A 57,671-nucleotide genomic window follows, 5' to 3' on the forward strand; every position below is an offset into this window, starting at 1 on the left:
TTGCTGATATACAAGCTGCTTCAAGGATAACCGTGATTATGAAGCTACAATGACATTTACTGTGCAAAATTAGCACGCATTGTAAAAACGAACAGAGAAACTATACGTCTCTGTTCGTTTTTTATATAGATGGGTAAACCAGACCGAAGAAAGGCATCTCTTCGGTCTCAGGAAATCATAATGCCATCAAAAAAATCTAACGTCAGGATCGGCTGTATTCACTTGTTGCGGGAACAGGAATTTTTCTACATATGGTGATGATATTTGATGAAATAAAAAATTGGCTGCTGTTTGAGCATAAAAACATCGTGCTTCCTGTACAGAACGTTTTCCAACCACAATGTCATGGAATAAGTTCAAAGACAGAAAATTCATGGCTTCTTTGTCACAAACAGCGGAAACTTCTCCCTTCGTACGATCAGGATAAACACTTCCATCATACATCGCAATTTCATCAAATCGTCCTAATGGTGTTTTATAATCGATTGTTTGCTCAAGAAAATCCGGGTGAGTAGTAGGAAAATGATGCGGCACGGAGTCGCGGTGTACAATGGTCTGCTTCCACGGTCCGTTACGATACCATATCAACCTGCTTGCGGTAGCTTCTTGAGGCAATCCATACTTATTGATGATGGTGACAGCCCCTTTACGCTGAGGCTCTTGCCAATGAGCTAATATTTGTTCGACATAATCCTGAAACTGTTCAGTCATTTTTATCCTCCTAGGTATTTATCTCAGAACAGTATATGCTGTTCCACTTACTTGTGTAACTGTCTATTTTTTTGATTATTCAGATATTCGACAATGTCCATTGAGGACTTCCTGCTTCGGACATTTGTTTATTACAACCACTGGAACATTCATAATGTAATAATGTAAAAAACGCACCGATAGTTCCTTTCCCCTCTTCCGTTCCCTAATTTTAAAAAGGCGCTGATTGACAATAAAGGTAAAGGGCTTAATTTGACGAAACGATAAATGACGTAAGCACTTTTTGATAATCTTTTGATGACCTTGCATCAAATTTTTCATGTTTCCAAATTACGGGGCTAGATAAGTTATTTAACATATACGCCAATAGTTCCCTGGCCACTTCCACATACACTTCTATCAGATATTTTGAGCAGATCCAGCAGGTAGAAGCTATTTATATGGGAATGCATGGAAACAATATGGGCAGTCATCATATGAATACACCTATGAGAGGTCACCTGAACACTTGGTCTTGATCCGTTTTCCCGTCTCTATACAGTAAACCAGTGGCAGAACAGAAGTTGTCGTTATTCGCACGATATGATGACTTTTGTTGTAAATAAAATGATGATTCATTCGTAATAAGAAACGAGCAGGGAAATAAAGAATCTTTGTTCGTTTCTTCATTGTCATGCACCAAAGCTAAATCACGCTCTTCTAAGATAAATTATCGTACAGGGAAGAATCAATTTACGAATTTGTTCAAATACTATATGGGAAGGATTAATAAAAAGGGTGAAATGATATGAAGCAAGAAGAAAAATTAAAAACAGCAACTACGTCAATGGCGAGCGATTTTAAGGTACAGACAATGGGCGGGGCTGAGAAAACGACAGAAACTATTATGGATAAGGAATTTGTTCAAAGTATTATTAATGAGTGGAACGCTATGTCCAAAAAGGCAGCTACTCTTACTATGGAACAATACGGCCCTCCACACGAGGCTATTTCAAGCAGATTAATCTGGTATAACAATGGCCCATGGAAGCGGACCATTGTCTATCGTGATGAAATTCCACACGATTTCCCACAACCCCATACCGATGTTATTGAGAATTACATTAACTATGCCGTACCACCAGAGATGTTTAGCGAGCTCGCAAAGTTTGATGGAAGTGTGATTGTTGAAAGGACAAGAGGAGAAGTGTCTTCCCGATGTGACATGGAAGCGGCAAATATTCTTGCACTTAACTTAATGAATGACATTGTAAAAGGTAAATTAAACGCTGAAAAAGCTCGTGACGTCTATTGTGAAGTGACTTCAGCTTTTATGATGAATAGGTCGGCACCTTATGCAGAGAAACTGCAATTTAATGTCCAAACGAAAGAAAAATTTGATACGGACATCGTTATGATTGCTGATGAAATGGTAGAACAAGGCATCAAAAAGGTCAATGATATGGCTGGGTCAGACAATAACAGAAATGATAATTATCATTAAAACAACACAAAGCTCTCTCGAAGTACAATTATTGCCAATTCATATGATGCTGAGTTATTCCAGGATTCTTCTAAAAAACTCTCCATCTACTATCAAACCAGCTATAGCCTCCCGAAACATGGATAGGACCCCCATGACTCCAGCAATTTGGGCTAGAGTCATATAGGGTCTCAGTGTCTCCCTTGTAACATTGACCAAAAACGGCATCTCGTTATGTACGAGGCGGATGGCTTTATTTTTTAGGTCTGATTGAATCAAGGTGTACTCGTTGGATTCCACATTCGGTCGTAAATAATTCCAGCTGGTGGCCAGAAAATATGGATAACGGGCCAATGCACGAAAGTCACTGGCTGCTTCATAGCCATGATGAGCAGTTGCAATATTGTGTAAAAGCATTTGAACTTGTTTGCTGGCAGAAGGGATTTGTATCAATGTTATATCTGGAAGACTGGTCAACACTCCTGGGGGGATAAATCCTTCTACCTTCCCTTTTCCTGCAACAGGACGGTAACTTAAACTTTCTATCCAGGCACTTGCAATAAGTAGCAGCTTCGGATTCACATAATTAAAAGTATAAACAGTTTCTCTTATCCTTTTTATGTCTGCTGTGGAATAATAGTTCTCCCATCGAATATCCGGAAGTTCCATACTTATATTGGGATACCTTAATGTTTCTGCTGCTTGTTCCATGTTAATCGTTAACATGTTCGGTCTTATCTGCTGCCATCCCATCGATAAAAAGGGTTCGTAAAGAGCTAACGTCCGGAAAATAAAATTAACAATGGGAACCTTTAGGACATATTTAATATCCCTATACAGTTGTTCTGTCAAACCGAAGGCATTTTCTTCAAAGATCTCGGGAACACCATACCCGTCCATTCGTCCACCTCCGTGTCTGTAATCGTCTATCACTTCACATGTTGATCCCTTCGGATGATTGAGCCACGTCCCCGGAGGATGAGGAGCATCCCAGCGCTGAAGCTCAGCAAAATTTTTTTTACAAGTGAAGCCGTAAAGTGTTGTCCATCTTGAAAATAGACGCCTTTTCGCAGTTTTAGTTCCAACGTTTGGTCCGTCAGCCATCGAGATTCTTCAGCAAGGTTCAGAATGACACGCCCCTCATGATCCGCGCGAACCGGTTCTTCCATTGTATTATATAAAACGTACAACCAATTTAATGGAGAAGAATCGGCGACGTAAATTATCCCTTCCGGTAACTGCTGATCATCCTCCCTGCGAATCCATTCGTTTTCCGGCATCTTATTCTCCCTTTCCTAAATAAATAACGTCTTACTCCACTATACGCTTTTATTATATTTGTATGTTATGATTATCCCTTCCAGCTATTCTCTTCAAATATGTTTTAATAAAAGGGAAGAAAGAGTGGATGAGTGAAAGTAAAGGAAATAATTTTGCGTTAATTGTTGTATTATTCATCCTGTTGATTATTGTTGGAGCAGGAGGATTTTATACAGGTAGTGGTTATTAATTAGGTGCTTAAATGGAACAAAATTTTAGAAAACGATAAACTCTAATGAAAGGGAGCTGTACCAAAAAGTACAGCTCCTTTTCTATGGAAGATAAGAAAGTATAGATTTTGGGCGTTTTCAAGATCCAGCTCCAGGCGCCATCGGCTCGAAGGCGCGCGCGTGGTGGGTCAGATCGGCGTAGCCACAGGACGTACTTCCACAGGATGTGGTGGCTTCAACGCCCGGCACAGGACGTGCGCGCATTTAGTAGAAGATCCTCTTTTTAGCTGATCTTCCTTACAACAACCCGCGACTTTCGCGGCAAGCCTCCTCGGCGGGTTTCCAGCACTTACTTCCACAGGAGGTGGTGGCTTCTACGTTGCACACAGGACGTGTGCGTTCTTAGTAGAAGATCCTTACAGTATAGGCGGGCGCCTTGCGCTTTTCTTAACAAAGAGAAGTCAACCACAAGGCAGGAGCGGAAGGCGGCGACATTCAGTTGTTCGCCGGCTAAAAACGGTCACGTCCTGTGACCGATGACTAGAATATCCTGTTCGTCGAAGCAGCAGCCGAATATCCCATCAGACGGTGGCTCACATGATGTGAGTCAGATCGGCGTTGGCACACGACGTACTTCCACAGAGGTGTGGCTTCAACGCCCGGCACAGGACGTGCGCGTTTTTAGTAGAAGTCCTCTTTTTAGCCGATCTTCCTTCAGTGATGAAGCTGAGGCGCTGCCCGCGGCAAAGAAGACACGGCGATCTGCAGAGCCGATGTCGCCCTTATGCTCTGGAGTGAAAACGTCCGCCTGCAGCGCATGCCCTATATTTTAGCGAAGCACTGTTTGGTTATTAGTAGAGTTTAATAGATTCCCGTTTCTTAACTTTCAAAAATAAAATGAATATACTTATTTATGATTGATCTGTGTTTGGATATTCATTTAAATCACTATTCTCTGCAGGAGCAAACGTATCACTTTGCAGGCTGAATTCTGCTTGCCCGGGATGTGTAGTTTGGTGTTCAACTTCGTTAATATCAACTTTTTCAATTTCTGTTTTTCGGGTATCGGTTGTTTTTTTCTTGTTTTCATCCATTTATCCTGGTCTCCTTTTTTCCATTCTTTTGTCTTTTGATTTTTAATTAAACATAGTTTATGACAGTAGGAGTAAAATACTCAAGGTAAAAAATGTGATTTTGAGCCATCCCCATCCCCATCCCCATCCCCAATTCCAAAAAAGAATCGCTGCTTCCTGTGTCCCGTTCGTTAATCAGCAAATACATGCTTTCCAATTTGAAGGTTTTCGGTTCGGCTCCAAATCCAATCAGAAGTTGCCAGCACCGGATTGTAATAGTAATGAGAACCCATGGACGGATCATAACCGTTCCATGCTTCTTTTACCGCCCGGAAAGCTGTTTGGTTTGGTTCCAGCTTGTACTGTCCATCCTGGACTGCCGTGAATGCATTTTTTTGTGTTATTACTTCGTTTACTGTCCCCGGAAATTCAGAGGACTGAAGTCGATTATGAATAACCGCAGCCACAGCCACCTGTCCTTTAAACGCTTCTCCTCTTGCTTCCCCATGGACTACACGCGCCATTTTATTAACTTCTGTAAGTTTTTTCCTGGTATTTTCTCCGGTCATCCCATCGACAGCCAGACCAAAATCGCTTTGAAACTGCTGTACCGCGTTGTATGTTAAGGGACCGTAATAGCCGGTGGCGTTAGTATGTAAATACCCCATGTTAATTAATGACTGCTGCAGCTCCGTAACAGCAGGACCTTCATCTTCCTTTTGCAGTAAACCTTCGTGTGCTTCCACCTGCGGAATAAAGACGATAAAAAATAAAAGAGCCCACCCGGCAGGAATAACTTTTTTCATATCATCAACCTCCTTCGCTTATCCATCCCCCTTTTTACTTTGTTCATAAACATGAATCTGCATGCTGCAGCAGAATTTAGAGATTAGTCTCATATTTCATACGTTTTGCTGGCATGGAATCCTGGATATCCATACCTTCTTTCCTACTTCTTTTCTTGCTGCTTAGAAAAAGGATCTGCCTTACGGAGGACAGATCCTTTTTCCCTAATTTTCTTCTTTCCCGGTAAGAGATAATACATATTCGACTAGCGCTTCTTGTTCTTCCGGTGAAAATCCGGCTGGTTGATCGACCCAGAATTCATGGCCGGTTCCTTCAATATTTAAATCCGTCAGTTTCTGGGAGGATTGATTGGATCGAATCACTTTTTGCCGAAGTTTCCGATCCACTAAAGCGGACATACTGTTAAATGGGTCCGGATGAATACCTTGATCGAATGTTCCAGGGATGCCTATATCTTCTTTTTTATTCGGTCCTACCGCTACTCCCCCATCATGGAGATAAGGGGCCTGCCAGTAAACGCCGGCCAATCCCTTCACTTTATAACCTCCATTGGAATCGCCGTGAGCAAATCCAAGATCTTTTTGTTGTTTATCGATATGGTTGGAGGGGGCTTTCAAAATAGCAGCATCTTCCGGTACGGGGACAGAGGTGTCCGGCGAATAAATAAGAGGCTTTTCCCACAATTTTTCTGTTGCCTCTAACGCCTTCGCCCGCGAAGGCTGGGTCCCGATTTCATCAGCCGGAATAATACGATTATTGGTTTTGTAACGACCTGAGTGACACGAAATACAGCCCGCCTTCTCAAATACCTTACGCCCCTGGTCTACCGTATTTTTATCTGGATGGCGCCCGGATTCAGGAGGGACCAGTGTATTTTGAAAGGCAGACATCGCATTATTTTCCTCATTTACTTTACTGCCACGGGAGGACACCACGTAGCCCTGCGGAGAAATTCTTGAGACCTTTGGGTAGGTCGGCAGTTTTACGGTTTCGTTTACACCCGGAGACTCTGGAAAAGGATCTACCGTTTTAAAAAATTCCGAAGGTTTCTGTCCACTTTCCGGATCATAGCGGAATTCTTTATTGGCTGCGTTTTGTAATAGCGTTCCGAAATATACTTCCGGGTCCATGTCAAACAGCTCTCTGCTGGCCTGTGCCTGTCCCAGCGGGTCCGCCCCTTGAGCTTGAACGTTGTTATTTAGGGTGGTTAACCCGCGGAAGGTACCGATGGAACCCATCCCTGACCAGCTGTAGGGGTGGTCTCCGAACGTAAACGAATCCGCTACCTGAGTGGGATTTGCTTCCATGTCAATGGTGGCATCGAAAAACCCCGGCGGCCAACTTAAAAGGGTTTCATCCACTGCTTTTTCAAACGCCTCTCTATCCGGAAGAAGCTCTCTTTCTCCCTCCGAATTTTGAACAGAAGGATTATTTTCTTTAATGTAATCTTCCAGATTTTCGATATCTGCATGGGTGAAGTAGGAAGCACTGTTACTGGCTAAAGCTAGCAGGGTCCCCGTATTTAAATTGGTGTTTGTAGCCCCTTCCACCACTTTGCCGCCGCTATTCATATCTACCCTGGCATGACAAAGGGCGCAGCTGATTCCTGCTTTCATCCGCCCCCGGTCCACCGTCACCGGCATCCCGAGAGGCATCGCTGCTCCTTTTGGAACATCAAGTCCAGTGTCAATCATTGTCCCTTTTTCCAGTTTGGTGTTCCCGATCGTTACCGTTTCAGGAAGTTCTACCTGAAGATTATCTGTAGGTTTCCCCCTTAATTTGGCAATAGCTTTCATAAAATCAAACAGAGAGAGCGGTCCATCCAGAATTCCCATCACATCTGTGAGGAACACTTCATTGCCAAAGGTTTTCTCGTAAAAACTTTCTTCTCCGAGGGATAAAAGGTCTTCATCTATGGGTACAGCTCCATTTTCTTCTGCTAGATATTCCCTGCCTTTCTCCGTCTCCAGAAGGGTTGCGGCTTCTTCTTCCGACACAGCATGTCCCCAGACGTCATAGGCTTGTTTTGACTCCCTGTGTTCTTTGCCGCTGTTAACAATTTTATCGGGAGGAGGGGTGTACCCAATCGTGAAATGCCCAAACATAAAGACACCGCCAGCTGTTAGCAAAACAATCCCGATTACAATGCCTATCCATGTTATGATCTTCATACTCTCATACTCCTTAGGAAAAAGTAAATACTCCTAATCCTCCTCCATTTATCCGGGATTTTCATGAAGTTTTTGATGGTCTAATCCCGAGAAAAGCAGCGGCGATGATAAGGAGGGAAGCCGCGGCTAAAACAAAATAAATAACAGAAGATTGATGCTTCATCAGTAAGGCAATGATGGGAGGGCCGGCAGCTACTCCCACAAACCGCATACTGCTGTAAAAGGACGTAACCAGGCCTCTTTCTTCTTTTTCAATGCCTTCGGTAATAAGCGCATCAAGACAGGGTAAAGCCAGTCCAATCCCGATGCCGGCAGATGATAACAGCGCCAGCAGCCATAGTAATGCCATCTCTTCTCTTACAAAAACTAAGGAAACAGACATGAGAGCAGCGCCAATAAGAATGTACCATCTCATCTTTTGTTTGTTTTCTCCAATCCGTTTTCCACTTAAGTAGGAAGTCGAACATAGGAAAAGAAGCGGAACAGCTAACAGCAGGCCTTTAACGTATCCTTTTATATGATAGTGATCTTCCAAAAGAGAAGATAAATGAAACAGGACACCAAATAAAACGAACATCAATATGCCCCCGATGAAAAAAACAGTATACAGCCAGCGGCCGTTATAATGAAAGGTTTTTTTAATGCCTGTGAGAAAAAGGGAGAAGGATTTATCCTCTTTCTGCTCGGTTCGAGGGACCTTCACCAAAAACCAAACGAGGAATACAGACACCATGGAAAGCACTGGTACAGCCATAAAAGGCATATACCACACCAAAACAGCCAGCAGCGCTCCAATGATAGGACTTAATACTTTTCCGAGCGTATTAGCCGTTTCGATAATCCCCAGCCCATGACTCACCTGCTCCTCTTGTTTAAACATGTCTCCTACAGTGGGCAAGACCACCGGGAACGCGCCTGCTGAACCAATTCCCTGTATTACCCGCCCAAGAAGAATAAGCAGATAAGGCTCGTCCAGCTGCCAGGCCGCAAAAGCTGAAACGGCCCCTCCTGCTGCAACTATCAGCAAACTGGGAATGATTATTTTTTTCCTGCCCCATTTGTCCGAAAGGTACCCTGATATCGGAATACATAAAATCGCTATAATAGAATACATAGTTATGATTAAACTGGACTGAAAAGGGGTGATATGAATTTTTTGCTCAATGACCGGCAGGACGGGGATAAACATGGAATTTCCCAGCGTCATCATTAATGGAATAGAAGCCAGTGCCATTAAGTCCCATTTTTTATCTTTCATTTTGCTCCTCCGCTTCTCTTCCTTCAATCCTGGAGATTGAAGAAGAAAAGGATTCTTATCCTCATTATTCTTTCACGAATTTACCGTAATCCGGGACAGCTGAAGAAGGAAACGTTTGCATGAGGGAATTTAATCCCTCTTCTAATTCGCTTCCTTCTACAGGCCGTCCGTGACCGGTAATAGCCGTTTTCGGTTGTAATTCTTCCAGTTTTTTTACTGATTTCGCGGCTGCTTCCCAATCCGTTGTTAAATATCTCGGCGGGCCGTTCATTTCTACTTTTTGCGTGATGACTTGATATAGCTCGTCCTGTTTCACTGTCACAAAAGCATCCCCAGCGATCAGCGTCTGATCGCGGTCCCGGAACAATGAAACGTGTCCGGGGGTATGACCCGGGGTATGAATCCATCGAAACTCCGGCAGGGAGGGGACACTGCCGTCTTCAGGAAGAAGATGGATATGCCGTCCTATATTAATCCCTTCATGGGGGAAAAGCGGAGATATTTTTGCGATCACACCGCCTTCGACGGAGGCGTCCGGCTCTGGATAATTTTTTTCACCGTTAAGATAAGGAAGCTCCAGTTCGTGAGCATACACGGGAACCTCCCAGTGTTTAATCAATTCAATAATCGAGCCGGTATGGTCAAAATGACCGTGCGTAAGAATGATCGCTTCGGGTTTACGTCCGTCTCCAAAAATGGAAGCGGCGGCTTTCAAAAGAGCACTGCCCGAATAAGGCATTCCTGCATCCACCATCACAAAGCCGGTTTCAGGTGTTCCAATAAATACAACGTTTACAATTTGATTGGTATAACACCATACATCATTGAGCACGGCAGCGGTATTTCCGCTTTTAAATGAATACGCAGGAATAAATGTATGGTCCCTGCCATAAGAGAGATCCTCTTTCATTACACGTTAACCTCCTTATTTCTTTTGGCTTTTTTCGCCTCTTTTTCAGCCTGTAAGGCTGGTTTTTCTTCCTTTAATGCTTTAAATAAAGCGATTATCATTAATATCATGATAAATGAAAAAGGAAAGGCAGCGACAATCATGGTATTCTCCAATGCCTGTAATCCTCCGGAATAGAGCAGAATAACAGCTGTCGCAGAAAGCATGAGCCCCCAGATAAACTTTACTTTGGTGGCGGGATTCATCGAGCCATTGGATGTCTGCATCCCGAGTACAAACGTAGCGGAATCGGCGGATGTGATAAAGAAGGTACTGATCAGACCGATCGCCAGGATAGACATCACAAGCCCGAGGGGATAATGCTCAAAAACTCCAAATAGGGCTTCCTCTTCCGCTAATTCAGAAATAGCTGCAATCCCTTCTGATTCGAGTAAAATAGAAGCCCCGCCAAACACGGAAAACCATAAAAAACTGACCAGAGAAGGGACCAATAGTACCCCTGAGGTAAATTGGCGCAGGGTCCGTCCTTTAGAGACCCGCGCAATAAATGTACCTACAAATGGAGACCAGGCGATCCACCAGGCCCAGTAAAATATCGTCCAGTTATTTATCCAGTCCCGGGCATCTTCTGTCAAAGGAGCAATTCGAAAACTCATAGCCGGCAGGGTTTGAATGTATTTTCCAATCGTGTTTGTAAATAGGTTCAACATATATAAAGTGGGGCCGAAAATCAGAATGCAGACGAATAAAAGCGCTGCAATCACCATGTTGGTATTGCTTAAAATTCGTATTCCTTTATTTAAACCGGTCGAGGCTGACAGTAGAAACAAAAACGTGACTACGGTAATAATGATAAACTGAATCCAAAACCCGCTCTCCAGATCGGTCATAAACGACAAGCCGCCGTTTATTTGTACCGCTCCAAATCCTAGAGTGGTGGCTACCCCTGAAACTGTAGCCGTAACGGCAATGATATCAATGATTTTTCCAAGCACCCCATCTGTTTTCATTAGGGTATTTAACGTGGAGCTGACGGTACCGCGGGCCTCCCTCCTGAATTTAAAATAAGCCAGACATAAAGCAATAATCGTATAAATGCCCCAGGCATGTACCCCCCAATGGAAAAACGTAAAGCGCATGGCCTCTTTAATCGCTTCATCCGTTCCTGCTTCGACAGTAGGAGAATTCGTCGCATAATGATAGACAGGCTCTGCGGCCCCCCAGAATACAAGACCAATACCCATTCCTGCGCTGAACAGCATAGCAAACCAGGTAGCCAAATTGTATTCCGGTTTATCGTCTGGTTTCCCGAGCTTAATCCGGCCGTAGGGACTAACAATTATATAAAGGCATACTATCACAAATAAAGAAACGACGATCAGATAGTACCAGCCGAATCTTTCGGATATAAAAGCCTGCGCAGCTGCTGTTCCAGCTTCCAGAACGTGCGGAGCGATAACACCTAGAATCACAGCCAGAATAAGAATACCAATGGTGATGTAAAAAACAGGTCCAGTTTTAGTGTTTTTCATTTATCCCTCTCCTTCCCTACCGTTTAGTATGTTTTTCGTTTTATTTCTTATACTTTTGGGATATGTTCATTTTTTAGTTAACATAATAAAATGATGGTTAATAAAAAACAGAGATCAGGGAAAACTCCTGATCTCTGTTTTTTTCTTCTTTAGTTATTCAGACTCATCCGGCATGAATTCTTCGGCAAACGCTGTTTCCGTCCGAGCCGGAATGTCCGAAAATCTTTCTCTCACAGGCTGCCGGTTGTTCATACGGCCCTGTGTCAAGCCAACCCATGCTGCACCTGCTCCTGCCCCCAAGAGAGTGAGGAACATGCTCCATCTTCCCCAGTTATTGTTCGCTCTGTTGTTCCAACCCATAAAACCTCTTCGGCGTCCCATTCGAAAAAAAGGAACGTTCCAACGAAAGTTATTCATGGCTTCATTCTCCTCTTTTCCATAAAGTATGGGAAAAGACCCCCACATCAATAGTTTGAACGAAACCAGCTGGAATTATCACACCTCATATTTCCATCCCCGGCTGTCAGCAGAGAGTAATGCTATTTCGTTTTATGCTTATTGTGGGCCCGTCGATCTGCAGCGCGGGACCGCTCACTGGCTTCTATGTCCTCGGTATCCGCGAATTCTTCTGCATATTCCACATCAAGGCCTTCTTTTTCAATGTCCCGTTCTGGTGTCTGCGACAATTTGGATTTCTTTTTATGGCGATTATTGCGTACCTGATTTCTAGTCACGATGCCCATCTCCTTTCTTTTTGTATGCTGTCCATGATAAGGGCTCCTTATTCTGTGAAGAGAAAAGTCAGATCTAATGGCGCGGCCTGCGTCGAAGGACAGCGGATAACACGCCTGGCAGGAAAATCGGACAGAAATGATTGGAAAATGTTCAATAGAAAGAATTGGAACCATTTTTCACGTTTTTCCTTAATATTTTGTCTGTCCTATTTTCTTATCAACCATTTGATTTCCTCTTATTCCCTCATGTGTTTCTAATTCGTCTATGACTGGATAATAACTTTTATTATTAGGGTAATCCGCACAGTCCTGATCTCTGCTGGTCATCTCTATTGGCGGGAGAACGGTCGTTTCCTCGGGCATTCGGCAAATATGGGACCTTTCGCTGCGGTTGCTGAACACACCTGGAAAGCGATGGAAAAGCAAAAAAGCAAGGCCCTTATAGGAACCTTGCTGTGTGTGATTTAATCATGAAATTGAAGGCCGGAGTGAACCGCTTCTACATAACCTGCCCGGATGACATAATCACCGAAATGTTCTTCTTCGTCTCTTTCTTTGGCATATTCAAATAAAATGGGACGAAGGGTGTTTAATATTTCCTCTTCACCGATATTTTCCCGGTACAATTTGTTTAGGCGTTCACCGGCAAAGCCGCCTCCCAGATACATATTGTATTTTCCGGGCGCTTTTCCAATAAAACCGATTTCTCCCAACGTCGACCGTGCACAGCCATTTGGACAGCCGGTCATTCGGATGGTAATTTCGTTATCCTGAAGTCCAGCTTCCTCCACAATGCCTTCCAGCTTATCAATAAGGGAGGGCAGGTAGCGTTCTGACTCAGCCATGGCCAGACCGCATGTCGGAAAAGCCACACAGGCCATGGCATTTCTTCGCAGGGCAGAATCGCGTTTTCCGTCCGATAGTCCGTATTGTTCCACCAGTTCGTTGATCTTTTTCTTTTTTTGGCTGGTGACATTGCCGATTATAAGATTCTGGTTTGGACTGAGTCGGAATTCGCCGGTATGAATTTTTGCGATTTCGCGCAGGGCCGTCATCAATTGATAATCCTCCGAGTCTTTAATCCGGCCGTTTTGAATGAAAAGCGTAAGATGCCAGCGGTTGTTGCTGCCTTTTACCCAGCCGTAACGGTCTCCGTTATGCTCAAAATGATACGGACGCTCTTCTTCCAGACTCCAGCCGAGGCGTTCCGTTAATTCGTTTTTCAACCAATCGAGGCCCCGGGCATCGATCGTATATTTAAACCTGGCATTTTTGCGATTGGAACGATTGCCGTAGTCGCGCTGGATCGTAAGCAGTTTTTCCACCGTGTCGATGACATGCTCGGGGCGGCAGAAACCAATGACGCGGCCGATCTGCGGGTAAGTCTCGGATTCTCCATGTGTCATACCGAGACCTCCGCCGACAGAAATGTTAAAACCCTGCAGTGAACCGTCTTCTACGATTGCAATCAACCCGATATCCTGGGAAAATACGTCAATATCATTGGATGGCGGCACCGCAATCCCGATTTTAAACTTCCGCGGGAGATACACATCCTTATAGATTGGTTCCACTTCCTCCGGTTCGGAGCTGTCCACTACTTTTTCTTCATCCAGCCAGATTTCATGATAGGCTTTTGTCCGGGGAAGCAGATGTTCACTGATATCTTTAGCATATCTCTGTATTTCTTCGTGGATGTCTGACTCGTGAGGATTAGGAGCTCCCATCACATTCCGATTAACATCCCCGCAGGCAGCAATCGTATCCAGCATGGCTTCATTCATGGCCTGCATGTTTTTTTTCATATTCCATTTTAGAATACCGTGCATTTGAAAGGTCTGCCGTGTGGTTAAGCGAAGGGTTCCGTTGCCGTATTCGTGGGCAATGCGATCCATCGTCAGCCATTGTTCGGGGGTGGCTGTTCCTCCAGGTAAACGAACCCTGACCATAAATGAATATGCCGGCTCCAATTTCTGTTTGCGGCGTTCATTACGGACATCCCGGTCATCCTGCATATAACTGCCGTGAAACTTGGTCAATTGGGCATCATCGGCCGTTATATTGGCGGTGAGAGGGTCAGCCAAAGACTCTTCGATGGTGCCGCGTAAATAGCTGCTTTCCCGTTTTATTCGTTCGTTATCACTTGGAGGTCCTTCCTGGACCGGAGCCGTTTTATTTTTTTCCATGTTATTTGATCTCCTTTCCCTCTCTTTTTAATACACATCCCGCTGATATCGTTTCTGCTGCTGCATGTTCTCCAGGTACGCGTCAGCATCCTGTTCACTCATACGGCCTTCCTGCTGCAGAATCGTTTTTATCGCCTCATGGACGTCGCTTGCCATATATTGTTCATCCCCGCAGACATAAACCACGGCACCTTCCATCAGCCACTCATAAAAATCCCGGCTTTTTTCGAGCATACGGTGCTGGACATATACCTTTTTCCCAGTGTCGCGGGAAAACGCCACATCCATTCTCGTTAATACGCCCTCTTTCAACCAGCGCTGCCATTCCACTTGATAGAGAAAATCCGTGGTAAAATGCTGCTCTCCAAAAAAGAACCATGTTTTTCCTTCCGCTTCGATTTCCTCCCGCTCTTCCATAAAAGCACGGAATGGGGCCGCCCCTGTTCCGGGTCCGATCATAATAATCGGAGTATCGGGATCCTCCGGAAGCTTGAAATTTGGGTTCTTCTGAATGAAGACGGGAAGCTGGTCTCCTATTTCCGACCGTTCGGCACATTGGCCGGAACATACGCCCATTCTTTGACGGCCGTGGGCATCATACCTTACGGTTCCGATAGTCAGGTGGACCTCCTCCGGGTTAGCGGTGCCGCTGCTTGCAATCGAATACAGGCGTGGCGGTATTTTCCGGAGAATTGGAAGAAATTCACTGACCGGAACATTCCAAGGGGCAAAATCGCGTCCAAAGTCGATTAAATCCCGCCCATTTATATAATTGCGAAGATCATCTTCCCTGCCTTCTTTCACAAGTTCCTGCAGCTCCTTATTATCGGAAAGTGGTGCTGCTTTTTCCAACAGCGGTTTCGTAAGCACAGTAATCTCATACGTGCTAATGAGAGCATCCCGCACTGTTTTTGTATCACCTTTTTTATTCACGACAACGAGTTCATCCGGATCCCAGCTCATCTCATCGATCAGCTTATCCGCCAGCTCTGGATCATTTTCCGGATAAATGCCGACACTGTCGCCTGGTTCAAATTCCAGATTGGAGCCTTCCAGGGACAGCTCCAGATGTCTCGTTTCCTTATTCGACCCTCTGCCGCTTAAGTTGATATTTTCCAGAAGTTCAGCTTTAAAGGGGTTGGTTCTGGAATAGGACGGCTGAGGTGCAGCAGGAGCCCCTGCACCGGCCGGCTGCGGCTGTGGAACCGGCTGTGTTTCTGCTTTACTTTGTTCAAGCTCTTTGTTTAACGCTTCTACAACGCCTTCCATCCATTCTGCTGCGTCTTCGTCAAAATCAACGTCACAATCCACTCGATCGTAGATCCGCTGTCCTCCTAACTCCTCCAGACGTTTATCGAAATCTTTTCCCGTCTGGCAGAAATACTCATAGGAGGTATCCCCCAGGGACAATACAGAAAAATTTACATGGTCCAGTTTCGGTGCTTTTCTTCCATGCAGGAATTCATAAAAAGACAACGCATTATCCGGCGGATCGCCTTCTCCATGGGTGCTTACGATCACAAAGAGGTTCTCCGCTTTTTTCAGGGCATTTGTTTTAAAATCATCCATGGAAGAAAGGGAGACATTGTAGTCCTGGGCTTTTAGCTGACCAGATAATTCTTCAGCTACTCCCTGCCCGTTCCCTGTCTGAGACCCAAAAAGGATAGTCACGTCTTTAGATACTGCTGGAGCAGCCGGCTGGGATTGAGTACCGGGGGCTGCTTCTGGAGCCATAGGGACAGCCGTGGCCGCAGCTTCTGCCGAGACGGCAGAAGGGGAAGCGGTGATGTAACCGCTCAGCCAGATTTTCTGTTGTTCGGTCAGGGTTGGCAGCAATCGGTTAAGGAGCTCTATCTGCTCTTCGTCGAAGGGACTGTTGTTTACTTGAAGCTGCAATGATCATACACCTCGCAAAGGAATAATATGAATCGAATAATTTCCCGTTTCCTCTATTTATATATGAAAATCGTTGTGAAAAGGAAAACGATGATATATAAGCAGATGGACGTTTACATTCGATCGAATTGATTATTAATCATCGTATCTTCATTATCCCTATCTGTCAAGTTGGTTTTAGGGTACTCTTTCCCATGTTACCGCGGAATGACTCGTATACAGATTCTCATCCATTCTATTTAAATTGTTAATGATAGATATTTAATATGATAATAAAAGCATAAATGAAGAAAACTACGCATATATATAATATTAGGGAAAGAGTATGGAGGAAGGAGGAATACGTTGAGTCAAAACGAGAAAAAACTACAGAACGCATATTATGATTACTACAAAGACAACAGAGAACGAATGGAAAAGAACAATTTATCCGCTCTGACAAAATACTCAAATAAAAATAATGGCATTCCGTATGATATTTCCAAATGGGTGCATGAAAAAAACCGCCGTCCTTAAGAAGGATGGCGGTTTTCCATTCGGGCGTTGTTATTGGCCGTTTTTCACCCAGGTGGCGACTTGTACTGTTCTTCTCGTTTGATGCTTAACAGCCGGCTCGATATCTGTCTGCATGTTTCCTTCTCCGTCCACCGTAACGGATGTGCCGTAAGGGTTGCCGCCGGTGCTGAATGTCACGGGATCACTATAGCCGGGAGCTGCAATGATCGCACCCCAGTGCATCATGGTGGTGTAAAGGCTTTTGACGGTAGCTTCCTGACCGCCGTGGTCGTTCATCGCAGAACTCATCCCGCTGACGACTTTGTTAACAAGTTTCCCTTCTCCCCACAATCCACCGGTCTGATCCAGAAACTGCTTCATTTGCGCCGGAAGGTTTCCAAATCGTGTCGGCATACTGAAAAGGATCGCGTCTGCCCAGTCCAGATCTTCCGGCTTGGCTTCCGGTATGTCTTTTGTCTCTTCCAGGTGCGCTTTCCAGGCCGGATTAGAGTCAATGGCCGCCTGCGGGGCCAGTTCTGAAGCGCGGGCCAGATATACATTAGCGCCTGCTTCTTTGGCTGCTTCTTCTGCCCACTTTGCCATTTTATAGTTTGTGCCTGTAGAACTGTAATAAACAATTGCTATGTTTACTGTTGTCATTTTATCATCGCTCCTTTTTGATTTAAATATATCAAGTAAACCCATTTTCCCCTTCCCCCTTCCTTCAGCCGTGGAGTGAACTACCTTCTGCCGTCTTCCTAATCATCTGTCTTCGAACGAATCACCTCCTGTGTAGAATCATCTATGTTTCTTCCCAGTCTTTTAAGCATAGGAATCATTTGTTCTTTTTCTTCGTCCGATAAGGTAGAAAACAATTCATGAATGCGGGCGGCGTGTTTTGGAAAAATGTCGTCCATCAAATTCCGCCCCTTTTCCGTAATGACAGCATAAATCACCCGACGGTCTTCCGGACACCGTTCCCTTATCAATAATTCCTGTTTTTCCAATTTATCGATGACATAGGTCATACTTCCGCTTGTGATCAAAATCCGCTTGCCAATGTGCTGAATCGGCTGCCTGCCTTTGTGATACAAAAGCTCCAGCACCGCAAAAGCATTCGGATTCAGGCCGTGGTTTTTCATATCCTGCAATAAATGTTTTTCTAAGGAATGATAAGCTTTAGATAACACCACAAACGTTTTTAAAGAAAGATTCGAATCTTCTCCGGATTGATTCATGATTACCATCACTTTCTATTTAAATATCTCTAATTAAATTATCTTTAATTAAGTATATTATAATAAAAACAAAAATAAGAAGCAAATGAGAAACCCGCAGATCTTTTTCTTCATGATTGTTGTCGAATGTTGTATCCTATGGTATTTTAACAAATGTCGGTACTTTATATTTATTATTTTATAAAACATTCCCTGAAAAACGAACATTAATTCAAATTTTGTTCTTTTGATTCGCGCTTTTATAAAAAATGGATAATGTTCGATTGCCCGGGGATGAGAAAGGAAGAAAACGATTGGATATTTTAAAGGACATTTTGGCTGCGCTGAGCGGTGTTTTAAACGGCCTGCCTCAGGGGCTGCTGGCCCTTGCTTTCGGATTTGCTTCTATCCCTACCGCTGCCGCTTTTGTTATAGGGGCCGTAGGGAATGCTGCAACAAATAATGTCGCTGTTATTTCTTATCAGGCAGAAACGATAACGGTAGCCGGAACCATGGGCCGCAGCATGAGAGAAAGGCTGTCGATGATATTTATTGGAGCTGCCATTCTGCTGGTGGTCGGTCTCTTCGGTGTGCTGGAATGGGTGATGGACTGGATCGGTCCTGTGATTATTAACGGAATGATGGCCGGTGTCGGTATCATGCTATCCAAAGTAGCATGGGATACGGCGAAAAATGACCGCGTCGTAGGTATTAGTTCATTTGCCAGCGCCCTGCTTGTTTATATGGCAACAGAAGATTTAGTTTATACGATAACGGTCTCCGTCGTGCTGGCAGGAATTATCGCTAATCTTCAAAAGAAAAACACAAGCGTCAATAAAGAAGAAGCCCGTCAAAATGAAGGGTTTAAAATGCAGAAGATTATTTTCCAGCCCGATGGTTCTCCGCGGGGCTATGGCAATGGTCTGCTTAAATATCAGTGCAAATATTGCGTTTGGGCGTATTAATCAGGATATCGCGGGCACGGAAGTAAACATCGACACGCTTACAATAATCAGCAGTCTGGCTGATATGGCCTCTTCGCTGTTTGGCGGGGCCCCGGTTGAGATTATTATATCAGCGACGGCAAGTGCTCCCCACGCCGTTTGGTCCGGTGTTCTTATGATGGCACTGATGGCCATCATTTTATTCGCCGGGTGGCTGCCGAAAATAGGAAGATATGTCCCCAGTGCTTCCATCTCCGGATTTTTATTTGTGCTTGGCGCTATTGTGACGCTTCCTTCCAATGCAGCGGCAGCATTGGCTGGAGAAGGAGCAGGGTCCGGGCTGGTCGGCGGTATGACGATGGCGGTCACGGCGTTTACCGATCCATTTCTGGGTATGCTTGCAGGTATTATTATCGAATTTTTAATTGGAGTATTTGGATTTTAAGGAGGATTATGGATGTCTACGTATACATTACATCTGGGAGGAGTCACAAGAGAACTCCCGATCATCGCAGTATCTGATGAAGTAAGCATCGCAAGCTTTGTCATTTTAGGGGATACCGAAATTGTTCAAACCGCCGCTCCGCTTCTTGCCGACAAGCTCCCCCCTGTAGATATGCTGGTAACGGCAGAAGCCAAAGGGATTCCGTTTGTTTATGAACTTTCCAAACAACTTGGTATGAAGCGCTATATCGTTGCGAGAAAAAGTGTTAAACCATATATGAAGAATCCAATCGTGGACAAAGCTTCTTCCATCACAACCCAGAAAGAACAGCAGCTTGTCCTGGAAGAAAGGGATGCAGCCCTATTGGAAGGAAAAAGAATTGCGCTGGTGGATGATGTGATTAGTACCGGAGAATCTCTGCTTGCTCTGGAGAAGCTGGTAACCAGGGCGGGAGGAAACGTGATGACCAAAGCAGCCATTTTGGCCGAAGGAAACGCCGCAGCCATGGAAGACATCACATTTTTAGAAACCCTGCCTTTATTTAAGAAAGAATAAAGGGAGTCTGGGAAAAACGAAATGACTTCTCCCGAAAGACGAATTATAGATAGTAACGTAGGACATGCAAACGGCTATGTCTCCTGAACGCTGCAGTTCCTTCTCATAGCGGAGGCCGGCCACGCCGATCATACAGCGGTATCCTCCGTTCCCATTGGATGTTTTAAGAGGGCAGATGCCGCATGAAAAAATCTGAACGATGCCAAATTCTAATGGAGAATGTATGATAATCGTTCGGATTTTTATCTGGCCTATATGATTTTGTCTCAGCCTCTTTTTGATTCCTGAAGCATTTACTGGTGCTTGTCTATTCGCGATCCTTTGCATATTTCTTCCTGCCGCCCAATATAATGTATTAATCTTCAACTTATATTGGAATGAGGTTGAAACCGATGATCTATCTTTCCGGCTCTTTGCTTCAGCAGCCTCCCTCCACGATATCGGGTGAAACAGAAACAATGATTTTTCAGCGGCTGCAAAACGATAACGCTGCTCATTCATACCAATCCTTGGATGAATTGTTATTCGAACTCCAACTTCGAAAAAATATTATCAACAGCTCCCATGCATTACATCAGAGTGACGCTGCTTTTGAAATTTTCGCAGAAACCCGTGCTAATCCGGAATATTGGAACGTGACTAATGCCGGGGGGCTCAGGCTTCGATATGGGAGGCAGCCTGCTGAAGCACTTTCGGATATATTCCGCAACAGCAGCGCCTACGGCTTTGAATGCGCTACTGCTATGATCATTATTTTTTATCATGCTGCCCTTCAGGTTATTGGAAAGACGGCTTTTAACAACCTCTTTCCTAATCTTTATTTATACAGCTGGCACATTGATTCTGATTTAGGCCTGGAATCTGTGCAGACTCCTTATTTTATTCCCGGTGATGTCGTGTACTTTAATAATCCGGACTTTAACAGCCAATCTCCCCAGTGGCGGGGGGAAAATGCGGTCGTATTAAACGAAAATTCCTATTTTGGTCATGGGATCGGCATCACTACCGAAGCAGAAATGATACGTATTTTAAACGACCTCCGAAATCCAGGGAGTCAGCAGTCCGCTTATCTTACAAATGTAGTAACCAGAGCGGACAGCAGCCGCTTATACCAACAGTCCCGGCCGTTTCGAAATAACAGTTGGATTCAGAAAATTCCATCTGTCGTCATTCAGCATAATGAAAATTCGATTTCTCATGAACGATACCAACAATATTTACATGACTGGAAATAGAAATCATTACCGTTTCACCGGTTTTAAAACAGTTCGCTGCATAGGAAGTCCTCCCATAGGGACGGTCCGGCCCTGCAGCAGATAAGATTTTCCGTCGACCAGAAAATAACCGTTTCCTTCATACACAGCATCATATCCTTTCTGGGTTAACTCCTTTTCCACCGCATCTCCGTGGTCTTTAAGGGTGGAATACCGATTTTTTAAAGTCAAGGAAATAAAGCCTTTACGATAGCCCAACATCCAATTAAAAAAGAGCAAAGCCGCTGCCGCAGCGATGATTTGGAAGAATAAGGACATGAAAATCCCTCCTGTATAAGTTTCTGTTATTTATATACGAAATCAGGAAGGGGTGGTTTCATTTCATTGGTAACGTTTTTCCATAGACCTCTGTTTTTCCATGACATCATAAGCTTTTTCGATAATATCTGTTAAAACGTCTCCTTTATAGACTTTGCCATACTTTGTATGTTTCTGATAGTACGCTGTGATTTCATCCAGCTGGTCTGCCGTTTCTTTCCGTACCCGTACATTCAGCTGGATTCTTTTTTCTTCGTTCTCCATGGATGGTCCCCCTGTTTTAATTTGCTATCATAGAGCTAGCAGTTGCTAGCATCATGATAGCATAGTTCGACGGAATAGAACATAAAAGCAGCAGCTTTTTTGCAGCCAGGGCAAAAAACGAGTCTGAATCATAATCACCACAAGACAAAAAATTTCTGAACGATCCTTCTATGAATTCGTTCAGAAATTTTTTGCGTCTCTATCGCTACTCCCTAACACAAACCGCGGAACATTTGTTTTGTCGCAACACTTTTTCTTATATTTTTCTTATATCCGTCAATCGTAGATTAGACGACTTTTCTTTCCCAAAAACGATGGGAAGCGACAGCTTTTACAAAGTCTGCTGTAAAGGAAGATGGATCCTCCCCTTTTAATACCCCCGGATAATTATCGAGTCCTGTTTCTTCCAGCCATGATTTACCTTCATGGGTGGCACCGATAGGTTTATAGTGGGAGAATGTTTCCTTGATAAAATCGTGGGTTTTCTTCTTAAACGTTTCATCTGTCTGGCTGCCCCCCACCACATATAACGCATCAAACAAAAGGGAGTCGGCTGTCAGGAACGTGTGCTGTACTTCAAGCTCCGGCCCGTCGCTTGCTTTACAGGTGCCCAGTCTGCTGCTGATGACTTCCGGGTGGATGCCTTCTTTTTTCAAACCAGCCAGTACTTCATTTACTTCGCTTCCTTTAAATCCTTCTCCGACAATGACACCGACTTTGCGGGTATCTGGTTTAAATTTCGTATTCTGCTGGCTTAATGCCGGCGAAGACTTTGTGACATCAGATCCGCCCTCTTGCGGCACTCTCACTCCGAGTGCTTTTGCCACAGGCTGGGCAAGGTCAAGGGAGATATTAGAAAGCATATCCACCACCTGCTGCTGCACAGAAGTACTTTCACATTTGCCGAGCTCAAAACTGAAGCCGCCAATAATGTGTTGTTTTTCTACATCGCTCATGCTGTTCCAGAATAACGCTGCCTGGGAGAAGTGGTCTCTGAAGCTATCACTTCTGGCTCTGATTTTGTGTCCTTCCACTTTTTCCTGATAATGAACGTAACCGCCTTCCTCTTCGCTGGCTGGCTCCGGGGTGTTATCAGCGAGTGAGTTTTTGTGGTAGCTGACCTGGCCGGTATTAATCGTCATACGGCCCTGCGCATCCCGCTGGTTGTTGTGGAAGGGGCAGACTGGACGATTAATCGGAAGTTCATGGAAGTTAGGACCGCCGAGTCTTGAAATCTGCGTATCGGTATAGGAGAACAAGCGTCCCTGCAGCAATGGATCATTGGAAAAATCAATACCTGAGACCACATGTCCCGGATGGAAAGCAGCCTGTTCTGTTTCTGCGAATACGTTATCTACGTTCCGATTCAAGGTCAATTTACCGACTTTTTTAACTGGGACGTCTTCTTCCGGCCACACTTTTGTTGGATCTAAAATATCGAAATCAAACTTGAATTCTTCGTCTTCTCTAATGATTTGAAACCCGAGTTCCCATTCGGGGTAATCGCCGTTTTCAATCGCTTCATATAAATCACGACGGTGGAAATCGATATCTTTGCCGGAAAGTTTCTGGGCTTCATCCCACACGAGAGAATGAACGCCGAGAACCGGCTTCCAGTGAAATTTAACAAAATGGGCTTCTCCTTTGTCGTTTACAAGCCGAAACGTATGAACGCCGAATCCTTCCATCATGCGGAAGCTTCGCGGAATACCGCGGTCCGACATCGCCCACATCGCCATATGGGCAGATTCCTGGTTGTTTGCGACGAAATCCCAGAACGTGTCATGCGCAGACCCGCCCTGTGGCATTTCATTATGAGGTTCCGGTTTCACGGCATGAACAAGATCCGGAAATTTCATGGCATCCTGGATAAAAAAGATTGGAATATTGTTTCCTACTAAATCAAAATTGCCTTCATCTGTATAAAACTTTGTCGCAAATCCCCGTACGTCCCTTACGGTATCAGGAGATCCTTTCGAGCCCTGTACCGTAGAAAACCGGACGAATACAGGTGTTGTTTTGTTCGGATCTGTTAAAAAATCGGCTTTGGTGTAGTCTTTCATTGAATCATCATACACTTGAAATTCGCCATGAGCCGCATAACCGCGGGCGTGCACAATCCGTTCCGGAATACGTTCATGGTCGAAATGAGTCATCTTTTCTCTAAAATGAAAGTCTTCCATTAACGTAGGACCGCGTTCCCCCGCTTTTAAGGAAAACTCATCCTCCGACACTTTCTGACCTTGGTTGGTCGTCATTTTTTTTCCCTGGTCATACGCTCTGTATCCTTCCAGCTGTTCATCTTTACGAGTCTTGTTATGGTTACGATGTTCACTCATTATGTTGAACCTCCCTTAAGGAAAGAATCTATGAACTTTTACCCGGCAGGACCTCACGGTTAAACATAAACTCCTGGAAAAATTACAAAACCCCTGAGGGAAAAAGCTCTGCGTTTTCATTTCCCGTAAAGTAGTTTCATAGTACAATTTTGGAAGAAAGGAGTCGTTTGATGTTTGATTTAAGTGTGGTACATATCATTCTTGTCCTAATATGCGCTCTTTTGATAGGAGTGGCAAAAACGGGACTGCCGACCTTAGGGATCCTGGTTGTAGCTGTGATGGCATCGATCTTTCCGGCAAGAGAGTCCATTGGAATTGTCCTGCCGATGCTGATAACGGCCGATGTAATCGCAGTAACCTACTATCGGCGCAATGTCAATTGGAAAACACTGTTTCGGCTCGTCCCCTGGGTCCTGGGTGGTCTTTTTCTTGGATTTATTGTTCTGTTTTTCGTGGAAGCGAGCCGCCCGATAGAAATCATGCTGGGTGGTATTATTCTTCTGATGATAGGCATTCAGCTTTCGAGGGAACGCTGGGGAGCATCCTGGACAGAAAATATCCCCCAATCCACCTGGTTTGCGGCTGGCATGGGAACACTTGCCGGGTTTACGACAATGATCGGTAATGCCGCGGGACCGGTTATGGCAATTTTTTTACTGGCGATTGCTCTACCCAAACAGGAATTTATAGGGACTGGGGCCTGGTTTTTTATATCGGTTAACCTCATTAAAGTACCAATGTATGCCATACTTGGGCTGATCACACCAGCGTCACTTACGTTTAATTTATGGCTCGCTCCCGTCATTCTGCTCGGTACTTATCTAGGTATTAAATGTCTGCCGCTTATCCCGCAGCGGACTTTTAATATCGCCGTCCTCGTCCTTGCTGTTTTTGGAGGGGTAAGGTTGTTAGTGGGGTAACAAAATCTCCAGATCTCCAGCATAAATGGTTATCCTTCTGTAAAGAATAAACGGTAGATTAAGTCATGGAGGGATAATCAATGTCATCACAACTGCCTCAATACCCCGAGCCTTATTGGAAAGATACAACCGAACTTCCTTCCTTTCACGCTCTGGAGGAAAATGAAAAAGCGGATGTTGTCCTCGTTGGAGGCGGTATTACCGGCCTGACTACTGCCTCTCTTTTAGCAAAAGAAGGGCTGCAGGTAGTACTGCTCGAAGCAGGACGGATCTTGAACGGAACAACCGGCCATACCACGGCCAAAGTCACCGCCCAGCACGGTCTCATTTACGATGAATTTATTCAACATATGGGACAAAGCAGCGCAAGACTTTACTATGAATCCCAGACCGAAGCGATGCAGTTCATTGAACAGACCATTAAGGAAAAACAAATCGAATGTGACTTCCAAAAGGAAAAAGCATATTTATATGCGGAAAATGAAGAGGTTGGCCGCAAGCTTGAAAAAGAATATGAGGCGTATCAAAGGCTGCACATCGAAGGAGAGCTCGAGAACGATATACCATTTCCAATCGAGGTACATAGCGCTCTTTCTATGCCGGCGCAGGCCCGCTTTCACCCTTTGCAGTATGTAAAGCATTTGATCCAGGAGGTTGTGGATCACGGCGGACGGATTTATGAAAATACCACAGCTGTCAATATCGATACCAAAGAAAATCAGGCGGCAGTGCTGACTAGAAACGATAAAAAAGTAACTGCTGACTCCATCATCAGCTGTACCCATTTTCCTTTTTACGAAGGGACTGGATTCTATTCCGGACGAATGTATGCGGATCGTTCATATGTGATCGCTGTAAAAACAAACACGCCTTATCCCGGCGGAATGTATCTAAATGCAGGCGAGCCTTCCCGTTCGCTCCGCTCGGCTTCCATGAACGGTGAAGAGCTTATACTCGTGGGCGGGGAAAGCCATAAGACAGGACAAGGCAGAGACACCCTGGAACATTATCAAGCCCTGCAGGAATTTGCCGGAAATTTGTTCGAAACCCCTGAGATCCTCTACCGGTGGTCGGCCCAGGATTTAACCACCCTTGATAAACTCCCTTATATTGGGGAAGTCACTACCACCCAGCCCAATGTTTTCATCGCCACCGGATTCCGGAAATGGGGCATGACAAACAGTACCGCTGCAGCACTGCTCCTGAAAGACCTGGTTATTAAAAAAGAGAATCCTTACAGTGAACTGTACAGTCCCGCGAGGTTTTATGCTGATCCAAGCATCAAACAATTTTTTAAAGAAAATATAGATGTCACCAAACATTTAATTAAAGGAAAACTGGAAATGCCGTCTTCCTCTATTGAAGGGTTAGCCAATGATGACGCAGCTGTTTTTATGGCGGATGGGCAGCGTAAAGGCGCTTATAAAGACAAAGAGGGACAGCTGTTTATTGTTGATACGACCTGTACACACGTTGGATGTGAAGTGGAATGGAATCACGGCGACAGAACGTGGGACTGCCCCTGCCACGGCTCCCGCTTCTCCTACACTGGAGAAGTCATCGAAGGACCGGCGGAGAAACCGCTCCAAAAACACAACCACTCTATGCTCGACAACCTGACAAGTAAGCATTCAGGGTATTAAAAAGAGACGAAGCTTCAACTGAAGCCGCTGAAAAGTATAAAGAATTTAGCGGAGCTGCCTTTTTATAAAGTGCCTAAAATAAAGAGAACGGGGAGCCCTATGCAGGCTTACGCTTCGGGCTCCGTCTGCAAAATCTTTCCTGACTTCTTTTTCCGCAGGACCTGCTCCGCTCTCACCTTCCGACCTTTTCAGCGGTTTCCTCCATCTTCGTCTTTTTGCCTCCGTTTTTTTTATAACCAAGTGGTCAGATCACTCACCGGAACCCCCGTCCACAACAGCAGGCCCCAGCCAAAGAAAACAATCCCCTGGCCTAGAAAAAATATTCCCCATATGGGAGTTGGAATAAAGGTGATGCGGGCTAGAATGGAAGCATCCCCAGCTTGTTCAGGACGTCTGAAACTAAGAAGAAATACGTGCCAGCAGCTGATGAAAGCCTGGACCAGAAGAACCAGGCCGCCTGCACTTAAGACCGTTTCTAAGACTTGAAACCATTCATAATACCATACGAGCAGCCCGCCTCCTAATAGAGAAAGCACCCAGAAGACCCCGAACGGGTTTCGAATCCAGAAAAATAAACTAAATAAAAGCAGCCCAAGGAGGCAGAGGCCCAATCCTGCAAACCAATCTAGGGAAAGCCCGTAGATAAACAAAACGGAGACGATGGAAGCGAAGGGATAGCCGGCAAGAGAAGTAATCAATAAGCCGGGTTTGTGATGACGGGTACCAGCAGCACCTTCCCTGCTGGAAAAAAGTGAAATAGAGGAAACATGGCCCCCGGTTAATAAAGCCGCAGCGGCGTGTCCGCATTCATGAACAAGGGTATGAAACGTAGATAAATACGTACCGATAACAGGGAGATATAATACCGCAGCAGCCGCTGCAACAGCCAGCAGGGAGAGAAATATTTCCACAACCACACCTCCTTTACGCGTCGTTTTTGAGTCTGCGTTTTAAAGTAACCATTGATAAAAAAGCAAGGAGGGGCCCCGGAAGAAGAAGTAAAAAAGCGAACTGCCATCCGATCCAAGCCTGTATCCAGGCGGTCAGCCAGATAATGATAATGGTAAGAGCATAACCGACGGCTAATTGAAAGGTCAAAGCCGAGCCTATGTATCTGGGATCTGCATGTTCTGTAACTAACGCTGAAAATTGAGCGGAATCGGCAATAATGGTAATTCCCCACACCATTCCCGCTATAGCAATCAGCCAGGCAGGAGCCCCATAAAGAAAACCGATAATGAATGTCATCGTTCCTGAAATACCAAGGGCGCCCATCGCCAGTGTTTCCCTCCCTATACGATCGGCAAGAATGCCTCCGGCCCAGGCTCCTAAAGAGCCAGATCCAATGATAATAAAGGTCAGAGCAGAAGCCAATATGGAAGGAGATTCCTGACCGCTTTCTTTAAAACTGTTTGTTAGAAATAGAGCCAGCCACGTCCACATGGCATACAGTTCCCAGGAATGTCCGAAATACCCGTAGTTTGCCAGTCTCACCGATTTATTTTTTAAAACCAGTGGAATCGCACGAGGGTTAAAACCACCTGATTTGGAGTGATGCGGACCGGGCGGCACCATCCCTTTCACTAGTATTCCAGCCAGGATCGAGCAAATGCCGGCAAGAAAAAGCACGGTTTCCCAGGAAGCAGCGGCCGATATCCGAAAAAGATGAGGAGCGGCAGAACCAAGAGTCAGAGCTCCCACAACCGCACCCAGCGCCATCCCCCTCCCCTTACGAAACCAGCTTGACGCGAGTTTAAGTCCGGGGCCGTATACCCCCGCCAGCGCCATTCCCGTCATAAAACGGCATAATAGAATAATAGACAGGACAGAAGGCAGATAAACCACAAGAATGGTTGTCCCCCCAGCTAAACAAGCGGACCAAAAAAAAAGCTGGTTTGGGAGTATACGATCCGGAAGGTTTAAAAAGGCAGAAAGCAGGGCCCCGGCTACAAATCCAGCCTGCACCATCATAGTGATAAGACTCGTTTCCATGTCATTCAACTGCCATATTCCTGTTATTTCCGGAAGGATTGCTGTTCCTGCAAACCAGGTGGCCATTGCTCCAGTCATCGCAGCGGCTAAAGCAACAAGCTTCAAGGGGGCGTCTTTCTTATTTTTTTCCGCATTGAAATAATCACTCATAGATACTATCCCCTGATTCGATTATGAAAATAGAATTATTTCATCCATACAAAAGGACGGAGAAGAAAACTGCCTGCCCTTACGATGTTTCTGTCTGTAGAAAATAACCGTTCTCCAATACGCCCATCCAATTGCTTCACAATAAAATTAAAAGCGTCATTATTTAATGTTTCCATTCCCCGGCGAAGAATGAACGAGTCGTGAAAGCTTTTTCGCAACGGCCTGGTGTAATCTTCGTATTTTCCATAACCGCAAATATCATAGGCGGCATAAATACCTGTCAGGATGGATTCAAACTGGCCGAAACCTAAAAATGGCATGATGGCGCCAAAGCAGTTGCCGGTAAAAAAGGTATTTCCGATACGCGGCGCGTGACAAAGGCCGATTTTATAATTCGTAATTTGAAATTGATCCGTGACGTGAAGATGCTGATTCACTTGAGCACAGGCGGAATTCAAAAGCAGCGCCCATTGCTTTTCTGTCTGTTCTTTTGAAGCAGAAACAGCATCCGGATATGCCATAACGAGGTTTGCTTTTGAAGAGGAAAGCGGAAGAAGGTAAGCATATCCGTTGGGAGCTATATCATTATTAAGCCAGACCCGGACGTGGTCGTTGTCAAATTCTCCTTCCACGATGGCACCTTTAAGGGAGACGGATAATTTTTCGGTGAAATTCCGCAGTTTTTCCGCATACGAGGCGTCCCCGGGGGCCAGTATGACATGTGTATATTCCCGAAGCATACTTTCATAAGACTTACTGGCATGGAACTGTATATCGGTTTGAAGCTGATCTGTTAACTGGTTTTCCAAAGACAAACGATGCCGGCCCCTGATATTAATGAATCCAGTTTGCGCATCAATAATCGCATTTTCGTTTTCCGAATGAAAGGATAACCGGTTAATCGGGCTGACTGGTTGAATATACAGCTGAAACTCTTCTGCCAGGTAACGAACTACATCATCGATCGGTTTGGTAAGAAAGGACATAAATGCTTCCCCGTTCACAAAACGGTCCCCGGTCCGGCTTCTTTTTTCAAAAATAGTGGGGGTAATGCCGTTTCTTTCCAGCATTATGGCACAGCTTAATCCTGACAAACCTGCCCCCATAATAGCCACTTTCATAAAAATCACTCCACGTATCATTTCTTTTCATTGTTTGATACCTGTTCATTTTTATGAAAGGTTTTTTGTCTTTTATTTTGTTCGAATCGTACCGCTTTTCGTTTGTTCGATCAAGCCTCTTTTCATTAATCGGCCGACAGCACGTTTGAAGGCTGCTTTACTGATATGAAATGTTTCCTGTATTGCCTCGGGATCACTCTTGTCGCTGAATGGGATTTCTCCGCGGTGGCGGGATAAGTGCAGCAGAATAGCGTGGGCATCCTCGTCCATACTCTCTAATTTATCAGGCCGCTGGGATATATTGATGGTTCCATCGTCTTTCACATCAATGACTCTTGCCTCTATCTCTTCCCCCATCCTCGGTTCTGCTCTTCGTTCCTGGTGATGAAGAAAAGCCCGGACCTGTCCATCAGTCCAAATGAAAGATCCTACTTTGCCGGCACGGTACACCCGGCCGGTGACGTGTTCGTTTAACATATCTTTGGACGCAGAGATGGATTGCTCCAAAATGACGTTTTCCTTTGCCGGTCTGGCTAGCAGCCGGCCCTGTTTGTCTTTGCTCAATATAACGTACAATTGGTCATTTGGCTGCGGCCACACGTCCTGCATAAACGGAAGATCATCTTTTGGAACGAGAATATCCTTTGGTAGATGAAGGTTCACAAACACTCCTAACGCTGGTACCACAGCTGCAACATCAGCCCAGCCATACGAAGCCGCCGTGGCTTCCGGAAGCCGCATGGTGGCAGCCGGCTTGCCGGCTTTATCTGTATATATAAAGACGTTTATCGAATCTCCGATATTTAAATCATCCACAGCTTCCTCCTCCGGGAGTCTAACATGATGAGTCCCGAGATTAAGAAGGTACGACTTTTGTTGTTTTTCCATAACAGTGGCCGTTTGAATCGTGCCTGGTTCTATCATACTTTACCCGCTTTCTTTTTCTATTTGAAACAAGGAGGGAAGGGGAATGTTCATCCCCATTTCTGTCAGGGTGTGAGCTGCTTTCTCCGGACTTGCGTTCCATGCCGCTTCTTCAAGGGAATAATCGACGGGAGCGTCCGTTCTTATTTCTGCCAGTTTTCTTGATAAATGAAGCATATCCAAGTCCGATTCGATTTTCTTTTTCAAACCAGAAGGCAGGTTTTCCAGCTGGTTCAGCAGAGATTCAATGGTTTCATACTCCTGAAGGAGCTTTAAAGATGTTTTCTCTCCTATACCTTTGACGCCGGGATAATTATCACTTGAATCCCCCATGAGTCCCTTCATATCTATGATTTGTTCTGCCGTACAGCCTTTATGCGAAAAAATATTAGATTCATCAAATAACTCATAGTTCCCTCTGCCTTTTTTCATGATCGCAATCGTTATGTTCGTTTCAATAAGCTGCAGCAGATCCTGATCTCCCGTCAAAATCATAACGTTGTATGGAGGAGCCAGCTGTTTTGCAAGGGTGCCAATACAATCATCCGCTTCAAAATCCGCCACCCCAATGTTGGGCACATCAAAACCGGCCATCGCTTCTTTGGCCAGATCGAATTGCGGAATGAGCTCCTCCGGGGGAGCGGAACGGTTTGCTTTATAAGGTGGATACAGAGAGGTGCGAAACGTCCGGCTGCCCATGTCCCAGCAGCATATCACATGACTGGGGTGAAAGGTGTCTACAGCATACAGAAAATGCTTGATAAATCCATTCACCCCATTTGTAGGGGTCCCTTTTTCATTATACATGAAATTTCCATACACAGACGTTGCAAAAAATCCCCGGAACAGCAAAGCCATTCCATCTATCAGCAGCACTGGATTTTTATTCATTTTCGTTGCCTCCTCCGCTACTTTTATCATAGAAAATACGAAAAGAAAATACGCTCCTTAAACTAAGAAAACCGCCAAAGAATTTGGCGGTTTTCTGTTATTACTTTTGAACGTTTGAAGCCTGTGGGCCGCGCTGCCCTTCTACAACTTCAAAAGAAACGCTTTGTCCCTCATCAAGTGTTTTAAATCCTTCGTCTTGAATAGCGGAGAAATGAACAAACACATCGTCTGCACCTTCCCGTTCAATAAATCCAAATCCTTTTTCTGCGTTAAACCATTTTACTGTACCTTGTTCCATGCTTACCAATCCTTCAGCGCACCATTACGCGCTTTGTTAAATTCTTAAAACTTGCTCCACTTGATGTAAAGCGAATCAGGTTTCCCTTTTTCTTCTTACTAATGAAGTACGAACAACTTTAAGTTTATTCAGTATAACACCCTTTATCAAAAGAAGCAATATCTTTAGGAAAAAGCTGTAACTTTTTCTTCCAGGATCCGGCTTGTAATGTTGGAATGAGAATCATGCCAGGCCGGCTGTTTGTCTTGAATTACGATAGCCTGCGGCGATTCATGTTTCACCCCTAAATCTTCTGCTATTCGGTTGGAAATCGCCCGGGATTCAATCACTTTGACGAAATAGAAAGCTGCACGTCCTCCTGCTCTTTCTTGGATGAACGTTTGGTATTCCTCCCAAGCTCCTGCACTAATAGGACAAGTTGTACTATGTTTAAATACCACGGCTGTTTGATGAGCAGATGTTTCCAGCGCTTCCGCCCAATCAGCTTCCTTGGTCAATTCCTTATCACTGCTGCTCCTTTCTTTTATTCGTATGATAGTTCTATTATATCTCACAAAAAGAACGCCCGGCCAATGGTTTACCTCGACCGGACGTTCTTCTGGCAGTCAGGATGTAGAGATCCGTTCTTCCACCTGCTGGCAGACTTCATTTGAATCATAACCGTGAGCGTTAATAACAGAACCCTGCATTTGTGTATTCTGCATATTCATCATATTTTGGTCCTGACCGGAAATGACACAGCAGTCGCAGCCGCTGCTGTCCTGTTCCTGCCTTAAATCTACCACTTCATGCCCCTGCTCCTGCAGCTGCTGCTTGATATCTGTTAATGATTCTTCTACGCCGATACGAGCCATTCCAGTTCCCTCCTCGTGTATATGTTTCTTTTTACTATGTGCGTTTCTTTTACTATTTATACATATTTAGGTTTTCTGACACGACGTAAATTCATTCCGTACATTATCTGACAAATATATAGTCTTCGTCACAAAGCTTCCTTATACTAAGAAGTAACAAATGACACCTTTCGTTTGTCCCTGTCAAAAATAGTTCTAGATTATTCTAATGCACCATATAGTCTGTCGTGAGTGCATAAAAAGGAGGGTGTAAAATGTAACGGGTCGAAGCTTTTCTTGTGGTTTCTGGTGGTGTTAAGCGGGTCCTGCGGTAAGTATTGGTGTACGAACGAAATACAAGAAAGGATGGGTAACATGAGTGAAAAACTAGAGACAACAGCCACCATTTATCTGAAAGAAAAGTCTTATTTCGACAAATTAAAAACAGTAGCAAGCCAGGCCAATCAGTATGAAAGCTATATTGTTCTGGAAACGGACAGCAAGACCGTGAATGGGAAAAGTATATTAGGGCTGTCCTCTTTTTTAACCCCGTCTGAAAGTGTGACACTGCGGGCGGTCGGCCATGATTCAAAACAGGCGGTGCAGGACATAAAACAGTTATTCACCCATTCCTAAAGAAAACAGACGAAGGAAGAAGCTTAGCATCAGCTTCTTCCTTCGTCTATGATAATGAAAGGTTCGATCTTTTTTAATGCTGCCTGTCCAATTCCATCCACTTCAAGCAGATCATCCAGGGCTTGAATCGGGCCGTGGGTCCTCCGGTATTCGATAATATTGGAAGCGACGAGCGGACCAATGTCCGGCAGGGTCTGCAGCTCTTGGGAGGCGGCTGTATTCAACGGAACGGGAGCCTCCGGCCATTCCACCTGTGAATCTTTTTTCGGTGAAGCAGCGGGATACGTTTTCCCTTTTCCATCCCATGGTTTTTTGTTTGTAGACCAGTCTTTTTTCGTCATTTCCACATGTATGCGCCTGTCCTCCGTGCTGTATAGAACCGCCCCAGCACGACGGAGCCTTGTGACCACCGCTGCATTAGGATGACCAAAGCTGTTATCCCTGTCAAAAGGCAGCACCGCAGCTTCCGGCTCCACCGCCTGAATAAAGGCCGGGCTGCTGGATGTGGCCGATCCATGATGAGCTACTTTCAGCACATCAGCATCCACCTCATATTCCTCCATCATCTCCATCTCTGTTTCTACGGTAGCGTCTCCCGTAAATAAAGCAGTCGAACGGCCGTAAGTAAAATGCAGGACAATGGAAGAGGAGTTGCGTATTTCACTGTCCGAATAGCCGTTCAGGATCTTTACCTCCGCGAGATCCGTTTCCAGCTCCTCCCCTTCTTCTGCGATGTGAAAATCGATATTCTTTTCCTCGATGATGTTTCTATATTCCTTATACGTATTGGTCGTATGCGTTTTTCCGCTGTCCAGGACATTCTTCACTTCCATTTTACGCAGGACTTCAAGTAATCCCCCGATATGATCAATATCAGGGTGCGTTGCTACCACCCAGTCCAATGTGGTGATCCCTTTCCTTTTTAACGTTTGGACCAGTTTTTCACCCGATTCCCGCCGTCCCCCATCAATCAGCATCGCTTCGTCCCCGTTTTCGGAAACAATGAGGGAACTATCGCCCTGGCCGGCATCTAAAAAATAAATATCAAGTATTTCTTGGTTCTGTGTAAATGGAAAAACATCAGAAGGAAAAAAAGAGAAAAGAAACACACTTATTACCATTAATTTCCGCCATCTGTGCATATGGATCCCCTCCCCTTTTTACTATGCTGCAATCGGTATTTTCTTATGAATACCTGGTGGGGATTCGTAGTTATTGTTATGATGGGAAAAAAAGGAGAAGTTCTATGGATCCAAAAGAACTGGAAGAAAAAATTATAGAAAGGTATAGGCAGGATGAAAAAATGATGATATTAGTATTTGCGCAGTGGTGTCTTAATCATGACCTTGACCCGGAAACTCTCTACAAAAAGGCATATCCGGACCAGGGAAATAATCAAGCGTTACGGGAAGCCCTTGCCTTAACTGTAGATAAGAAAGAATCCGAAGACATTTCAAATGATACGCTGTTCGGGGTACTCTCTTTATACGGGAATGATGATCTTGCCATGATTGTCTCGGAGTATCTAAAAAAATAAGCTGTTTCATGCTGCAGGAAAAAGGAAATAATTCAAAACAAACACCGTGTTAAGGAGGCATAGCATGAAAAAAGAACAGATAACACCTATGATTTTCAAAGATGATGGGGAAATACCAAATAATGAAGCACTTCCGGTGATTTTATATTCCAGTGTTTTTTCCGAACAAACCGAGGAATGCCGGCGGATATTTGAACGTCATAACTGGACAAACAGCTGGATCGGCGGGGTATTTGATTTTCATCATTATCACAGTAATGCCCACGAAGTCCTGGGGGTGATTAATGGAGAAGCGAGAATAAAAATCGGCGGCAGAGAAGGAACAAGCTTTGACTTGGAAAAAGGAGATGTAATTGTCCTCCCGGCAGGAACCGGACATAAAAAAATGAGTTCCAGTTTTGAATTTGAAATGGTCGGGGCTTACCCGGATGGGATGGATTATAATTTAAAGACAGGAGAACCGGGAGAACGGCCCGACGTCCTGAAAGATATACAAGAGGTGCCGCTTCCGGATCAGGATCCTGTTTTTGGAGAAGACGGTCCTTTAATAGAGATGTGGCACGAAGAATGAGGGAAGCAACCACTCATTCTTTTTTTATCAGGCCGCACCATTCCGCCAAAAACGCAGCATATACTTTTGTTACTTCTTTCATGCTTTCCAGATCCGCCCATTCATCCACCCCGTGTATATTCCCTCCTGTTGGTCCATAACAGACGGCGGGAATATCATAATATAAATTAAAAAAACGGGCGTCTGTCGTTATGTTCAGAGCCTGACGCTGAGCCGGTGAGTTTGTCACTTTTTCATGCATTTCATCAAGTAACTGAAAAAAGGCCGTTTGGTCATTTTCGATCGCTGCTCCTTCAGCATGAAACCCAAAAAACGTCACTTCCGGAAGATGGTGTGTCATCCACTCCTCCTTCATTGCAGCTTGGGTAATCCACTCTTTTATTTCGTCTTTAACGACCGCTGGGTTCTGTCCGGGAAACAGCCCAGCTCTTCCTTCCATGACCGCTTTTTTCGGAACGTTTGACGGAAAATCGCCTGCATCGATGCTCCCGATGCATACTTCTATCGGACGGCTCTGCTCCTTAAAAGCATCCGGCCTTTCTCGTTCATTCACATCATCTTCATATTGTTTCAGAGCATTAATTAAAACGGGTAATTTTTCAATGACATTCACTTCTTCTGCTGTCTCCAGGGTTATGCGGAACCAAATGCTCCCGAGTTGAGCGGTAGAAACCTTCTGCCCAAAAGGCTCCGGAATCAGGGCCGCTTCCGCTGTATAACCAGCTTCCAGTGCGGCCAGTGCTCCGTTGCCGGTCCTCTCCTCGTCTACAACACATTGAATCATAAAGTCAGCTCCGGGCCGGTATCCTAAATCCTGAATCACTTTATATGCAAAAATCATAGCTGCCAGCCCGGCTTTCATATCAAGAATCCCGCGGGCATAGATTTTGCCGCCCTCTCGTACAGCACTAAAGGGATCATAAGACCACATAGAAACAGGTTCCGGGCTTACCACGTCCACGTGACCCTGAAAGATAAGGCTGTAACCGGCAGCTGGATCCGCTCCTTTCGCTGTGGCGATGACATTTTCGCTTTCCGCATAACTCCATTCTACCGGAGAAAAACCAGGATGAGCCGCTATGTCTTTAACATCTGGCGGAAAACGATTCACCTCCATCTTCATTTCCGTGCTTAGATAGTGTGCTAAGTAAGACTGCAGCGCTTTTTCGTTTCCACTTTCACTGGGGAATCGGCCGATCTTCTGGAGAAATTTGACCTCTTCCTCCCAGTTGGCTTCGACTTGGGCTGATACCAATTGTACGATATCTGTTTTTTCCACTTGCATCACACCTTTACATCTGCTGCTTCCCTCCTATTCCCGAAATTATTTGTCTCAATCATGGAATTCTGCCCAATGAAAAACGAAGCTTTCATATTAGAAAAGCTTCGTCCTCCTTTATTTGATGTCATTTTAAACGGCCTGCAGGCGGATGCCCTCTAAGTTTTTATCTTTTAAAGCGGGTTTTGGGGTTTTTACCCTGGGGAAAACCTTTATTCTTTTTTCGACAGCTGCAGTGCTCTTTTTACATCTTTTAATGAATTGGATTTGCCATATAATAAGACGCCGCCTTTATATACTCTTGCTCCGGCTGCGGCAAGAATGATAATGGCACTGATAATCAGTCCGAATGACAGGACAATCTCCCAAATGGGCACATTCAACATTGTTACACGTAAAAACATCAGCATCGGAGTAAAAAACGGGATAAAAGAGGTAACCGTGACCAGCATATTGTCAGGAGAGCTTAAACCAAAGATCGCAATGAAAAAGGCGATCATAATAAGATAAATCACTGGAGCCATTAACTGATTGACGTCTTCGGTGCGGCTGACGAGCGAGCCCAGCGTGGCGGATAAGGTAGCATACAACAAATAGCCCAGTAAAAAGAACACGAGAGCATAAATAAAAGTCCCCGCTCCTGCACCCTGCAGCCCGAAGTATTGAAACACGCCGCCGGTTAATTGATCCTGTTTAGACTGAAGCATGATATAGCCGACAACGACAATTGCCCCGAATTGAGTGAGGCCCAAAAGCGCAATGCCGGCTATTTTCGCGAACATCTGGGTTACCGGCGGAGCACTGGATACAAGGATCTCCATCACCCTGGAAGATTTCTCATTGGCGACATCCATCGCGATCATATTTCCGTACATGATAACCGAAAGATATAATAAAAACAGCATCACATAGACCAGACCCCGGGCGCTGTTCATTTCCTCGGCTGTTTTAGCATCTTCCTGCAAAGCCACGGTTTCAAAAACCACCGAAGAAGTGATCTGCTGTACAGCAGCTGGATCGATACCGGCGTTATTTGCTGCCCGGCTTAATTTCACAGGCTGCAGCGCCTGCTGAAGTCTTTCGGACACGGGAGATGGATTGCCCTGCATTGAATAATATTCCCCTTGAGGGATATCCTCGTTGGATGTGATTTTTAGAAAACCATCGAACGTTCCGTCCCGTACGTCCTTTTTCGCCTCCGTTTCTGTTCCTTCATAAGAATGAAGTGACATTTCCCTTTCGCCCGCCTGGAGGTTTTCCTTCAGCGCGGGAACCACCCCGCCGGTCTCATCGAGTACGGCAATCTCCTGTTCGTTGCTGCCTCCAAATGAATGCATAATCGATTGAACGTTCCCGGCGAGAAGAATAAAGAGAATCGTAATGGCTGTCGTAATAAGAAACGATTTGGTTTTTACCCTGGTTAAGTAAGTATGGCTGAGAATAATGCCAAATTTATTCATAGGAAGTCCCTGCCTTTTCAATAAAAATATCATTCAATGAAGGCTCTTCCAACTCAAATTTACGCACAAAACCTTTTCCCTGGAGCGTGTGGAATATATGTTCAGCTGTGGTTTCCTGGTCAATTTGCAAAACGCAGCCATCCGTGACCGAAGAAAATGTTAAGACCCCATCGGTATGTTTTAGATACTCCAGATCAAAGTCGGCATGAATTCGGAGATTTTTTTTGCCAAAGGAGCGCTTAATTTCTTTTAAACGACCATGTATAATGGGCGTCCCATGTTGTAACATGCAGACATGCTCACAAAGCTCTTCTACATGCTCCATGCGGTGGGAGGAAAATACGATACTGGTTCCGTTTTCTTTTAAGTCCAATACGGCTCGTTTTAATAGTTCTACATTGACAGGGTCCAACCCGGAAAACGGTTCATCCAGGATGAGAAGTTTCGGTTGATGGAGAACGGCCGAAATAAACTGAATTTTCTGCTGGTTCCCTTTAGATAATTCCTCTACTCTCTGGTTCATGTATTCCGGAACACGAAACCGCTCCAGCCAGGATTCAAGTTCCTTCACAATGTCTGCTTTTTTCATGCCGCGGAGCCGTCCAAGATAAATCAGTTGTTCTTTCACCTTCAGCTTAGGATACAAGCCTCTTTCCTCCGGCAGGTAACCGACCATCCCGCTTTTCTCATACGTTACTTTGCTGCCGTCCCAGTACACCCTGCCTTTCGTAGCTTCCAATAGTCCGATAATGATACGGAAAGTGGTGGTTTTCCCTGCACCGTTGGCTCCTAGCAGTCCAAATATTTCCCCTTCCGGAATCTCTAGGGAAAGGTTCTGGACAGCAGTTGTCTTTCCAAATGTTTTGGTAATGCTGTCTAAAGTTAACGTCACGAACGTTCCCTCCTTTCTTCTTTCTTTATACTATAGTTATACGGTGGAAGGAAGATATGGTTGCAAGATAAAGGTATACGGAGCAGAAAGAAAGGTTCCCACAACCAGCGGCCGTAAAAAAGTGCTGAAAGGATGCGCTTTCAGCACTTGTTTTTTATAATGTGGCCTTGTCCATATAGCCATTGTTCTCTTTAATAATAGCAAGCGCCTCCGGCTTGTCTTTTTCCTCTACTTCAAATTGAACAATATGATTCAGGTCTTTTCCATCTCCCTTGTCATCTTTGTGCAAGCTTACCGCACCGGGCACGATCCCTCCGGCCCCGGAACCGGTGGACGCTCCCTGCAGCGGGACCAACACAGTAAAATCGGTGCCATCTGGAATGTGATCCACGAGTACATTGTCTACTTTTAATTTTTGAAGTTTGATTCGTACGTCCTCCGCATCATTTTCAGAATAAAAATACGCCTGCAGGTTTTCCGCCATCTCTTCTCCTCCTTTCCTTTATTTAATTGTTCTTACTATACCCTGAAGTTCCATTTTCTTAACCGCAAATAAAGAAAAACCCTGTATGCAGCTGCCATAAGGGTTTCGTTAAAAGATTTTTGATAATTCAATTGACAGCGGATTTTCGATGGGAAGCACCGCTTTTCTGAAGGAAAAGATGAACTTCATCTTTAGAAAGGCCTAAATTTTTTGCCATTTTCATTAATTCCACCCATTCTTTGTCTAAATGAGCATCATTGGGCTTACCATTCATTTCCATCCCTCCGGAGTTATCATTCCTGCTATCTCTTTTGCTGTTCGCTTTCTGTTATATATAAGGATATAAGAGAGAGGTTAAAATGAGGTAAAAACGGGCAAAAAATATTAAATTTTACCTACTTAAGGTTTTAAGAATTTATACCCAAAACCGCGCACTGTTTTTATATAAGAGGGCCGGGAAGGATCACGTTCGATTTTCTTTCGCAGGTTGCTGATATGAACAGAGACTGTTTTTAGATCTCCAAACCGGTCGGTCCCCCACACCTTGTCATACAGTTGTTCTGTACTGAAAACCTGGTTAGGGCTTTGCGCCAATAATAAGAGCAGTTGCATTTCTTTGGCAAATAAATGCAGAACTTCCCCCTTCCGTTTTAAGGTATAACTATCCATATCTATTTCCAGGTCTCCCGCTATAAGTATATTATCAGAAGCGGTGTCGTGGGACGTATTAATCTCGTTTCTACGCAGATGGGCCTGGATTCTCGCCATTAATTCCCCGGGATCAAATGGTTTCGTAATATAGTCATCCGCTCCTAATTCGAGCCCCTGGATTCTATCCTCAAATTCCCGTTTCGCACTTAAAAACAGGACGGGTGTTTCTACATCCGTCTCGCGAAGCTTTTCACAAATATCCATCCCGTTTCTGCCCGGAAGCAGAATATCCAGCAGAATTAAATCCGGCTGGAGCTCTTGTATGGCGGACAATGCCCTGTCTCCGTCATTGCAGGAATGAACGTCATATTTATTTTGCAAATAGAGAACGATTAGATTTCTAATGTCTTCCTCATCTTCTACAATCAAGATCTTTTTCATCCTTACGGTCCGCCTCCTCTGTATTTTATGTGCTTTTTACTTGAGCCGCCCCGGGTATAAAGGCAGCATAAAATAAAAGGAACTTCCTTTCTGATCTGTGCTCTCTGCCCATATGAGCCCGTTATGATATTCTATGATTTCTTTAGAAATCGCAAGGCCCAGCCCGGTGCTTCCATCTTTGGAAGAGCGGGCGGTCTCCCCCCGGAAAAAACGGTCGAATATATAAGGGAGCAGGTCGGGAACAATTCCCGTGCCGGAATCGTGTACCCCTACCAGCAAATGCCGGTCTAGATAAGGGGGGCTTGGTTCTGCATCATGGGGTATATTGGACAGGTACGAAGCAGACGGCATAATTTCTATCGATAATGTACCGTGTTCTTCCGTGTATTTTACAGCATTATAAATAAGGTTGATCATTACCTGTTCGAGCCGGTCGAGATCTGCGAAAATGAATTCCTCTGCACAATAGGGATCTGTTTTATCTTTTAGAAAGAACGTAAAATGCTGCGCCTCTACCTCGGCCTTAAATTTCAGAAGAAATTCCTGGACAAAGTCGTGGACATTAATCCAGTTCCAGCGGAAACGGACCTGTCTGGCTTCCAGTTTGGAGAGATCATATAAATCCTGGATCAAACGGTCCATAAATAATACTTTATCGTAGACGAGCTTCAAATAAGCGCTGTCTCCAGCTTCTATGACCCCGTCCATCATGGCTTTTACATACCCCTGCAAGGAAGTCATCGGGGTGCCCAATTCATGGGAAATGTTGGACAATAAATGGCGACGTGATTTTTCCATCCGCAGCAATTCTTCGGTTTTTTGTTCGAGCTCAGCCGTTCTGCTTCTCACCCGATCTTCAAGTTGTTGATTTAAATAGGCAAGCTCCTCATTAACATCACGGAGGGCCGTCTGCTTTTCGACGATTTCTTCCATTACCCTTTCCAGGGTCAGCAGCGTTTTTACACGGGCGGTCAATTCTTCTTTGTAACACGGTTTAGCCAGATAATCATTGGCCCCTGCCTGAAACGTGGCCACAACATCTTCTAATTCATTCCGTGCCGTTAATATTAAAATCGGCAGTTCGGTTAAAGTGAATCTCTTCCGAAGTTCCCTGCTTACCTCGTAACCGGATTTTTTCGGCATCATGACATCCAGAATAATCAAATGGAAAGGAGGGCTATCATCGTCTATGAGGGCAATTACTTCTTCTCCATCCCCGGCGGTGGTCACCTGATAGCCTTCCAGTGTTAACTGATTCCACAAGACTTGAAGATTAACGGGCTCATCATCGGCGATCAAAATGTGCCCTTTGGAGGACGGGGGCGCTTCGACCGGCGGAACGAGGCTGAGCTGAACGTCTTCCTTTCCTTCATACAGCGGGAAATCCAGTGTAGACACAGCCTGCCTGTCATCTTCGGCAGCGGGGAGACGAATATAAACATTCGTTCCCTTTTTCCGTTCAGATTCTACAGCGATAGTCCCCCCGTGAAGTTCCACCAGTTTTTTTGTGATGCTGAGGCCGAGCCCGGTACCCCCGGGATGCTGCTTTCGTGCGTCGCGTCCTTGTTCAAATTCATGAAAGAGGGTAGCTTTGTCTTCCTCTGTCATCCCAATTCCTGTATCTGCGACCGTCAATTCAATTTCATCCTGGTGGAGACGGGCGCTCAGGGTGATCGTTCCCGAATTTGTGAATTTAATTGCATTACCGATGATATTATGCAAAATCTGCTGGAGACGGTTTTCATCTGCGGCAAGCATCGGCAGATTATCCGGGATATTATTAATCAGGGTTACCTCTTTATTATGAAGGAGGGGTTTGGAAATAGAAAGAACGACCTGAACAACATTCTTCAAGGACACGGCCTTCCACTCCAGCTCTATTTCTTTATGCCGCAGTTTCGAAATATCCAGCAGGTCATTGACCAGGTGGGACAATCGTTTCCCGCTTTGGATAATCATAGCCAGATTATGTTGAAAGGAGGACCCGGCCGTCCCTGCCGCGCCATCATACATAGATTCTGCAATCCCGATAATCCCATTTAGAGGAGTACGGAGTTCATGGGAAGTATTGGCAAGAAACTCATCCTTCAGCCGATTGGCCCGCTGCAGTTGTTGCACTGCAGCCGCCTGGCTTTCCTTTGCCCGTCTCTCTGCCATCTCTTTTTCCATGCGAAGGGTGTTAAATTTATCCGCCAAAGCGAGCGAAAACAACACTACTTCAAAGGCGGAGCCAATCTGGGAAGCATACCTGGTGTAAAACGTAACAGGAATGATACCGGCATCCGCCAGTGAAGACACGAGCACCCCGATTAAAAAAATCACCCAGCCAATGAAAAAATACCTTGCCGGCCGGTATCCCTGCTTCCAGCACAGCCCGGCCGTGGTGAGAATGGTGATGACCAGCAGCACCGCCGAAATGATCACAAGGTTTAACGCGGCCGTATAGCTCACCATCAAGAGAAGCAGTATCATAACCTGAGTCACGGCAAATATCGTGAAAAGTCTATCCATCCGCGGGGCATGCCTTTTCGTATTTAAGAAGCTCTTCGCAAATAATAAAGCGAGGGCCTGGGATGCTGCCATAAAAAACACAATTGCACGATTATTCCACCACATATTTTCCGACCATAAAAATTGGAAGGCCGCCCCGTTTAATGTAAAATGAGTAAGTACAAGGCTTAATATAAACAATACATACCATAAATAACTGCGCTGCTGCAGAGAAAAATATAAAAATAAATTATATAAAATCATCACCGCTGCCAGACCGTAGTACAAACCCAGTATCATATACTCGGTCTGGCTTTTTTCTGTAAATGCGTCTTCTTTCCACCAGGTGAGGGGAAGCTGCATGGCTCCCTCGGTGTCAAATTTCAGATAGTAAGAAGCCGTCTCACCGGGAGGAACAGAAATAGTAAAGGCAAAATTGCGGTGGTTTTTATCTCGTTCTTGAAAGGGAAGCTGGTCTCCTGTTTCCTGACTCTGAATCCCGTCTTCCTGGACCTCAAAAAAGGTAATCGAATCGTGAGGGGGATACGCCACTTCCAACACCCAGTCTGTCACAGCAGAACGATTCTCAACTTCAAACCGAATCCAGTAATTGGAGGTGGTATAACCGTAATTCGGAATACCTTTTTTATTCTTTATAAATTGTCCGGAAAAAGAAGGGTCTGTTACTTCTTCTATGGACCAGTCGGATTCCTTATTTTCTGCCCATTCCATATTCTCTGAGATATTATATGTATCGATTTCATCTTCGAGCTGCACAGCAGCAGAAGCTTGTCCGGGAGCGGTTAACAAAAACAGGAGAATAGAAAGCATCGAGCACACCAGTCGTTTCCCCATTCCAATTCTCCTCCTATACGATGTATAACAAAATCATACTAAATGTTGTCATAAAAAAGTAGCTATATTTTACAATTATTTTTACTATCTATGGATTTTTTTAACTGGAGGAGAAAATAAAGGGCCTTTCAAAAATGACAATGGTTGAAACAAAGAAAAAGATATGATTATATATAGTGCAGCGTTTGGAACAAGGATAGAAAGAAGGTTCGTTATTGATAAGGATGAAGAAAAAGTCAAGTATTATCGTCATTTTGCTGGTTTTTATCATGACTGCTTCTTCGTGTAATTCTGCTGCAGAAACCACAGAGGAGCAGGAAAACACTATTCGGGTAGCGGCCGCCAGCAGCCTCCAAAATGTAATGCAGGAAGTGGAAGCCGTATTTACGAAACAGTATCCTGATACTGAAATGGAAGTGCATTTCGGTTCTTCAGGCTCCCTAAAACAGCAAATTGCCCAGGGGGCCCCTGTGGACTTATTTTTCTCCGCTTCATCCATGAAGGTCGATCAACTAGTGGAGGACGGCCACATGGAGAAGACCAGTACAGCTGTGATTATGCATAACAGCCTGGTCCTTATTGAACCAGCTGAATCCTCTTCTTCTCTTTCTCAATTGGAGGATGCCGCTGACCCGGAGGTAAAACTTTCTATAGGTACGCCCGAAAGTGTCCCGGCGGGGAGATATGCAAAGGAAACCCTTCAGACTGCCGAGTTGTGGGAAGATGTAAAAGCAGATCTCATTCAGGCCAAAAATGTAAGACAGGTGTTAACGTATGTAGAAAATGAGAACGTAGATGCCGGATTCGTTTATAAAACTGATGCGCTCCAGTCCAATAAGATACATATTGCCGCCGAGGTCTCCCCTTCCTCTCACTCTCCGATCAATTATCCAGCCGGGCTTACCAGCGCCGGAGAAGAAAAACAGGCAGCGGAAGAACTGCTGGAATTTTTACAAAGTCCAGAAATGAAAGATATAGCGGAAAACTATGGCTTTAAAATGGGAGAGGAAAAGCAATGATGGACAACGTTTCCTTTTGGGATCCAATCGTACTCTCCCTGCAGACTGCATGTACAGCCCTGGTGATTGTATTCATTGCCGGCACCGCGGCCGCCAGGCTCATGGCAAGACGGACCTTTGCGGGAAAAACCCTGCTTGAAACTATTTTTCTGCTTCCTACCGTGCTGCCGCCTACGGTCACGGGATTTTTACTTATTATTATTTTTGGGAGCCATAGTTTGGTTGGCAGATTGATAGAAGCATTATTTCAACAGTCCCTTTTGTTTACATGGTTAGCTGCTGTTATCACCGCCACCGTTGTCGCGTTTCCATTTATGTATCAATCTGTAAAAACAGGGCTGCTGCTGGTGGATGAAAACATTGAACATGCTGCAAGAACCGATGGGGCGAAAGAGTGGCAGGTTTTTTTGTTTATTTCGCTTCCCCTGTGCTTTCGTTCTGTTCTGTCCGGGACTATTTTAAGCTTCACCAGGGCATTAGGAGAGTTTGGAGCGACATTTATGTTTGCCGGCAATCTGCCGGGAGTAACCCAGACAGTTCCTATTGCCATTTTCACGGCCATGGAGGCCGGGCGGATGCAGGCTGCCTGGACCTGGGTGGGTTCCATCGCCCTGTTGTCTTTTATCCTGTTATTTGTGCTTCGAAAATATACCGCCTAAGGGGGATAATTATGAATATCGCGGGTGTAGTCCTTTGCGGAGGAAAGTCAGAACGCTACCAGAAACAGAAAATCTTTGAAACATACAAAGGGTCTCCTTTTTACAGCTACAGCGCGGCAGCACTTCAACAGGGAGGCATCCGCGACGTCTATTTACAGACGAATCGGACGATGGCGGCTGCTTTATCTTCTGCAGGTTTTCCCCTTCTCTTGGAAGAAAAGGAACATGAAGGCCCGTTGTATGCTCTCGCTGCTGCTATGCGGCAGCTTAACAACAAGGATTGGATATTTCTTCTCCCGGCTGATGTCCCTTATGTCAGAAGCTGTTTCGTTTCGTCCGTGTTAGAATATGTTTGGAACGCAGCAGAAACGGCAGACGCCTGGATTCCTTCGGAGAGGGACCAACTACACCCCCTCCACGGTCTGTATCACACCGGCTGTCTTCCCGTCATGGAAGAATTGCTGCACCAGAATAAAAAAAGTATGCATCCCCTGCTAAAGAAGGTGCATACTGCGTTTATCCCCTATTCTATAGATCAGCGGGATTTCATAAACATTAACCGGCAGGAGGATTGGCTGTGATCTTTATGGAGCATAGGAGTTTGACAGCTTTATTATCATGGCTCCCATGCGTTGATTATCAGGAGCAATCAGCTGCTCTGCCCCTTCTTCCCGGAGTGCTTCTGCTGTTACTTTTCCAACAGCGGCAGGAAGCGTCGTATGCTTGAAAAGGTCTAATAATTCCGCATCAAACTTCTGCTCTCTTGCATACTGAAACAAAGAATGAACCTGCATTTGGGTGGTAAAACATATGGCATCGTATGGGAGATCGAACAATTCTCCCCGGACCGTTTCCAGCGTAGACAGCTCGGGAGCTATATGTTTGTAAGGAAGCAGTTCCTTTATCACAGCTGCCCCCTGGTTAAGCAGGAAAGTTTCCAGCTTCGGTAATTGGATCCCATGCAATTGTACTGCCACGGTTTTCCCGGTAAAATCCATTCCATCCAGGGCCCGGATTAAACTTGAGGTGGTCCCGTCATCGTCTCTCACATCCGGTACGAGGTGGATGCTTTTCAGCGCATTTGCTGTTTTATAGCCGCGGGCTGCCACATTTGCTCTTTTAATTACCGTTTGAAACGCTTCTTTCTTCCCTGCTTTTTCCGCTATCTCGAGCAGAGTGTTTGTTCCCATTCCTGTGGTAAATATAAACCAATCCGGCTCCATCTCTATCACTTTTTGTACAGCCGGGGTTACTTCCGCCTCATCCAAAAACGTCGTTCCCTGCAATGGACGGACAAAAGCTTCTCCCCCCTGTTTTTCAATTAATGTTTTCATTTCGTCTGTTTTTCTGGAAGCTGCGATCATGACTTTTTTTCCCTCTAACCCTTTTGCCACATTCATGTCCTCCTTTTCCATCATTCTATAATGGATCAATGGGAGTCGTAAATATCCCGGCGGCGGTTATTTAGATAATCCAGTACACCGCGTGACTCCCCAATTTCGGGAAGGTTTATATCAATAACAGGAAGTTCTTCATTATGCCCTGCTTTATAAAGAGAGGTGCCCGAGGGGTGAACCACCTGACTTTCCCCAAAAAAGATATTCTCTACGTGCAGGCCTACTTTATTTGTGGCGGCAACAAAAACGTGATTTTCCATGGCTCGGGCGTGAAGATATGTATCCTGATACGCCTGATACGGGGTCATGTTGGCGGCCAGCACAAAAAGGACTTCTGCTCCGTTTACTGCCAGAAGCCGTGGCATTTCCGGAAATTCTATGTCATAGGTAATCAGCATGCCGGCTTGTCCTTCAGGAAGAGAAAGGACAGGACAGTGGCGGCCGGCTTGGAAATAATGATGCTCGTCATGAAACAAATGCGTTTTACGGTAGACATCCACAATGCGTCCGTGTCTGTTAATACATACTGCAGCATTGTAAAGGTAGTTTTCCCATTTTTCCGGAAAGCCGGCGATGACTCCAATATCATTGGCTCTGGCTGCATGTGCCAGAGCTGTAATACTGGGGCCGTCTAACGTTTCCGCCAGTTCAAACAGTTTTTCGTTCATGACATATCCACTTAAAAATAATTCAGGAAAGATCACATAGTCGGCCCCTTTATTTTTAGCGGATTGGATAGCCTCCAGCATTCTTTTCAAGTTTTTATCTTTATGCAGCAATTCACACCTTAATTGGGCTAAGGCGACCGAAAATGATTTATTGCTCATTCCTCATGTTCTCCTTTCAAAGGGGATGCCGCTGCTGTATACTTTTTGATTTTTTTAGATATCGTCGATTGATCGACCCCGAGAGCCTGAGCAGCTTTATAGGTATTATTGAATTTATTGTAGGCTTTTAGCACTAATTCTTTTTCTGCTCTCTCTCTGGCTTCTTTTAATGTCGGAAGTACTTCCTCTTCCCTGGATACTGCCTCGTTTTCTTCGCTGGAAGGAAACGGCCCGGTTTCCTGCTTAGGGTGATCCAGCACACCATTTGTCACGATAAGACGTTCTATCGTGTTCGCCAGCTCCCTTATATTACCGGCCCAATGTTTATGAATAAATTGCTGTTTCGTTTTTTCCGGGAGGTGAACGGAACGTCCGTATTTCTGATTAAAAGCGGCAGTAAGCTGATCTGTCAGTTCCGGGATATCTTCTTTTCTTTCCCGTAAGGGCGGAATGTTAATAGGAACGACATTTAAACGGTAATACAGGTCTTCACGGAAAGCCCCTTCTTCAACCAGACCAGATAAATTTTTATTGGTAGCGGCCATAATCCGGACGTTAATCTCTTTTTGATGGATTCCCCCTACCTTGCGGATATTATTCGACTGTATAACATCCAATAATTTAGACTGCATGAAGTATGGCAGTTCTGCGATTTCATCCAGAAAAATGGTGCCATCCTGCGCAGCTTCAAACAGGCCCGTCTTCCCTTTACTTTTTCCTCCGGTAAAAGCCCCCGGCTCGTAGCCAAATAATTCCGATTCTATTAAATTTTCAGGGAGGGCCCCGCAGTTCACCGTCAAAAAAGGCCCTGATTTCCGCCGGCTTTTTTTATGGATCAATTCGGCTACTGCACTTTTTCCTACTCCGGATTCCCCGAGCAGTAAAATGGTAGAATCCACTTCTGAAACATTGTTTATAATTGTCAAAATATGCTGCATGGAAGGAGAATAAAAAATGAAATCCGTTTCCTTTTCCTCCCGTAATGGCGAAACATTAAAAAAAACATAAATAGTATGATCCAGATTGTTCAATGGATATCGGAAAACATGGACGATTTCTCCATTAATAGTCTCCACAGCTTGAAACGTGTGATGTAAATCGATAGGCTCGGAAAAAACATTCTTCCAACTGCAGTGATACATGGAATATCCAGGTACTAATACAGCACGAGAACATCGAAATACATCGTCTTCTTTTCCCTTCACTTCTTCAATAATATCCTTAGAATCTGTTAATACGAGCAGCTGACTTTGATAATTCATCAAAAAAACCTCCAGGTGATGACTAATATCATCAACGATGAAATACATCATCATCAATGACAAAATATATGCCAGGAGGATGATATAAATCATCTTTTCATTCAGGATAGTCAACATACATTGAAAAATCAACTCCCTAATGTTGGCATAATATTTGCAATATTAACAGACAGAAAGGATGGATTAAGATATGCGCATATCATTAGCACAATTTACGCCAAAATTAAAATCTAAGGACTACAATTTATCTCGCATTCTGGACTATTTAAAGGAGGCCGGAAAACAAGGAGCGGATCTTGTACTCTTTCCAGAAATGTCGTTAACAGGGTATCTGCTGGAAGAGGAAACCGAGACGTTCGCTGAAACGCTGGACAGCGGATTTCTGCAAACCATTCAGAAGGAGTGCCGCCAATTAAATGTGGCTGCTGTTATATCCTTTCCCGAAAAATACAACGAGGCATCCTATATTTGTGCGCTCTGCATCGACTCCCGCGGAAACATTCTAGAGCGGTATCATAAATCCCATCTATTTGACAGTGAGAAAAAATATTTTGCGAAAGGCAGTACCTACCCTGTTTTTACCATTTCCGGGATAAGGATTGGCATGATAATCTGTTATGACCTGGAATTCCCTGAAGTTTCCCGGCTGCTTCGGCTTAAGGGGGCAGACCTTATCCTTGTCTCCACCGCAAATATGAAGCCGTATGAAAGCTACCAGGATGTATTTTTAAAAAGCCGGGCCATGGAAAATGAAATACCAATGGTAATTTGTAACAGGCTCGGTACCGAAGGAGAATTGGAATTCTTCGGGGAAAGTAAAGCAGTGGATGGAACAGGAAAAGTATTATTTCATGCCGGCATAAAAGAGGGGCTTTTTCCTGTAGATGTCCCCGTACAGGCACCGCTAGATGAGAAATTAAATTATATAAATAATATTCATCCTGATATATTCAGACAGTTAATTGATGCCGGCAATCATTATTAAAGAAGGAAGGTAGATCTGATGGCAAATGCTACGTTAAAAAGGACACTCACTTTATATCAAGTTGTTTTATTTGGACTGGCTTATATGACACCGATGATTGTATTTGGAACCTATGGGGTGCTTGCTGATACGACGAAAGGGTTTGTGCCTTCCGCCTATATGGTGGCGATGACAGCGATGCTTTTTACAGCTTACAGCTATGGAAGAATGGTACAGGCCTTCCCTGTTTCGGGTTCTGCCTATACATATACGCGGAAATCTATCAGCGCTCCTTTAGGATTTATGGTCGGCTGGTCGGTGCTGCTGGATTACTTATTTCTTCCGATGGTGATCTGGCTCATCGGAGGAGTCTATTTGAACAACGCTTTTCCGATCATTCCGGTTTGGGTATGGATCCTTTTATTTATCATTATTACCACCACCGTCAATTTTATCGGGATCACCATGACGACGAAAGTCAATTTATTAATGATGATATTTCAACTGCTCGTGGTCGGGCTGTTTATCGTCCTTTGTATTGTTAATTTATTTCAGGGAATGGGCACCGGAACAATTTTCACCTTTAACCCGTTTCTAGGAGAAGATGCAGAATTTCCGCAGATTCTTGCCGGGGCTTCTATTGCCTGTTATTCCTTTTTAGGATTTGACGCGGTTACGACGTTGTCAGAAGAAACCATAGAGCCGAAGAAAACCCTGCCCAGGGCAATTTTTCTTATTACCCTTATTGGGGGCGGTATTTTTATGGCTGCTTCTTATTTTCTCCATTTGGTTTACCCGGATTTCAGCGCATTTACCAACTCAGATGCTGCAGCGTACGAAATTGCTTTACAAATTGGAGGGAACCTTTTCAGTGCGGTTTTCCTGGCAGGCTTAATCCTTGCCCAATTTGCCTCTGGTCTTTCTGCCCAAACCAGCGCGGCCCGTCTGCTTTATGCGATGGGACGGGACGGCGTACTGCCGCAAAAAGTATTTGGTTATATCAGCGCGGCGTCGAGAATCCCTGTCATAAACCTCTGTATCGTGGGAGCAGTAGGTCTGCTGGCCGTATTTTTAGACATGACTACGTCGACGTCCTTTATCAATTTCGGAGCTTTTGCAACGTTTACCTTTGTTAATCTTTCGGTGATTGCCCATTACTTCATAAAAGAGCAGCGGAGGCAAGGGAAAGATCTAATCCTCTATTTGCTTGTCCCCTTGATTGGAGCGGGGCTGGATATTGCTTTATTCATCAATCTTGATCAAAATGCCTTGATTCTTGGTACGATATGGGCCGTCATTGGTTTCCTCTATTTACTGGCCATCACAAGATTTTTCAGCCGAAAAACCCCCGATTTACAAATGGATTAAGCAAAAGCATCCTTATTTTCTCCGTCTTTACCATGACAAGAGTCTGAGCCAAAACATTATCATGGACAAAAAATCCGAACGATTTTTTCCATAAATCGTTCGGGTTTTTGTGTATTGTTCTATCGCTGCGTCAAAATAGGTCGCTTTCCGCGGGCACGGCTCGAGCCTCCTCAGAAGAAAGCCACTTCCTGCGGGGTCTCGAGACTCGTGCTTTTCCCGCAGGAGTCGACCTATTTTGACTCCGCTGAATGGACGTTCTTGTTATATAAACCCTAAGATGTCCGTTTTACCAATTTTCTTTCGTTTGGCCCAACCTCCCTCTCTATTCAGCCGAGGCCGGCCATGGAGACTCCTATGGGACGAAGAGGAACTGAAGATTCCCTTGGTAATGCGATCTTCTTTACCAAGGGAGCTGGAAAGCGCAGTGACCGGGTGCACCGATCCCATCGTCATTGTTTTGTTCGGGTTTTAGGCCGGCTCCTATCCTTCTGTCCCGGCCTCTTGTTTTCTATTCGTCCTCTACGGTTTGATGCTTAATGAAGAAGCTGAGCACAAGGCCTATAAACCCTAGAATGGAAGCCACCCAGAAAGCCATATTGACGCCGTGAATTAACCCTTCCACCTCTATGTCAGGTCCTTCCCCTAATGTCATGGTTGTCATCACTGTCACCAGCAGAGCGGTGCCGATAGAGCCGGCAACCTGACGAAGGGTATTGTTCATTGCCGTCCCATGTGGAATCAAATGCCTCGGAAGGACATTCAGCCCCGCCGTGGTTACCGGCATCATGACCATGGAAACACCGAGCATCCGAAGGGAATACAAGACGGTCATGTATACAAAGGAAGTGGTCGTCGATAAATCCGTATACATCAGGTTGGACAGGGTAACAAGAGAAAGTCCAATCACAGCCAGCCATCTGGCGCCGATCTTATCGAATATTCTCCCGGAAATGGGAGACATCATTCCCATGAGCAGCGCCCCCGGAAGCATCATTAATCCGGATTCTGTAGCACTGAAATCACGAAAGTTCTGCATGTAAATCGGCAGAATCGTAGCCGCGCCGATCATCGCCATAAATACAAGCATACCAACCGCCGTGGTTAAGGAAAACATACCATAACGCAGCACCCTTATTTCAAGGATTGGCTCCTCTAACTTCAGCTGCCTGGTGCCAAATACCAATAAGGCAATGATGCCGATTCCCATGGAGATAATAACATCCGCACTGCCCCATCCATGATTTCCTGCTGTACTAAATCCATAGAGGATGCCTCCAAAACCAAGGGTGGATAAAACGATAGAGAAAATATCCACTTTTGGAAAATGACGTTCGGTCACGTTTTTCAAGACATAATACGCAAAGATGATGTCAAGAAAGGCAATCGGAAATACGATATAAAATAAAGTCCGCCAATGAAAATGGTCTACCATAAAACCGGAAAGTGTCGGTCCTATGGCCGGTGCAAAGGCAATAACCAGCCCAAGGAATCCCATAGCCTGCCCTCTTTTGTTGATTGGAAAAATAAGCAGGACGACGGTTTGCATTAATGGCATCATTATTCCTGCAGCGCTGGCCTGTACAATCCGCCCTGCCATTAATACCGGAAAGTTTGGAGCAAGAGCGCAAATAAGCGTTCCTACAGCAAATGTTGATATAGCAGTAATAAAGAGCCGCCGGGTAGTAAACGTTTCAATTAAAAAGGCGGTGACTGGAATCATAATACCGTTCACCAGCATAAATATGGTCGTTAACCATTGTGCTGTATTCTCTGTGATATTTAAATCATTCATAATTGGCGGAAGGGCGGTAGCCAATAATGTCTGATTCAAAATGGCGACAAAGGCGCCGATAAGGAGGACGGCCATGATTGGAATTTTCTTAATGCCCTGTTGATTGTTTTCTTGCGTTTGATTTGTCATACTATCTGCCTTCTTTTTTTGAATTTCTTCTTATAATACTTTTTCCATATGATCCGCATGTGGTTTTAATTCTGGATGCTCACGTAAAAAAGCCAGGAGGGCGTGTATAAGAAAAAAACGGGGTTCCTGCTTTTTCCATTCTTCTGCCAACAGCTCCACAGCATCAAGATAATCCTGTTTTTTATCTTCTGTTTCTGAAAAAAGATATTCAATCCTAGCTTTTGCTGCGGTCAGCTGCTCTTCTCTTTCCTCTTCTTTGGTTTTATTTCCTGGGTGTTCGGCTATTTGTTCGTATTCCCTCATTAAGTCGTCGGTTAATATAGGATTCAGCTGACTGCCGTGCTCAACCAGAATATCTATTTTTGAAATAATACCCTGTGCAAAAACGTCCGGCTCTGCCGTTGTATTATTTTCTTTAATGAGGGTAATATATTCTTTCATAGCCCCCTGTAAAAATAAAACGTGATCCCAAATGTGCGGCCTTATTTTATCTCCGTATACTTCCAGCAGCCAATCCTTGTGCAGTCTGATCATCGCTGCTTTCGTCTTTTTCATCAGCGGCAGCAGTTTTTTATTTTCCTGCACGGGCACGACTTTTTGAAGCAATAAGAAGAATTCTCTGTTATCCGCTATCCCTTCAAGCTCCAGGCTGATGATTTTGGTCAACTGCCCTTTTAGAGACAGGGATTGATCAAAATGTACATTTTTAGCCCGCTTTAATATTTGCTGGTGATTGTATCGGAACACTTCAATCAGCAAATCTTCCTTGGAAGCAAAATAATTATAAAAGCTTCCTTTGGATATCCTGCAGGAAGAAACAATTTCCTGTACAGAAGTGGAAAAATAGCCCTTTTCCGAAAACATCTTCAATGCTGTTACAATAATGGACTCGTGTTTATCCATCTGTGGTGCGCTTCCTTTCTTTTGTGATGACCAAAAAGTCATTTTAGAACTACTTAGTTTCAAAGACCTATTATATTCTATAACTACCTGGTCTTCTTGTCAAAACATAAAATTTAAAAAGACCGTTCTTTTTGTGCCTGTTTTTCGTCTTATTCCTTTTAAATGTGTTATCATATCAAGTAGTTTATTAAAAAGGATGTATGTTGATGATTTCTTGCCAAAATGTAGAACTCCGTTTTGGAGATAAAAAACTTTTTGAAGATGTAAACATTAAATTCACTCCCGGAAACTGTTATGGAATTATCGGTGCGAACGGAGCCGGGAAGTCGACTTTTTTAAAAATATTATCCGGCGAAATTGAATCCCAGGCCGGTCATGTCCATATGGAAAAAGGGCGGCGGCTGGCTGTCTTAAAACAGAATCATTTCGCCTATGAATCCGAACGGGTTTTAGATGTCGTGATCATGGGACACAGCCGTCTGTATGAAGTATTACAGGAGAAAGATGCCATATACATGAAACCGGATTTTTCCGATGAAGATGGCATGAAAGCGGCCGAACTGGAAGCAGAATTCGCTGAACTTGGCGGTTATGAAGCAGAAACGGAAGCAGCCCAGCTCCTGCGGGGACTTGGTGTAGAAGAAGAACTTCATGAGAAAAAAATGTCAGAGTTGGCCGGACCGGAAAAAGTAAAGGTACTGCTTGCCCAGGCCTTGTTTGGTTCCCCGGACATTCTATTAATGGATGAGCCGACAAACAACCTTGATATCGCCGCTGTCCAATGGCTCGAAGAATTTCTGATCAACTTCGAAAATACGGTCATCGTAGTATCCCACGACCGCCACTTTTTAAACGAAGTCTGCACTCATATTGCAGATGTGGATTTTGGCAAAATTGAGCTATATGTCGGCAACTATGACTTCTGGTATGAATCCAGTCAGCTTGCCCAAAAAATGGCCAAAGAAGAAAATAAGAAAAAGGAAGAAAAAATTAAAGAATTGAAGGAATTTATCGCCCGCTTTAGTGCCAATAAATCGAAATCCAGGCAGGCAACCTCCAGGAAAAAGACACTTGATAATATCACACTGGACGATATTAAACCATCCTCCAGACGTTACCCGTTCATTCAATTCAAACCAGAGCGTGAACTTGGGAAAGACTTATTAACCGTCGATGGTTTGACAAAGACGATCGACGGGGTGAAAGTGCTTGATAATGTAAGTTTTACGTTAAGAAGCGGAGAAAAAGCGGCCTTTGTCGGGGATCAGGAAATTGCGAAAACAACTTTGTTTAAAATCATCTCCGGCGAATTGGAGCCGGACAGTGGATCGTATAAATGGGGACTGACGACATCGCTCTCCTATTTCCCGAAAGACAACTCTTATTACTTTGAAGATGTCGATCTGAACCTGGTGGAATGGCTGCGGCAGTATTCCCCAAACGACCAAACGGAAACCTTTATCCGCAGCTTTTTGGGCAGAATGCTGTTTTCGGGAGAAGAAGTGTTCAAAAAAGCCAAAGTATTATCCGGGGGAGAAAAAGTACGCTGTATGCTTTCCAAAATGATGCTCAGCGGAGCGAATGTATTAGTACTGGATGAACCAACCAACCATTTAGATCTTGAATCCATCACTGCGCTGAATAACGGGTTGATCAATTTCAACGGTTCCGTCCTGTTCTCTTCCCACGACCATGAATTTATACAGACGATCGCGAACCGGATTATTGAATTTACACCGGATGGCGTTATTGATAAACAGACGACGTACGATGAGTATATTGAGGACCAGAAACTTCAAAAAAAATAATATAAAAATTCACAGGGCCTGTGACAAAACCCGGCCTCGGCTGAATAGAGAGGGAGGTTGGGTCAAACGAAAGAAAAATTGGTAAAACGGACATCTAAGGGTTTATATATCAAGAACGTCCATTCAGCGGAGTCAAAATAGTTCGACTCCTGCGGGAAAAGCACGAGTCTCGAGACCCCGCAGGAAGGGATTTTTCCCCGAGGGCCCGCAGGATGCGGGTCAGATCGGCGTCGGCACAGGATGTGCCGTCCTTAGCCGATCCTCCTTTATTCGAGCCGTGCCCGCGGAAAGCGACCTATTTTGACGCAGCGATAGAACAATACACAAAAATCCGAACGATTTATGGAAAAAATCGTTCGGATTTTTTGTCCTTGATAACGTTTTGTCCCAGACTCTTTCCTGTTATAAAGAAAATGTAACCGAGGCAGAAGCGGAAGGCGGCGACGCCTGCAGCGGATGCCTCAGCATGTAACGCCCTTTTGATACAGCTCCGTTTTTGTGTATCCCTATTGACCGCCGCGTCTTAAAACGTGGCTGCTTTCTGCAAGGCAGAAGCTTTCTGCTGCAAAAGAACCAATACGAACGGGGAACGGCTTATTCCAAGTGGTCATCTAAAAATTCATGCACCTCTTCTATAGAAACCGCCAGGCCAATGGTTTCACGTTCTGGTTCGGAAATCGACTTTTTAGCATACACCACCCCGGTGACCTTCCCCTTTTCCGTTATGACAGGGCTCCCGCTATTCCCTTTGTATATAGGGGCTGAGATTCCCACAGCCCCTTCCCCGGTCCTTTCTTTCCCCAATATATCGCCTTCATTCGCGATTTTCGTGAAAGATAAAGGATTACCAATGACATAAATGTGCTCTCCCGCGTGTCCCTCTTTCTGCTGCAAAGCAAGAGGTTTAAAATTGCTCCCCTCAATATCCAACAGGGCTAAATCTTTTTCCGGGTCTCCTGCCACCAGTTCTCCTTCATAAATTTCCCCGCCTTCTGTACTGACTCCAACCGAATCTTGATCTTCAATGACATGATAATTCGTCAACGCAAGACCTTCTTCACTGATAAAAAAACCTGTACCCTGCGAGCGCAGATATTTTCCATCTCCCTGTATCGTGACGACGGATTCCTTCCATTCCTGAATCTCTTCATTCTGAGAAAGGCGGTAGGAGGTTTGTAAAAATTCAATAACATCAAGCCGAAATGTATCAAAGAACATTGCCGAAGTCTGAAATACCAGCATTAGGGCTAGAACAACGGCTATTAATTTTATTCCTTTTCTTTTTTTCTGTTTTCGTCGTTTTTCTTTAGGTTTTCGTTTGGGTTCTTCCTCTAAAACCTGTTGAAATTCTTCATAGGAAAGCTCTTCATATTCTTCCTCATGCATATCATCCAGAGAATCATTATGATTATTTTTATCTGACATTTTCTATCTCCTTTGCCCTGCACTACCTC

The 57,671-nt window shown here is 44.7% G+C and carries 57 protein-coding genes and 1 pseudogene (1 of these 58 only partly in view); 18 read left to right on the top strand and 40 right to left on the bottom strand.

What is annotated here, in order from left to right:
• Positions 1-30 carry the final stretch of an MGDG synthase family glycosyltransferase gene (locus G475_RS0107860; RefSeq protein ID WP_035710556.1) on the top strand. 1,080 nt of this gene lie to the left of the window's left edge, so only the last 30 of its 1,110 coding nucleotides appear in the window; the start codon falls outside the window, past its left edge; the stop codon is at positions 28-30.
• A gap of 156 nt (positions 31-186) precedes the next feature.
• On the opposite strand, the gene G475_RS0107865 is transcribed toward G475_RS0107860, so the two are convergent.
• On the bottom strand, positions 187-711 hold the full coding sequence (locus G475_RS0107865; RefSeq protein WP_026700810.1) for a hypothetical protein: 525 nt from the start codon (positions 709-711) through the stop codon (positions 187-189).
• Between the two features lie 787 nt (positions 712-1,498).
• Between G475_RS0107865 and G475_RS0107870 the strand changes: the two genes are divergently transcribed.
• Positions 1,499-2,194, top strand: a complete 696-nt coding sequence (locus G475_RS0107870) for a hypothetical protein (protein ID WP_051302308.1) — start codon at positions 1,499-1,501, stop codon at positions 2,192-2,194.
• A gap of 54 nt (positions 2,195-2,248) precedes the next feature.
• Here the strand turns inward: G475_RS0107870 and G475_RS0107875 are convergent, their stop codons facing one another.
• Entirely contained in the window at positions 2,249-3,073 is an 825-nt protein-coding gene (locus tag G475_RS0107875; RefSeq protein WP_026701002.1) for a halocarboxylic acid dehydrogenase DehI family protein, read from the bottom strand.
• 29 nt (positions 3,074-3,102) lie between these two features.
• On the bottom strand, positions 3,103-3,453 hold the full coding sequence (locus G475_RS24525) for a hypothetical protein (protein WP_051302310.1): 351 nt from the start codon (positions 3,451-3,453) through the stop codon (positions 3,103-3,105).
• 128 nt (positions 3,454-3,581) lie between these two features.
• On the opposite strand from G475_RS24525, the gene G475_RS26755 reads away from it, so the two are divergent.
• Positions 3,582-3,683 (top strand): YjcZ family sporulation protein, encoded by a 102-nt coding sequence (locus tag G475_RS26755; protein ID WP_084414046.1) that lies wholly within the window; start codon positions 3,582-3,584, stop codon positions 3,681-3,683.
• An 891-nt stretch (positions 3,684-4,574) separates the two neighbouring features.
• Here the strand turns inward: G475_RS26755 and G475_RS0107890 are convergent.
• The 10 genes from G475_RS0107890 to G475_RS0107945 form a co-directional block, all read right to left on the bottom strand.
• Positions 4,575-4,757: a hypothetical protein gene (locus G475_RS0107890; protein ID WP_026700812.1), complete on the bottom strand. Its 183-nt coding sequence runs from the start codon at positions 4,755-4,757 to the stop codon at positions 4,575-4,577.
• A 170-nt stretch (positions 4,758-4,927) separates the two neighbouring features.
• Positions 4,928-5,542 carry a cell wall hydrolase gene (locus G475_RS0107900; RefSeq protein WP_026700813.1) on the bottom strand — a complete coding sequence of 205 codons (615 nt, stop codon included), beginning with the start codon at positions 5,540-5,542 and terminating at the stop codon, positions 4,928-4,930.
• Between the two features lie 204 nt (positions 5,543-5,746).
• Positions 5,747-7,714: a hypothetical protein gene (locus tag G475_RS0107905; protein ID WP_026700814.1), complete on the bottom strand. Its 1,968-nt coding sequence runs from the start codon at positions 7,712-7,714 to the stop codon at positions 5,747-5,749.
• Positions 7,715-7,775: 61 nt separating this feature from the next.
• Entirely contained in the window at positions 7,776-8,972 is a 1,197-nt protein-coding gene (locus G475_RS0107910) for an MFS transporter (protein ID WP_026700815.1), read from the bottom strand.
• A 64-nt stretch (positions 8,973-9,036) separates the two neighbouring features.
• Positions 9,037-9,882, bottom strand: coding sequence for an MBL fold metallo-hydrolase (locus tag G475_RS0107915; RefSeq protein ID WP_026700816.1), 846 nt, complete (start codon positions 9,880-9,882; stop codon positions 9,037-9,039).
• Positions 9,882-11,414 (bottom strand): glycine betaine uptake BCCT transporter, encoded by a 1,533-nt coding sequence (locus G475_RS0107920; protein WP_026700817.1) that lies wholly within the window; start codon positions 11,412-11,414, stop codon positions 9,882-9,884. Before G475_RS0107920 ends, G475_RS0107915 begins: the two co-directional genes overlap by 1 nt.
• Before the next feature lie 153 nt (positions 11,415-11,567).
• Complete coding sequence (locus G475_RS0107925) at positions 11,568-11,831, bottom strand: hypothetical protein (RefSeq protein ID WP_026700818.1); 264 nt, start codon at positions 11,829-11,831, stop codon at positions 11,568-11,570.
• A gap of 122 nt (positions 11,832-11,953) precedes the next feature.
• Positions 11,954-12,148 (bottom strand): YfhD family protein, encoded by a 195-nt coding sequence (locus G475_RS0107930; protein WP_026700819.1) that lies wholly within the window; start codon positions 12,146-12,148, stop codon positions 11,954-11,956.
• Between the two features lie 464 nt (positions 12,149-12,612).
• A complete protein-coding gene (gene cysI, locus G475_RS0107940; RefSeq protein WP_026700820.1) occupies positions 12,613-14,334 on the bottom strand; it encodes an assimilatory sulfite reductase (NADPH) hemoprotein subunit in 1,722 nt (573 codons plus the stop codon).
• Between the two features lie 27 nt (positions 14,335-14,361).
• Positions 14,362-16,230 carry an assimilatory sulfite reductase (NADPH) flavoprotein subunit gene (locus tag G475_RS0107945; protein ID WP_026700821.1) on the bottom strand — a complete coding sequence of 623 codons (1,869 nt, stop codon included), beginning with the start codon at positions 16,228-16,230 and terminating at the stop codon, positions 14,362-14,364.
• A 345-nt stretch (positions 16,231-16,575) separates the two neighbouring features.
• Between G475_RS0107945 and G475_RS27155 the strand changes: the two genes are divergently transcribed.
• Positions 16,576-16,746 carry a hypothetical protein gene (locus tag G475_RS27155; protein ID WP_156911652.1) on the top strand — a complete coding sequence of 57 codons (171 nt, stop codon included), beginning with the start codon at positions 16,576-16,578 and terminating at the stop codon, positions 16,744-16,746.
• A gap of 30 nt (positions 16,747-16,776) precedes the next feature.
• Here the strand turns inward: G475_RS27155 and wrbA are convergent, their stop codons facing one another.
• Positions 16,777-17,385, bottom strand: a complete 609-nt coding sequence (gene wrbA, locus G475_RS0107955; RefSeq protein ID WP_026700822.1) for an NAD(P)H:quinone oxidoreductase — start codon at positions 17,383-17,385, stop codon at positions 16,777-16,779.
• A gap of 98 nt (positions 17,386-17,483) precedes the next feature.
• Positions 17,484-17,963 carry a MarR family winged helix-turn-helix transcriptional regulator gene (locus G475_RS24530; protein ID WP_051302312.1) on the bottom strand — a complete coding sequence of 160 codons (480 nt, stop codon included), beginning with the start codon at positions 17,961-17,963 and terminating at the stop codon, positions 17,484-17,486.
• 248 nt (positions 17,964-18,211) lie between these two features.
• Between G475_RS24530 and G475_RS28005 the strand changes: the two are divergent.
• The 3 genes and pseudogenes from G475_RS28005 (at position 18,212) to G475_RS0107980 (ending at position 21,121) form a co-directional block, all read left to right on the top strand.
• Positions 18,212-19,331 (top strand): annotated as a pseudogene (locus tag G475_RS28005) (NCS2 family permease).
• A gap of 12 nt (positions 19,332-19,343) precedes the next feature.
• The gene (locus tag G475_RS0107970) at positions 19,344-19,886 is read left to right on the top strand and encodes a phosphoribosyltransferase family protein (RefSeq protein WP_026700823.1); all 543 of its coding nucleotides are present in this window, start codon (positions 19,344-19,346) and stop codon (positions 19,884-19,886) included.
• Between the two features lie 392 nt (positions 19,887-20,278).
• Positions 20,279-21,121 (top strand): protein-glutamine gamma-glutamyltransferase, encoded by an 843-nt coding sequence (locus tag G475_RS0107980; RefSeq protein WP_026700825.1) that lies wholly within the window; start codon positions 20,279-20,281, stop codon positions 21,119-21,121.
• Positions 21,122-21,127: 6 nt separating this feature from the next.
• On the opposite strand, the gene G475_RS0107985 is transcribed toward G475_RS0107980, so the two are convergent.
• The 3 genes from G475_RS0107985 to G475_RS0107995 form a co-directional block, all read right to left on the bottom strand.
• Positions 21,128-21,418, bottom strand: a complete 291-nt coding sequence (locus G475_RS0107985; RefSeq protein ID WP_051302314.1) for a hypothetical protein — start codon at positions 21,416-21,418, stop codon at positions 21,128-21,130.
• Positions 21,419-21,481: 63 nt separating this feature from the next.
• Positions 21,482-21,682, bottom strand: a complete 201-nt coding sequence (locus tag G475_RS0107990; protein ID WP_026700827.1) for a hypothetical protein — start codon at positions 21,680-21,682, stop codon at positions 21,482-21,484.
• A 287-nt stretch (positions 21,683-21,969) separates the two neighbouring features.
• Positions 21,970-24,021, bottom strand: coding sequence for a catalase (locus G475_RS0107995; protein WP_026700828.1), 2,052 nt, complete (start codon positions 24,019-24,021; stop codon positions 21,970-21,972).
• Between the two features lie 170 nt (positions 24,022-24,191).
• Here G475_RS0107995 and G475_RS0108000 point away from each other — a divergent pair, with 170 nt between their 5' ends.
• Both G475_RS0108000 and G475_RS0108005 read left to right on the top strand, forming a co-directional pair.
• Complete coding sequence (locus G475_RS0108000; protein WP_026700829.1) at positions 24,192-24,941, top strand: sulfite exporter TauE/SafE family protein; 750 nt, start codon at positions 24,192-24,194, stop codon at positions 24,939-24,941.
• A gap of 80 nt (positions 24,942-25,021) precedes the next feature.
• A complete protein-coding gene (locus G475_RS0108005; RefSeq protein ID WP_026700830.1) occupies positions 25,022-26,584 on the top strand; it encodes an FAD-dependent oxidoreductase in 1,563 nt (520 codons plus the stop codon).
• A 230-nt stretch (positions 26,585-26,814) separates the two neighbouring features.
• Here the strand turns inward: G475_RS0108005 and G475_RS0108015 are convergent, their stop codons facing one another.
• The 8 genes from G475_RS0108015 to G475_RS0108050 form a co-directional block, all read right to left on the bottom strand.
• Positions 26,815-27,495, bottom strand: a complete 681-nt coding sequence (locus G475_RS0108015) for a M50 family metallopeptidase (RefSeq protein ID WP_026700832.1) — start codon at positions 27,493-27,495, stop codon at positions 26,815-26,817.
• Positions 27,496-27,508: 13 nt separating this feature from the next.
• On the bottom strand, positions 27,509-28,726 hold the full coding sequence (locus G475_RS0108020; protein ID WP_051302316.1) for an MFS transporter: 1,218 nt from the start codon (positions 28,724-28,726) through the stop codon (positions 27,509-27,511).
• Between the two features lie 35 nt (positions 28,727-28,761).
• Positions 28,762-29,847, bottom strand: coding sequence for an NAD(P)/FAD-dependent oxidoreductase (locus tag G475_RS0108025; protein ID WP_026700834.1), 1,086 nt, complete (start codon positions 29,845-29,847; stop codon positions 28,762-28,764).
• A 72-nt stretch (positions 29,848-29,919) separates the two neighbouring features.
• Positions 29,920-30,771: a CvfB family protein gene (locus G475_RS0108030; protein WP_026700835.1), complete on the bottom strand. Its 852-nt coding sequence runs from the start codon at positions 30,769-30,771 to the stop codon at positions 29,920-29,922.
• Between the two features lie 3 nt (positions 30,772-30,774).
• Positions 30,775-31,662 carry a 5'-3' exonuclease gene (locus G475_RS0108035; RefSeq protein ID WP_026700836.1) on the bottom strand — a complete coding sequence of 296 codons (888 nt, stop codon included), beginning with the start codon at positions 31,660-31,662 and terminating at the stop codon, positions 30,775-30,777.
• Between the two features lie 100 nt (positions 31,663-31,762).
• Entirely contained in the window at positions 31,763-31,960 is a 198-nt protein-coding gene (locus G475_RS0108040; RefSeq protein WP_026700837.1) for a cold-shock protein, read from the bottom strand.
• A gap of 164 nt (positions 31,961-32,124) precedes the next feature.
• A complete protein-coding gene (ytxJ, locus tag G475_RS0108045) occupies positions 32,125-32,514 on the bottom strand; it encodes a bacillithiol system redox-active protein YtxJ (protein ID WP_233275752.1) in 390 nt (129 codons plus the stop codon).
• Positions 32,515-32,565: 51 nt separating this feature from the next.
• The gene (locus tag G475_RS0108050) at positions 32,566-32,814 is read right to left on the bottom strand and encodes a YkuS family protein (RefSeq protein ID WP_026700839.1); all 249 of its coding nucleotides are present in this window, start codon (positions 32,812-32,814) and stop codon (positions 32,566-32,568) included.
• A 354-nt stretch (positions 32,815-33,168) separates the two neighbouring features.
• On the opposite strand from G475_RS0108050, the gene G475_RS24540 reads away from it, so the two are divergent.
• On the top strand, positions 33,169-33,429 hold the full coding sequence (locus G475_RS24540; protein WP_035710563.1) for an HPr family phosphocarrier protein: 261 nt from the start codon (positions 33,169-33,171) through the stop codon (positions 33,427-33,429).
• A gap of 29 nt (positions 33,430-33,458) precedes the next feature.
• On the opposite strand, the gene G475_RS24545 is transcribed toward G475_RS24540, so the two are convergent.
• Positions 33,459-34,571: an MBL fold metallo-hydrolase gene (locus G475_RS24545; RefSeq protein WP_051302318.1), complete on the bottom strand. Its 1,113-nt coding sequence runs from the start codon at positions 34,569-34,571 to the stop codon at positions 33,459-33,461.
• A gap of 104 nt (positions 34,572-34,675) precedes the next feature.
• Here G475_RS24545 and G475_RS0108065 point away from each other — a divergent pair, with 104 nt between their 5' ends.
• Entirely contained in the window at positions 34,676-34,966 is a 291-nt protein-coding gene (locus G475_RS0108065) for a hypothetical protein (protein ID WP_026700840.1), read from the top strand.
• A gap of 64 nt (positions 34,967-35,030) precedes the next feature.
• Positions 35,031-35,537, top strand: coding sequence for a cupin domain-containing protein (locus G475_RS0108070; protein WP_051302320.1), 507 nt, complete (start codon positions 35,031-35,033; stop codon positions 35,535-35,537).
• Between the two features lie 13 nt (positions 35,538-35,550).
• Here G475_RS0108070 and G475_RS0108075 read toward each other — a convergent pair whose 3' ends face one another.
• The 7 genes from G475_RS0108075 to G475_RS24555 all read right to left on the bottom strand — a co-directional run bounded on the left by G475_RS0108075 (position 35,551) and on the right by G475_RS24555 (position 44,089).
• The gene (locus G475_RS0108075; protein WP_026700842.1) at positions 35,551-36,822 is read right to left on the bottom strand and encodes an ArgE/DapE family deacylase; all 1,272 of its coding nucleotides are present in this window, start codon (positions 36,820-36,822) and stop codon (positions 35,551-35,553) included.
• Between the two features lie 206 nt (positions 36,823-37,028).
• Positions 37,029-38,276: an ABC transporter permease gene (locus tag G475_RS0108085; protein WP_026700843.1), complete on the bottom strand. Its 1,248-nt coding sequence runs from the start codon at positions 38,274-38,276 to the stop codon at positions 37,029-37,031.
• Entirely contained in the window at positions 38,269-39,168 is a 900-nt protein-coding gene (locus G475_RS0108090) for an ABC transporter ATP-binding protein (RefSeq protein ID WP_026700844.1), read from the bottom strand. Before G475_RS0108090 ends, G475_RS0108085 begins: the two co-directional genes overlap by 8 nt.
• 154 nt (positions 39,169-39,322) lie before the next feature.
• Positions 39,323-39,652 carry a hypothetical protein gene (locus tag G475_RS24550; RefSeq protein ID WP_051302323.1) on the bottom strand — a complete coding sequence of 110 codons (330 nt, stop codon included), beginning with the start codon at positions 39,650-39,652 and terminating at the stop codon, positions 39,323-39,325.
• A gap of 127 nt (positions 39,653-39,779) precedes the next feature.
• Positions 39,780-39,926: an anti-repressor SinI family protein gene (locus G475_RS26760; protein WP_156911653.1), complete on the bottom strand. Its 147-nt coding sequence runs from the start codon at positions 39,924-39,926 to the stop codon at positions 39,780-39,782.
• Between the two features lie 125 nt (positions 39,927-40,051).
• The gene (locus G475_RS0108105; protein WP_035710566.1) at positions 40,052-40,744 is read right to left on the bottom strand and encodes a response regulator transcription factor; all 693 of its coding nucleotides are present in this window, start codon (positions 40,742-40,744) and stop codon (positions 40,052-40,054) included.
• Positions 40,745-40,780: 36 nt separating this feature from the next.
• Positions 40,781-44,089: a 7TM diverse intracellular signaling domain-containing protein gene (locus tag G475_RS24555; protein ID WP_051302325.1), complete on the bottom strand. Its 3,309-nt coding sequence runs from the start codon at positions 44,087-44,089 to the stop codon at positions 40,781-40,783.
• A gap of 224 nt (positions 44,090-44,313) precedes the next feature.
• On the opposite strand from G475_RS24555, the gene modA reads away from it, so the two are divergent.
• Genes modA through mobA form a run of 3 tightly spaced genes read left to right on the top strand, consistent with a single transcriptional unit; the run spans position 44,314 to position 46,348 of the window.
• Positions 44,314-45,108: a molybdate ABC transporter substrate-binding protein gene (gene modA, locus G475_RS0108115; RefSeq protein ID WP_026700846.1), complete on the top strand. Its 795-nt coding sequence runs from the start codon at positions 44,314-44,316 to the stop codon at positions 45,106-45,108.
• On the top strand, positions 45,105-45,767 hold the full coding sequence (gene modB / locus G475_RS0108120; protein ID WP_026700847.1) for a molybdate ABC transporter permease subunit: 663 nt from the start codon (positions 45,105-45,107) through the stop codon (positions 45,765-45,767). Before modA ends, modB begins: the two co-directional genes overlap by 4 nt.
• Before the next feature lie 11 nt (positions 45,768-45,778).
• Complete coding sequence (gene mobA, locus G475_RS0108125) at positions 45,779-46,348, top strand: molybdenum cofactor guanylyltransferase (RefSeq protein WP_026700848.1); 570 nt, start codon at positions 45,779-45,781, stop codon at positions 46,346-46,348.
• A 3-nt stretch (positions 46,349-46,351) separates the two neighbouring features.
• On the opposite strand, the gene G475_RS0108130 is transcribed toward mobA, so the two are convergent.
• From G475_RS0108130 to G475_RS24560, 3 genes are read right to left on the bottom strand one after another with little or no spacing between them, the layout of a single operon-like run.
• Positions 46,352-47,161 (bottom strand): uroporphyrinogen-III synthase, encoded by an 810-nt coding sequence (locus tag G475_RS0108130; protein WP_026700849.1) that lies wholly within the window; start codon positions 47,159-47,161, stop codon positions 46,352-46,354.
• A 35-nt stretch (positions 47,162-47,196) separates the two neighbouring features.
• Complete coding sequence (locus G475_RS0108135) at positions 47,197-47,991, bottom strand: carbon-nitrogen hydrolase family protein (RefSeq protein WP_026700850.1); 795 nt, start codon at positions 47,989-47,991, stop codon at positions 47,197-47,199.
• Positions 47,988-49,253, bottom strand: coding sequence for a sigma-54 interaction domain-containing protein (locus G475_RS24560; protein WP_169728513.1), 1,266 nt, complete (start codon positions 49,251-49,253; stop codon positions 47,988-47,990). The genes G475_RS0108135 and G475_RS24560 overlap by 4 nt, the downstream gene beginning before the upstream one ends.
• A 190-nt stretch (positions 49,254-49,443) precedes the next feature.
• Between G475_RS24560 and G475_RS0108145 the strand changes: the two genes are divergently transcribed.
• On the top strand, positions 49,444-50,238 hold the full coding sequence (locus G475_RS0108145; protein WP_026700851.1) for a carbon-nitrogen hydrolase family protein: 795 nt from the start codon (positions 49,444-49,446) through the stop codon (positions 50,236-50,238).
• Between the two features lie 18 nt (positions 50,239-50,256).
• Positions 50,257-51,585 carry an APC family permease gene (locus tag G475_RS0108150; protein ID WP_026700852.1) on the top strand — a complete coding sequence of 443 codons (1,329 nt, stop codon included), beginning with the start codon at positions 50,257-50,259 and terminating at the stop codon, positions 51,583-51,585.
• 508 nt (positions 51,586-52,093) lie between these two features.
• On the opposite strand, the gene G475_RS0108155 is transcribed toward G475_RS0108150, so the two are convergent.
• Together G475_RS0108155 and G475_RS0108160 are read right to left on the bottom strand one after the other, a co-directional pair.
• Complete coding sequence (locus tag G475_RS0108155; protein ID WP_026700853.1) at positions 52,094-53,506, bottom strand: MDR family MFS transporter; 1,413 nt, start codon at positions 53,504-53,506, stop codon at positions 52,094-52,096.
• A gap of 30 nt (positions 53,507-53,536) precedes the next feature.
• Positions 53,537-54,409, bottom strand: a complete 873-nt coding sequence (locus G475_RS0108160; RefSeq protein WP_026700854.1) for a TetR/AcrR family transcriptional regulator — start codon at positions 54,407-54,409, stop codon at positions 53,537-53,539.
• A gap of 206 nt (positions 54,410-54,615) precedes the next feature.
• Between G475_RS0108160 and G475_RS0108165 the strand changes: the two genes are divergently transcribed.
• Complete coding sequence (locus tag G475_RS0108165) at positions 54,616-56,217, top strand: ABC-F family ATP-binding cassette domain-containing protein (protein WP_026700855.1); 1,602 nt, start codon at positions 54,616-54,618, stop codon at positions 56,215-56,217.
• Positions 56,218-56,811: 594 nt separating this feature from the next.
• Here the strand turns inward: G475_RS0108165 and G475_RS0108175 are convergent.
• Complete coding sequence (locus G475_RS0108175) at positions 56,812-57,642, bottom strand: S1C family serine protease (protein ID WP_026700857.1); 831 nt, start codon at positions 57,640-57,642, stop codon at positions 56,812-56,814.
• Positions 57,643-57,671: the final 29 nt, after the last annotated feature.

The sequence above is a fragment of the Salibacterium aidingense DSM 18341 genome (assembly GCF_000429685.1).
GTDB classification, from domain to species: Bacteria; Bacillota; Bacilli; order Bacillales; family Marinococcaceae; genus Salibacterium; species Salibacterium aidingense.

Bases quoted from the DNA above. Each gene is read 5' to 3' on its own strand.
- G475_RS0108040 (WP_026700837.1), bottom strand. From the start codon at position 31,960: ATGGAACAAGGTACAGTAAAATGGTTTAACGCAGAAAAAGGATTTGGA.
- G475_RS0108175 (WP_026700857.1), bottom strand. From the start codon at position 57,642: ATGTCAGATAAAAATAATCATAATGATTCTCTGGATGATATGCATGAG.
- G475_RS0108105 (WP_035710566.1), bottom strand. From the start codon at position 40,744: ATGAAAAAGATCTTGATTGTAGAAGATGAGGAAGACATTAGAAATCTA.
- G475_RS0108005 (WP_026700830.1), top strand. From the start codon at position 25,022: ATGTCATCACAACTGCCTCAATACCCCGAGCCTTATTGGAAAGATACA.
- G475_RS0108145 (WP_026700851.1), top strand. From the start codon at position 49,444: ATGCGCATATCATTAGCACAATTTACGCCAAAATTAAAATCTAAGGAC.
- G475_RS26755 (WP_084414046.1), top strand. From the start codon at position 3,582: ATGAGTGAAAGTAAAGGAAATAATTTTGCGTTAATTGTTGTATTATTC.
- G475_RS24525 (WP_051302310.1), bottom strand. From the start codon at position 3,453: ATGCCGGAAAACGAATGGATTCGCAGGGAGGATGATCAGCAGTTACCG.
- G475_RS0107890 (WP_026700812.1), bottom strand. From the start codon at position 4,757: ATGGATGAAAACAAGAAAAAAACAACCGATACCCGAAAAACAGAAATT.
- G475_RS0108075 (WP_026700842.1), bottom strand. From the start codon at position 36,822: ATGCAAGTGGAAAAAACAGATATCGTACAATTGGTATCAGCCCAAGTC.
- G475_RS0108020 (WP_051302316.1), bottom strand. From the start codon at position 28,726: ATGAGTGATTATTTCAATGCGGAAAAAAATAAGAAAGACGCCCCCTTG.
- G475_RS24540 (WP_035710563.1), top strand. From the start codon at position 33,169: ATGAGTGAAAAACTAGAGACAACAGCCACCATTTATCTGAAAGAAAAG.
- G475_RS0108160 (WP_026700854.1), bottom strand. From the start codon at position 54,409: ATGGATAAACACGAGTCCATTATTGTAACAGCATTGAAGATGTTTTCG.
- G475_RS0107915 (WP_026700816.1), bottom strand. From the start codon at position 9,882: ATGAAAGAGGATCTCTCTTATGGCAGGGACCATACATTTATTCCTGCG.
- G475_RS0107990 (WP_026700827.1), bottom strand. From the start codon at position 21,682: ATGGAGAACGAAGAAAAAAGAATCCAGCTGAATGTACGGGTACGGAAA.
- G475_RS0108050 (WP_026700839.1), bottom strand. From the start codon at position 32,814: ATGGCTCGTATCGGCGTAGAAGAATCATTAACAGATATCAAGCAGCAG.
- G475_RS0108025 (WP_026700834.1), bottom strand. From the start codon at position 29,847: ATGAAAGTGGCTATTATGGGGGCAGGTTTGTCAGGATTAAGCTGTGCC.
- G475_RS0107925 (WP_026700818.1), bottom strand. From the start codon at position 11,831: ATGAATAACTTTCGTTGGAACGTTCCTTTTTTTCGAATGGGACGCCGA.
- G475_RS0107870 (WP_051302308.1), top strand. From the start codon at position 1,499: ATGAAGCAAGAAGAAAAATTAAAAACAGCAACTACGTCAATGGCGAGC.
- G475_RS0108030 (WP_026700835.1), bottom strand. From the start codon at position 30,771: ATGATAGAACCAGGCACGATTCAAACGGCCACTGTTATGGAAAAACAA.
- G475_RS0107905 (WP_026700814.1), bottom strand. From the start codon at position 7,714: ATGAAGATCATAACATGGATAGGCATTGTAATCGGGATTGTTTTGCTA.
- cysI (WP_026700820.1), bottom strand. From the start codon at position 14,334: ATGGAAAAAAATAAAACGGCTCCGGTCCAGGAAGGACCTCCAAGTGAT.
- G475_RS0107900 (WP_026700813.1), bottom strand. From the start codon at position 5,542: ATGAAAAAAGTTATTCCTGCCGGGTGGGCTCTTTTATTTTTTATCGTC.
- G475_RS24545 (WP_051302318.1), bottom strand. From the start codon at position 34,571: ATGCACAGATGGCGGAAATTAATGGTAATAAGTGTGTTTCTTTTCTCT.
- G475_RS24560 (WP_169728513.1), bottom strand. From the start codon at position 49,253: ATGAATTATCAAAGTCAGCTGCTCGTATTAACAGATTCTAAGGATATT.
- G475_RS0108155 (WP_026700853.1), bottom strand. From the start codon at position 53,506: ATGACAAATCAAACGCAAGAAAACAATCAACAGGGCATTAAGAAAATT.
- G475_RS0108035 (WP_026700836.1), bottom strand. From the start codon at position 31,662: ATGAATAAAAATCCAGTGCTGCTGATAGATGGAATGGCTTTGCTGTTC.
- mobA (WP_026700848.1), top strand. From the start codon at position 45,779: ATGAATATCGCGGGTGTAGTCCTTTGCGGAGGAAAGTCAGAACGCTAC.
- G475_RS0107865 (WP_026700810.1), bottom strand. From the start codon at position 711: ATGACTGAACAGTTTCAGGATTATGTCGAACAAATATTAGCTCATTGG.
- G475_RS24550 (WP_051302323.1), bottom strand. From the start codon at position 39,652: ATGGCGGAAAACCTGCAGGCGTATTTTTATTCTGAAAATGATGCGGAG.
- G475_RS0107985 (WP_051302314.1), bottom strand. From the start codon at position 21,418: ATGTCCTTATTCTTCCAAATCATCGCTGCGGCAGCGGCTTTGCTCTTT.
- G475_RS0107970 (WP_026700823.1), top strand. From the start codon at position 19,344: ATGTCTACGTATACATTACATCTGGGAGGAGTCACAAGAGAACTCCCG.
- G475_RS26760 (WP_156911653.1), bottom strand. From the start codon at position 39,926: ATGAATGGTAAGCCCAATGATGCTCATTTAGACAAAGAATGGGTGGAA.
- G475_RS0108165 (WP_026700855.1), top strand. From the start codon at position 54,616: ATGATTTCTTGCCAAAATGTAGAACTCCGTTTTGGAGATAAAAAACTT.
- G475_RS0108065 (WP_026700840.1), top strand. From the start codon at position 34,676: ATGGATCCAAAAGAACTGGAAGAAAAAATTATAGAAAGGTATAGGCAG.
- G475_RS24555 (WP_051302325.1), bottom strand. From the start codon at position 44,089: ATGGGGAAACGACTGGTGTGCTCGATGCTTTCTATTCTCCTGTTTTTG.
- G475_RS0107910 (WP_026700815.1), bottom strand. From the start codon at position 8,972: ATGAAAGATAAAAAATGGGACTTAATGGCACTGGCTTCTATTCCATTA.
- G475_RS0108085 (WP_026700843.1), bottom strand. From the start codon at position 38,276: ATGAATAAATTTGGCATTATTCTCAGCCATACTTACTTAACCAGGGTA.
- wrbA (WP_026700822.1), bottom strand. From the start codon at position 17,385: ATGACAACAGTAAACATAGCAATTGTTTATTACAGTTCTACAGGCACA.
- G475_RS0107875 (WP_026701002.1), bottom strand. From the start codon at position 3,073: ATGGACGGGTATGGTGTTCCCGAGATCTTTGAAGAAAATGCCTTCGGT.
- G475_RS0107920 (WP_026700817.1), bottom strand. From the start codon at position 11,414: ATGAAAAACACTAAAACTGGACCTGTTTTTTACATCACCATTGGTATT.
- G475_RS24530 (WP_051302312.1), bottom strand. From the start codon at position 17,963: ATGAATCAATCCGGAGAAGATTCGAATCTTTCTTTAAAAACGTTTGTG.
- G475_RS0108135 (WP_026700850.1), bottom strand. From the start codon at position 47,991: ATGAGCAATAAATCATTTTCGGTCGCCTTAGCCCAATTAAGGTGTGAA.
- G475_RS0108150 (WP_026700852.1), top strand. From the start codon at position 50,257: ATGGCAAATGCTACGTTAAAAAGGACACTCACTTTATATCAAGTTGTT.
- modB (WP_026700847.1), top strand. From the start codon at position 45,105: ATGATGGACAACGTTTCCTTTTGGGATCCAATCGTACTCTCCCTGCAG.
- G475_RS0107995 (WP_026700828.1), bottom strand. From the start codon at position 24,021: ATGAGTGAACATCGTAACCATAACAAGACTCGTAAAGATGAACAGCTG.
- modA (WP_026700846.1), top strand. From the start codon at position 44,314: ATGAAGAAAAAGTCAAGTATTATCGTCATTTTGCTGGTTTTTATCATG.
- G475_RS0108000 (WP_026700829.1), top strand. From the start codon at position 24,192: ATGTTTGATTTAAGTGTGGTACATATCATTCTTGTCCTAATATGCGCT.
- G475_RS0108070 (WP_051302320.1), top strand. From the start codon at position 35,031: ATGAAAAAAGAACAGATAACACCTATGATTTTCAAAGATGATGGGGAA.
- G475_RS0107980 (WP_026700825.1), top strand. From the start codon at position 20,279: ATGATCTATCTTTCCGGCTCTTTGCTTCAGCAGCCTCCCTCCACGATA.